This window comes from Candidatus Sungiibacteriota bacterium (assembly GCA_016432465.1).
In the GTDB taxonomy this organism is placed as follows: Bacteria; Patescibacteriota; Minisyncoccia; order Sungbacterales; family HO2-52-23.
Window position 1 is genome coordinate 861149 of sequence record CP066690.1, and the last position, 55823, is coordinate 916971.

Sequence of the window (55823 nt, forward strand, 5' to 3'; positions counted from 1 at the left end):
TATTCAAGTGTTATCTTATCAAGAATGTGCCATATGTTCTCTTTGGGGGAACGCCAGCGTGTAATGCCTACAATTTCAACTTCGGGACGGTTGGTGAGGATATAGTCAGCCAAGTGACTACCTACAAACCCCGTAATACCGGTGATTAAAACCTTTTTTATGTTAGATGGCATGTTTTAGGTGTTTAAGGCTTAGCTTGGCGTGAGCACCAAAGCTTAGCTCGGAACAACAGTTCCATTATAAATTATAAACGCTTTTTATCACAAATTGTTTCCACCTATGCGCTATATCATTTTTATGCTATTTATATTTGGAATTGCGTTGGTCAGGGTCAGGGCTGAAACTTTTCCGCAGGAACTTTATATCTCTCCCAAGGGCGAGGTGCGTCTGGCGGGAGCAGAACTTACTTCCCAACACGCCCTGAACTTTTTTTCAGTGCGTATCTGGGGCCAGAAATGGTCTTTTGCCACCAATTATGCCACGCGTTTGGAGTCGCTATATGGAGAGAAAATAAATCCGAAAGAAATACTTCCGGGCCATATTCTTGAAGTAAAAGGCATGCTTAACCCCTCGGTGTCCAATGAAACAGGAAATGTGGATGCCTCTTTGGTGCGTGATCTGTCCGTAAAAGCCGGTACACCGCAAACTATTGCGACGCCGTCTTCGTTACCGCCCTCCTTAGTAAATTTTCCGCCGTTGTCAGCGTCATCGCTGGCAGAGGTTTCTACGCCCGTAAAACCGATACCCAAACAATGGTTGACTAAAAGTCTTCGCCCCGGCATGCGCGGCCCAGAGGTGAAGATTTTGCAGCAGTTTTTGCAAAAAAATGGCTGGGGCATTCCTGATGACGGACCAGTAACCGGGTTTTATGGGAAAGTCACGCAAGATGCAGTAAAGAAATTTCAACTGGCGAGCGGCTTGGAAGCAGCAGGCACGCTAGGTCCTAAAACCCGGGCCCTGATTAATTTGCTGTTTGGCAAATAGAAAATTTTCTAAAAAAACGCCGCACAGGTAAACCAGTGCGGTCTTTTCATAAACTCATTTACTAAGAACTGTTTTCAACGCCTCCTCAAAAGTAGGAGCCATATCAAGCTTTTCTCCGATGACTACACTCACTCGTTGCAATTGGGGCATTGGACTTGCAGAAGAAACCAGGAAGAAGGGTTCAACGTAAAGAAGTACGTTTTCCACAGGAATCACCAGCATATTGCCGTGTTTTCCTCGGGACCCCTGCTGGTTCCAGAGCGTGATTTGGGCCGCTATTTTGGGGTCCTGATTTAGTCGCGCCTCAATCTGCATTGTTCCGTAGACTATCTCGTTTTTAGGAAACTGGTAAGCTATAAGTTTTCCGTAGTGCTCACCCTCAATTCTTGCGGCCAGCCACCCGTTCAAGTTTTCCTTGTTTTTGGGGGTAAAGGGCAGCATTAGCACGAGCTCTTCCTTTTTCTCGGCGCTAAATTTCTCAACAATGTAGTAAGGTACAACAGCTTGTGGCTTATCAACGTCTACGAGCTCTTGGGCAACGACCCACGCGTCCTCTTTATTGTAGAAAAGGCTTGGTTGTTCCATGTGGTAGAGTTTATAAGCTTCAGCCATCATCAGAAACAGATCTTCAGAGAAACGAACATGCGCCTGAAGTTCCTTGGGCATTTCGGACTTGGGCCGGAAAATACCCGGATATAGTTTGGACCAAGCGCGTATCAGAGGATCGCGTTCGTCAAAAATGTAAAAGGTAGTTGTCCCGTCGTAGGGATCGGTCACTATTTTCACAGAGTTTCTCACGTAGTTAATACCGTTGATTGGGGTAGCATGAGGGAAAAAGGAAGAAGTGGTCATAGCGTCTCTCATCCAGTATATTTTCCCGCCAGTGACTACTGCGTACGGATCTTTATCGTATTTCAGGAAAGGTGCGATCTTTTGAACAATGGTTGTAATATCACGATCGTACATAATTCTTGTCTCCCGCGTCACGTAACTCGTCATCAAAAAGTCCCAAGACCACATTTTCCATATAAACGCCAGCTTACGGACAAACGAGGAGAGTTGAATTCCGCCCTTTCCTTCGTAGGTGGTGTATTGGTTCTTGCTTCCTTCCGGAAAATCTATTTCAGGCAGTTTTGTTCTTACCAGCACCCAGGATTTTGTCTGTTCGCCAAAATAGATCTGGGGTCTGGTAATTTTAAGTTCCGGGTACTCGCTTTTTGGCGGGAAATCTTTGACGAAGAAATGGGGCATACCGCCCTCTTTGACTTCATTTACCGGGGCTATTACCGCCCCATACCCGTGAGTGTACTGCAGGTGTTCATTTATCCAGTTTCTGCCGGGAATCTGGTTGGGCTCAATTTCCCGGGCCGAAATCATTACATGACGATATTCCTTTTGAGGCCCCAAATAATACCGATCAACGTCTACGTCGTTAAATTCATAGTACTGTCGCAGTCCCTGCAGCTGTTTGAGCGTGGGCAGGAGAAATCTAAAGTCCCAGAGCCGGATGTTTTTGAGCAGAATAGGATTTTGCGCAATAACTCGTTCCACCTGCAGAGGGTTCTTTTCGGGGATAAACTCTTTTGTTTCTACATTGGTAAGTCCGAATGCTTCACGTGTCATAGCAATATTGGCCGCGATAAAACGCTCCTGCTTGGTGATTTCGTTTGGTCCGATGACCACCTTGAAGAAAACCTTGGGGAGAAGTTCGTTAACAACCAGAGGCGAGAGTATAAACCAGGCGACGGCAACAGTTCCCACCATGACGAGCGCCCGCACGGGACGCGCCAGATTTCTGATCAAAATTCTGGAGATAAGCAACGCCGCTAACACAGTTACGCCAATCAGAACCAGATAAAGAATTTGCAGGAGGCCTGCTTCCAGAGCCCCGGCGCCGTAAAAAAGCATGTGTCCGTCTGCGGCCGTGTGTCGCGTATAGGCCAAGGAAGGGATTTTAACCAGTAAGGTTTGTAGGGTAAAAATCAGGAGCGCTTCAATAATTTGGATTCCAAGCGCAACCAGATGAAATTTATGCCTTACTCCTTCTGGCGACGGAATAAACCGTGTCAGGACCCACGACACAAGAATCAAAACAGTGGTTGCAGCCAGTAGTAAATAACCCAATCCCATGACCTCTTTCCACAGAGGAAGCGAGAAGAGATAGAACGAAATTTCTTTTCCGAAGATCGGGTCTTGCAGGCCGTAAGGAACTTGGTAGAAAAAGAGAAAAAATTTACTCCAGTGAGGCGTGAGAAGTATCCACGATCCTACTGCGGCTAAAATCGCTACCCCTACGCTTCCTACCCAAGCACGAATGCGCAAAACCTTTTTTCCGGAATCCGGAAGGGTGTTGTTTCCACGTGAGGTAAGGAAGATGGAAAAGAACCAAATCCAGAGGAAGGTAAAAGCCGTTCCTACAAGCCAGAGAGTAACTTTCCATCGGAGTTCTGCCCAAAAGGCCGTGGTAGCGTTAAAACTCTCAAACCAGAGATATTCAGTATAGACGTGTACGATTTGATTGAATCCTGCTACTGCGAGTGCGAGCAACGTTAGTATCCCGAAAATCAGAGCTGCCCTTTTCATAAGGGATGCCTCCTTATTGTGAAGGTACACCAGTTTATTTGTAGCATATTTATTTTGTTTTGTCAATCGCTCTGAAAGTTGACAAAATAACGACTTTATAGTATGATGTCTTTGGGGATGGTGCCCCTTTGTGGAAGGAGTACGGCAATGTCTGGAAATCCAGAGCTTCTGCGTAAAGTCACGGTATGCAATCAGTGCAAAAAAGAACTTATCAAAGAAGAGGTAGAAAAACATTTCCATCTTGTAAATAAAGTCTCGGAAGAAGGGGAGCCCCTTGTTTATATGCTTCTCCTGCCTCCTGATTGTAAGCCGGAGGAGTGGAAAGCACGTAGAATCTTTGCGGGTGGTATGGCGGAATTACGCGAGATGCATCCTGATAAAGAGTTCCAAATTAGTCCTTACTCTTTTAAGGTTGTGACAGAACAGGCACCCGATGGTCGCAGTACCACTTTCCAGCTTTTTCATCCGGAAAGTTTTGTGGCTATTGAGAAGTAGGAAGTATTTATAAAAAAATCCCTCGCAGCGAATTTTCGCTCGAGGGTTTTTACAATATTGATGTTACGGAAGCCTCTCTTCGAGATTCTGTAGAAGTTTTTCCGCTTTTCCAGTCTTAACCAAGTTGAAGTAAACGATCGTTGCAACCACCAGAATGGCAACAAAAAGGAACCATCCAGTTTTCATCATAAGCATCAGCACCCCGATTGGCAAAAGTCCGTAACTGAGCAACAGTAATTTCTCTGCACCCTTGTAGTAGTAACCAACTACAGCCATCAGTGCCCCTAAACCAAGGGCAAGACCAGTGAAAACTCCGGGGTAAGTGAGATAAAGAGCACTTAACCACATCATGGCTCCTGCAGTGGCAGAAAGAAGTCCAACCAATTTTAACGTGCGTTTCTCCGAATCTTCAAGATCTCGTGCTAAATAGCCGATTGTATATAGAGTTGTTCCAACTAGTAGACCCGCTACGAGAAAGATCATCCGTTTCCTCCTTTTCGTACGGCCTTCCCAACAGGCCATTTATTAGTATAGCACGGGTGTAGGTTGCATGTCAACAAGAAAATACAACTCCGTATTTGTGCACTTAAAAGCGATCGCTTTTAAGTGCACAAATGGCCGAATACCCTTCTTCGTCCCGCTTTCAGCGGGACTTCGGAAGGGTTATTATTTTCGCCTTCATTCCTACAGTCCAGCCTTCGTAGCCATAGGTTGCTACGGTCGCACGCCGCCATAGCTTTGGCGACGGAGCGCGGAGTAGGCCAGCCGTGGCTTTCTGCGACGGCGGGTAAAAAAACACCGCAAAGAGTTGTCCCTTTGCGGCAAAAACTTTTTCATTAAAAACCTTTTAATCGTGGTCCTGGGGGTCTATCGTTCTCCTCGGACCTGCATCCGACGTTGCATGACCGTCCCCTCCCGAAGCTATGTCAGGATACTGCGGCCCTCTTCTCTGTTCTTCCGCCAGACGGTTCATGACCGCGAAATACTGCTCAACACTGTTCCTAAGCTGTCGTGCCTTCTCCAGCTGTTTTTCAGAATTGATGATTGGTACTGCAGAATGGGCAGCGGCCCGATCCATGGCTGCGGTGGCGCTATCCACAAAAAGACCCAAAACCTTATCAACCGCCTCTTTCACCACTGGCGCAATGGTGTCAAACTGCTCGGTTGCTGCCAAGGAACGGATAGGAGTCATAACCTCTTGCAGCAATACCGCAAAGCTTCGCTCCATCTCTCTAAGTCCTGTCCACATCTGACGGAAGGATTGAATGGCTTTCTGGGTTGCTTCTCTGGCCTCACGAATAATGGGTAGGGCTTGATTCCAGGTTTTGATCTTCTCAAGGAGCTCTCCGGCTCGCACTTGTTTTGCTTGAAGATCCTTTTCCAATTCTTCAAGATCCTTCTCTTTCTTTACACGATCTTCGGCCTCCGCCGTGTCCAGCTCCAAGCGCAAAAGATCAAGCTTGCCCTCCAGTATCTGGATTTCAGTTTTGAGGACTTCGTGTTCGGGAACCCTCTTTTCCAGTAATTGCAGAAGTTCTTTATATTTGGTTGTAAAAGTATTGTAAGCAGTCTTGTGTATACGTTCTACCTTAAGCAATTCTTCCACGGTTGCGGCATTCAACTCAACAAGTTCCTTTAGATTTTGATCTACGGTTTGACTTGCTTGGCGCTGGCGGCGTATCCTGTCCGCTTTTTCTTTAGAGGCACTAAACCCAACTTTACCCCAGAATGCATACCAGTTTTCTGCAAAACCTTCATATTCCTTTCTCTTATCTGCTATCGCTCCAATCTCTTCAAATTTGAGCCGGAGTCCCTCCATAAGATCATGAATATCCTGCTGTGCTTCCAAACTTTTCCGTTTTGCCTCATCGAGTTTAGTGCGGGCCTCCCTAACAGTCGCTTCACGCTCTGCGGGGGTTTTGACATCAATATCCTCGATGCTCGCAAAAATATCTTTAGCGTCTTTTGCGGTTACCTCAATGGTTGCACGCCTGTTTCTTAGGGTTTCAAGCATATTCCTCTCGGGCATCTTTTCCTCCTGGGTTGGTTTCCGAAACTATAGTTATTGTAGCAATAAACATAAAACTTGTCAAGCACTTCGTTTAGCTTGACTTTCTAGTGCCGCTTTGTTATAATTTTATAAGTACTTGGACAGCTCAATACCGTCAACAGGGGAGGCGAGCGCCATGAAGTACCTGCTCAACGTTTTCCTTGTACATCTTGGCATCGGGCTTGGTTTTAGTCTTGCGTCCATATTCTTTTTTAAGTACCGCCACAAGCGCAGGCCAATCTTTAGATTCGGAGGCAATGATCCTTTTAGCTGGGGAGATAAAAATAAATGGCTGCTTTGGTGGATTATAGCGTACGGCATTGCGAATGGCTTTGAGGTGGTTACTGGTTTCCGTCTCAATATGTCTTTGTATCTGGAGTTGGCGCTTTTGGCGTTAGGGGCAACTGCTTTTACCCTTGGTCTTTTTTTGATGGATCGGATGGCGATGATTTTTTTTGAACCCGAAAGCCACTGGAAGCCCAAGTCTGAAGAGCGGCCTGTGTCTCGGGTTGTAGAAGAAAAGAAGGCCGAAGTGGTCGCGGAACCTCAAGAATTAAAGCAGGTTGAGGTTGTGCTGACAGAGAAGCTTCCCGAGCCCATCGCGGCTCCGGAAGAGGATAAGAGCTGGTTTAGCAAGAATGTTGGGCGCGCTGCCGAATCTGTCAGTTCTTCGTCCGACAGCTTGTTAAGGAAAGTCGGAAAAAGCGTAGGTTCTGGTTTGGGAGGGATTAAGTCCGGTTTTTCCGAAGTTTTTGCTGAACGCCGTAAGACTAGAGAAGATCGCCGCAGGGCTGAAGAAGAAAAAAGGCAAGAGATACGAGAAAAATTTGAAAAACTCACCAGATCTCGTCGCCCTTCGTAGTCAAAGACACACCTAGACAGAGGGGGTAAAAACCGCTATGCCTACACGTGAGTCGCATCCTATCCCAGATGCAGAGCTTGGCAAACATGTGCCTAAAGCCGAAGGGCTCATGGAGGAGCTCAAGAAGGTCAAACAGAAAGATCTTTTGGTTCTTCTTCAGGAACTATCACCGGAAGAGAAGTATCGGCCCCTTCCTGCGGAACTTGATCTTCTTTATGTGATTCGACATGGTCTCTGCCTTTATTTCTATTTCTACGATCTTCTGACAGATCGAACCGGTCTTCAGCAGGAACTCGAAAAACTTAGTAAACTAGGACTTGCGGTTACCACTTCTACCCAGCAGAAACGTGAATTTATTAGTGCCTACGGATTATTTGTTATGGCGAGCGCGATTGTCATGAAATGTGAGAGGATGCTTCGTGGTAAAGATCCGGCCAAACTGGCACACCTCGAAATAGGAGGAATGGAACTTGTACTGGGAAAAGGCCCCACTCGTGATTTGATCTTTACCCTCGTACACTATGTTGATGCCTTAGGAAAGAGAGATGCTGATGGGCAAGGTTTGGTGCAGAATGTTGATGATGCGATTGCTATTACCCGTGATTACTGGAAAGCGGTAATAAATAAGGTGCAGGCCATCGCTAAAAATTTTCCTGCAGAACTCTTAGCCTTGGTGGGCAATACTACTTTTCACCACGGTACTATGGCCGTAACTGGTTTTCAGGTCGAGGACCGCAAAGAAGTAAAAGTTGTGACATGGGCTCCGGTTGAACCTCAAGAGGTTATTGGGGATCAGGACGTTACCCGGATTTTTCTCCGGCTCGGTGACAGATTAGCGATGTACGATTCCGTACTGCAAAAAAATCCGTTTGTGCATTTTGGGGGGTTGCTGGAATCAGTGCTTCTGGATGGTCGTCCCGGTACTGGGAAGACAACGCGCATACGTCTGCTTATGACGCATGTAGCAAGACGTGCGGAGCCGGTCGGACTTCCTTATGTCTTTAAATCAATTACAGGGGATCAGGTTAAGAGTAAATGGTATGGAGACACCGCGCAGCTTATTAAGGAACTTTTGAGCGTAGCGCAGGATCCTTCAACCCTTTCGCTTATCTTTGTGGATGACATTGATCTTTTGATCACGGGCGATCGCAGTGATCCCGGGACCAGCGGCGGCGACATGGATATTTTGAAAGCTCTCATGGACTTTTTTTCCGGAACAGGGACAAACTACACCGGCCATTACCTTGCCATCGCAGCGACCAACAAACCCACGGCATCGGATGATGCCTTGCGTCAGAGATTTGTTTATCCTGCCCTTATCAAGGGGCCAGAGACCTGGGAAGACTATATGGATCTGGCGGCTCTTGAGCTGCGCGATTTTGCTAAAACCGGTCTGTTGCAGATTGGTCAAGGCAAAGTTCAGCCGCTCCAGCGTGTCCTTCCTCGTAGTCTTGCCGAAACTTATGGAGAGGAACTTCGTAAGAAATATGCCAATAAAAAAGGTGCAACTTGGGAAGATGTGGGTAGGCTCTGCGCGGAATTCCACAAGAAAGATCCTACGTTTACCGGCCGGCCGGTAAAGAACGCCCTGCAAGTTGCAAAAGCCAAGGCAGCAGATTTCGACGTACCGGAGGAGTGGTTCATTAACCCCGGAGTATTTCGCGCCAAACCCTGGGAAGAACGTCTGCAAATGGTTAAGGAACTTTTTAAGGCCATGACAGCCGAGATGGTCATGATGGCCTTGGAGCATCAGTTTGAGGTTGAGGCGCGTTACCAACGTGAGGCCCATGAGAGACGGGTGGAAGATCTCATGGAGGAGTTGAGAGTAAGGGATGAGGCCCTCCGGAAGATTAGCGGTAAGAGTTAAAATTTTTAGGCGCCTGTAAGATACAGGCGTTTTAAGTTGTTTTTTAACCCAAATGAACGTATAATTCAGATGAAGCTCCGTGGACTTAGCCTACTCCGCGCGCCGTCGCCAAAGCTATGGCGGCGTGCGACCGTAGTCTCGCTAGAAGCGGGACGAAGGCCGGGCGCCCGCGGTATCTTCGGCGGAATCCGCCAAAGCATATCGCAAGGTAGACTCTTCGATAAGCTCAGGGTATCCGTCTCGCATTCATCCGCTGGTTTACGCCCGCGGTTTTCTGCGAAGGCGGATAAAATCTCTTTGGGATTGAAACATGTCGGCCATCATTATTACCCCAACCTATAACGAAAAAGGCAATCTTAAAATTCTTCTTGAGAAGATTTTTAGTTTACAATTACCAGATCTCCAGGTAATGGTGGTGGATGATAACTCTCCCGATGGAACCGGTGAGTTGGCGGAAGAATTGGCGCAGCACTACCACCTATGGGTGCTGCATCGTGTTCGCAGAGAAGGACTGGGCCGGGCCTATATCCATGCTTTTCAGGAAGTTTTAAGGGCGGGGAAGGCACCAGATTATGTTATTCAGATGGACGCCGACATGTCGCATGATCCGCTTGTGATTCCCTGTTTTTTAGAAAAAATAAAAACATGCGATCTCGTGCTTGGATCACGGTATGTAAAGGGGGGAGAAATTATAAATTGGGGGATTCCCCGAAGAGTTATAAGTTTTTTGGGAAATCTTTTTGCGCGTCTGGTCTTGGGCCTGCCCCATCGTGATCTCACCGGAGGATTTAAATGCTGGCGAATAGGGTTGCTTAAAGCTATTGATTTAAATTCTTTAAGTTCCAACGGATATAATTTCCAGATTGAAACTACTTATAGAGCCCATCAAAAGGGCTTTAAAATCTGCGAGAGCCCCATTGCTTTTACGGAGCGAAAAACCGGAGTTTCTAAATTTAATCTTGGTATTATTTTAGAAAGTTTTTATAAGATACTTCTCCTTAAACTACGTGGCTAAAACCTTACGTTATACTTTAGTTGCTATTTTAATTATTGCCGCTCTGCTTCGTTTTTGGGGCATATCCGGGGGTGATGTTACCAACGATGAAGTATTTTATGCTTTTCGGGCGATCGGGCTAATGGATTTTGATCACGCTGAATTTCAGACCACGCCTTGGGAGTGGTTTGACCCCGGTATTCCGGGCTGGGCCAAAATTTCTTTTCATGACCACCCCCCGCTTGTATTTCTTGTGCAGCACGTTTTTATAAAGTTACTGGGGGAAAATCCCATTGCTTTTCGTCTCCCTTCTGCGCTTCTCGGCGTAGCGTCAGTTTATCTATTATATCTTTTAGGTACGCTACTTTTTTCACGTAGTGCGGGTTTGGTTGGGGCAGCGATTCTCGCCGTTACCGTAAATAACGTGGCTCTGTCGCGTATGGGACTGCAGGAACCATATGTGATTTTCTTCATGCTGCTTACCCTTTATTTTTTCCTGAAAGGTTTAAGACAAGACCGCTACTTTCTTTGGAGCGGTATTTTCTTGGGACTAGGCCTTCTTACAAAATACAACACTTTTATTCTGGCCCCGATTTTATTTTCTTATTTATTATTTTTCCGACGGGACCTGATTTTTAACAAATACTTATGGTTAGGGGGGCTCGCCGCCTTTATATTTTTTAGTCCGGTGATTTTTTACAATTTTAAAATGTATCAAGCCACCGGACATTTTGATTTTCAATTTTCTTATATTTTGGATCAGGATGTTCCGGAATGGCATGATGCTCCGGGCAAAAAGATTGGAACTCTCGCAGAGAGGGTAAAAGATTTTCTGCCGTTTATTTTTTACACAAATTCCTGGAGCACTCTTTTGCTTTTTGGCGCCTCATTCCCTGCTTTTTTGGGGGCGCTTTTGAAGAAATCCAAAGAAACATGGCAGAAATTTGCCGTGCCTCTTTTGTTCCTTTTTTGGTTGATAGTACTTATAGTGGGCTTTATTGGTCTTTCCTTTCGCTTTGTCAGCATGCTGACGCCCTTTATGGCTCTTTTTTTAGCCGTGCCGCTTTCCCGGATAATAAAAGGGATAAGGGAGCGATTTAGAGTTTCTGTGACGGCGGTGGCCGGGGCGGTCGTTCTTTTACTTCTGTTTCTTTTTGAAATTTTTTATTCAGTCAACAGCCAGTTGATTGAATATCCTCGCGGTCCGCAAAATTTATTGTGGTCATCCATACGGTACGAAAATTATAATTGGGGCTATGATGATCTGGGTAGGTACTTTAAAAAAGAGTTTGAAGGCCGGATGCCCGCTTTTGTTTTTGATATGCAGTATAAGTTTCTGGAAGAGCTAAGAGACCGGGTTTTAAAAAAAGAAGCAGCGAGGGATCAGGCGCGCTATCCGGCTGTTATAATTCATTACGGGAATTTAGACGATGGCGCTAAACTATGGAATCTAGACCGACTTATGACCTATCACGGCTGGCCGGTGCTAAGTCTGAAAGACTACTTTCTGTTGCAGAAAGAGAAAGGGTCTGACTTTTTTATCAAAAGCGGATTTAAGTATTATTATTTTGTGTGGCAGACTAATATTGTTGTTGGAGAGGAATTCCGTTCTTTGGTGGAAGGCGGCACCCCGAATGTAATTACCAATAAGCGTGGGGACCGGGCTTTTGTTGTGTACAAGAAAGTCTTAGAAGGAAAATGACCCCTCGTGGTTAGAGGGGCCGGCGTTGACGTTGTTTCTTTTGACGATTTTGGGCGGGATTTAATATGGCATGAAGCATAGCAGTCATTTGTCCAAAAGTAACTGGATCGTGAACGTAAAGAGCACTGGGATCATACAGGCGGCTTTTTTCAATCGCTCTGCCTACGTCCATCACACTTCCATCCGGCATAAGTTTCAGCTTTATTGTGAGTTGCTGCGACGGAATCCAAAATGTTACTGTATTATTTTTTCGGTCAACTTCTACAGGCTTGATTTTTTCTTTCGGTGGTGGATTATCAATGCCCCACGGAAGAAATGTTTGTTGAACCATTAGGGCCTCCCAGTTTTCTCTATTCTAACATAAGTAGATATAAAAAGCAATAGTCATAATGTAACCAAAAACCACCCCGACTGGTCGGGATGGTTTTTAAGGTTGCTAATGTGCTACATTCCCGTAGGACCCATGGGTCCCATAGGGGGTCGCTGTGGCATTGCCATAGGCATGCCAGCTTCTTTGGCATTTTTCCATGACCAAAGTGCCCAAAGGCCGATCACCAAATGTAGGAGGTTATCAAGTGTTTCAAGGCCCGCACCAAAAAAGTTTGCTCCTAATACAAATCCCCAGATTCCTACCACCACACCCAGAATTCCCACAACCAGAGTAACAATTTTTTGGAATCCTTTTAAGGCAAAGACTACTATCAGTGCCACTATACCCAATACAATGTGCGCCCAGTTCTCGGCGTTATCAAACCACCAAGTCGAGCCAAAAATACTTGATTCCGCGGTTGGACCGATAATGCCAATTAATCCCAGAACCCCAACCGCTATAAGCACAATACCGCCAATCTTAAGAAATGTTGCTGGATTCATTTTAGAAAAAGCTTATCTATACGACCTTTTATTGTTCATTTTATCATTTAAATAGAGGTGCTTGAACTTCAGTTATCCACAGGGTTACAATAGGATCATCATGAGTAAAACCCCGCTTTTTATTGCTATATTTGTGATATTGATTCTCGGAGGAGTGATCGTTTGGATTTTTATTTTCCCCCCCGAAGGTTGGAAACCCGCACCCCCACCACAAAATAAAGAGGTTTCCGAGACACCCGCATCTTTGCCTTCCGGCCGCACTACCCGCATAAGCGAAGAGGATACCGCCAAGTTACCTTTAATTACGTACTCGTCCGATGGTTTTTCCCCAAGAACTATCAGGGTAAAGGAAGGAGATTCAGGAGTAAATTGTTTGGTGGCTGTTTTAAATAAAGACAGCGCTCCGCTGGCCCTGGGATTAGGGAAGTATGATCCTAAAATTACACCGTCTTATGCCTCTATTCCGACAGGAGAAAGTATGCTTTTGGATCCCCGTTTTCGCGTCGCCGAAATTATCTTTCATAATCACGCCAAACCCCATCACGAGTTTTCAGTGATTCTTGAAGGAGAGTGCCAATTAGATTAAAACTTCCCCGGCAATTTCCGGATGTCCTCGTAAAAAGTCTTGTACAACAAGAGATTTTTTACCCTCAAGGGTGAGTTTTTTTATTTCCAGATTTTGATGGCCGGTCTTAACAAAAAGCTTCTGTCCCGTCTGCCAGACAAAGCCGGGCGTCCCTGCCGGCGCCTCATCCTGGGCTGTTTCTGCTTCTTCAATTCTTAGGCGCGATATTTTTTCGCGGGAAGGCCAAATAGTCCAAGTCCCGGGCCAAGGATTGAACGCGCGGATCATACGCTCAATTTCTTCTGCGGGCCGGGACCAGTTAATTCGGCCATCATCTTTTTTCAAAATTTTGGAATAGGTTGCTTGGGAGTCATCCTGCGGCATGGGCGTAATTTCACCCCGAATCCATTTGGGCACTGTTTCTATAAGGAGCTCCGCGCCTATTTCTGCAAGTTTATTTTGAAGTTCCCGACAGGTTATTTTATAATTTGTAACTTGCCCGCTCCGCCGAAGCTTGAGCGAAGCGAGTAATTTGTAATTTGCGACAATTGGTCCGTGATCCATTAGTTCATCAATTTTTATAATAGTCACGCCGGTTTCTTTGTCGCCGTGCAAAATTGTGTATTGTATTGGTGAAGGCCCTCGCCAACGGGGAAGCAAAGAGGGGTGGATATTCAGGGCGCCGTAGCGTGGAATTTCGAGAATATCTTTTGGAATAATTTTGCCGTAAGCGGCCACAATAAAAAGGTCAGCTTCGGGGAGCTCATTTCTAAAAGTTTCCGCGTTTAGTTTTTCCGGCTGAAAAACGTGAATTTTATGTTTTTGGGCCAAGACTTTTGCCGGCGGGGGAGTAATAATTTGGCTTCTCCCTATGGGTTCGTCCGGATTGGTAATGACGGCCGCGACGCTGTAACCATTTTTAATTAGCGCCTCAAGTGAAGGTAACGCAAATTCCGGCGTGCCCCAAAAAACAATTTTAATGTTTTTTGGTTCCATACCGATTGGCATCTGTTATGTTTTCTGCTTTATCAATAAAAAGAATTCCCTCAAGATGATCCAGTTCGTGCTGCATAACCCGCGCGAAAAATCTGGAGGCGCCGCGGGTAATTTTTTTTCCTTGCTCATCGTAGGCCTCAACCGTGATTTTTTCGTGCCTCTGGACAGCTCCATATTTTCCGGGCACAGAAAGACAGCCTTCGGGACCTTCAATTTTAGTTGAAGAGGCTTTTTTAACTGCAGGATTTATAAAAACATAATATTTCCAGTCGCGTTTTTCATATGGCGGCTCACTTTTTTGGGAGACACTGTCGGCTTTGCTTCTTTGCCAGCCCTTTTTTTCCGCCTTATCAATTTCTTCGGCCTCCCCGGATACAATAAAAATCCGCAACGATTCTCCGACTTGCGGCGCAGCCAGTCCCACTCCATCAGGAGTATTTTTGAGCGCCTCTTTCATTTGGGAGATTAGACGTTGGACGCGGGAAGTGGGAATGCCGCCAACAGGTATTTCTGTGGCTTTTCTTCGTAGGACCCTACTCGGTTCTTTTACGATGGGAGTTGTTTTTTCCACGTTTTCTTTTATCCCCCCACCTTCCCAGAATATACCGTAGCTTGCTGCGGGGATGAATGGGTGCCGTAGAAATTCTTCCCGCGGGGTCCAATACCCCGCTGGGAAGGTGGGGGGATTTATTTCCCTTTTTTCTTCTAAGGTTTTTGAATTTTACGCCCGGTTTTTTAGCAAGCCCCTTGAGCGCGGCAAAAAAATACTTTCCGCGCGCCTCAATAGGTAAATCTTCTTTTTCCAGTACCCGCCTAGCTAGAGCTCTAAGATCCGATTCATAGTAAAGTTTAGCAATTCCAAGATAAGCGGCAAAGCGTTTGGGCTCTTTCATCATTCGTGTAATATCATCCGCCAAAACATGTTCTCTGGAATGAAGATGTTTATCGGGTTCAAGCTTCATACCTCCTCAATTTTAGCAAAAAGTAATCAGTTGAGCAATTTTATATTTTTATGCTATTATACAAAAATGAAGCGGCGTGTTTTTATCGCGATTCCCGTTCCGGAGAATATGAAAAAGAAAGCGGGTGAATGGCAGAAAAAGCATGCGGACTTAAAAGTGCGCTGGATAAAACCGGAAAATCTGCATATTACCGTAATTCCGCCCTGGTACGTTGATGAAAACCAACTTTATGAGGTTGCGAGATTGTTGCCTTTTACGCTTAAGGGACTGGAATCGTTTCCCATCTTATTTTCTAAAGTGTTATTAGGCCCCCCAGGACAACAGAGCAGGCTCCTCTGGGCTGAAGGTATAACACCGAAAAAGTTTATCCCCCCACCTTCCCAGAATACCCCGCAGCTTGCTGCAGGGATGAATGGGCGCCGTAGAAATCCTTCCCGCGGGGTCCAATACCCCGCTGGGAAGGTGGGGGGATTTATAGAGTTGAAAGAGGGGTTTGAAGAAGCCCTGCTTGCAAACCCCAAAACAGGTTTTTACAAAAAAGAAAGTCGCCCGGCAAAACTGCATCTTACGATAGCGCGTTTCCGGCCGGGGTCCATAAAAAAATTACCCCAACCGACTGGGGTAGTGAACTGGAATTTTAAAGTAGGAGAAGTAAATCTTATGGAATCCCGCCTACAAAAGGGTGGGGCAGAATATGCGGTTCTGGAATCTGTTAAGTTTGGCCCCGACTTTTAAGCGCAATTTTATGGAGTTGAGCAAGATATGACCCCTTTATATGTTTATCGGTTTTTAATGCTTTTTTACAGATTTCACATTCTTCCATTTCCGGTATTTCTGGAAAAGGGGATTTGTAAGTCTCGGGCATAAGAATTTCCTCCCTAAAACGATCTATGCATAGAATAACGGAAAAAAATCAAACTGTCCACTTCATTGGTATAGGCGGCATAGGAATCAGCGCCCTGGCCAAGTATTATTTTTCGCGAGGCAGCGTAATAAGCGGGTCTGATTTGATATCTTCCGAAATTACCGCCGAGCTTTTAAAGATGGGTGGAGACATAAAAATCGGTCCGCATAAAAAAGACAACCTTCCGAAAGACGCTTCCGCCGTTATTTATACTTCTGCCACACCCCTAAGTAATCCCGAATTAAACGAGGCTAAGCTTCGTAGGCTGAAGCCAAAAAATTACGCCCAAGCGCTGGGTAAACTTACCAAACAGTACCAGACCATTACTATTTCCGGCGCGCATGGAAAAAGCACTACCACGGCTTTGGCCGCATTGGTTCTTGAAGAGGGCTATTTGGATCCGACTGTTATTGTCGGCACCAAGGTAAAGGAATTTGGCAATTCCAATTTTCGCCGCGGCTTTGGAAAACATTTGATAATTGAAGCTGACGAGTGGAATAGATCTTTCCTTAATTATGCACCAGTGATTGCCGTAGTTACTAATATAGATACCGAGCATCTGGATACTTATAGAACTTTTGCCGGAGTTAAGAAGACCTTTCAGAAATATCTGGAAAAGGTTCCTAAAGATGGCGCAATTATAGCTAACTATGATGATCCTGAATTAAAATCTCTTGTCAAAAAAATCGGGAAAAAAGTTATTGGTTATTCGCTTCAAGATAAAGAAGCTTCGTCTGTAAGAAACGTACTGCGCATTCCCGGAGAGCATAATGTTTCCAATGCCTTGGCCGCGCTTAGGCTGGGACGGTTGCTGGGTGTCTGTGAGGCAGACATTTTGCGAGCCATATCGCGTTTCAGCGGCACGTGGCGAAGATTTGAGTTAAAAGGCATGCTCAACGGCGCCTATGTTTTTTCCGATTACGGCCACCATCCGCGGGAGATTACAGCAACTATTGCGGCAACGCGCGAGCGTTTCCCGTTTAGGCGCATCTGGTGCGTATATCAACCGCACCAGTACCAGCGCCTGATGTATTTGTGGAATGATTTTGTAGGCGCGTTTGATCGCGCTGACAAAGTTTGCCTTTTACCAGTATATGATGTGGTAGGACGCGAGACCAAAACCGCGCGCGCAAAAGTAAATTCCCTAAAACTAACTCATGAGTTGGTACGGCGCGGCAAAACCGCATTTCACCTAGACACGTTTGACGAAGCCAAAAATTTTATCCAGTCCGAGGCACACGCGGGAGACGTAATAATTGTTATGGGGGCTGGGGATATATATAATCTTAGCAACAAATTAGTATTATAAAAGTTATCCACAGAATTAATGGCCATTTGACAGTTTAGGGATAATCATGTTATGATTTATATGGGTTGCCTGGGGGAAAAAAGAATGTGGCCTAATCAGAATCATCCGGAACGCAAGGACGACGAAGTATTTTTGAGCAATATGGCATATCACGACTTTTTGAAGATACGCTGGCAAACTAAGAGATGCGGTCAATATCCTTATGCAAACGGCAAGCCGGTGAACGTCCCTGGTTTTTCTCCTGTTTTTGTAAAGAAATCAGAAATTCAAGAGTTTGGTCTTGAGCTTCCAAAAGTAGAGGAGGCATGAAGATGGTTACAGATCGTATGGTTTTTGCAGTAACAGCACAGGCGGGATCAGGAATGGAACTAAACCAGCTTTATGTTGAACTTTCCCAAGCGATCGCGGAGATTCTTCATCGGCATGGTTATTATCTTGAAACAGCCGGGCGAAGAGCAGTATTTCAATCCACGCAGGAAAACATTGAGGAGCCGTTAAGCGAAAAAGATTGGCAGTATCTTAATATGAGGACCATTGTCTGATACGCCACAATCTTATTTGTGGATGCACCGCAAACCTTAAGGGGTTCTGCGGTGTTTTTTGTCCGCCGACTTCGGCCAGACCCCCCTACCCTTGCATTAAAATTATTTTTGTGCTATTATTATTTTTAGATTAATCAAAGGAGGTGGGTCTTGGGTCTTTTACTTTGGACAGCCGTGTTTGTTTTCAGCGCCGCAGTTCTTATCAAATCAGCGGGCTGGTTTGTGAAAGGGGCAGAAGATATAGGATTGCGTTGGGGTATGCCACCATTTCTTATTGGTGCCACCATTGTGGCCGCAGGAACTTCTCTGCCTGAACTTGCCTCGTCGCTAGCAGCGGTTACGAGGGGGGAAACAGGGTTGGTTATGGCCAATGTTGTGGGTTCGAATATCACCAATATCTTTTTGATTCTTGGTGTTGCTGCAATTTCAGCCGGCGGATTAAGGTTGGGATCTGACTTTTCATTATTGGAGTTAACAATGCTGCTGTTGGGGAACATTCTTCTTGCTGCAATTTCTTGGAATGGGATTGTGGGTACATTGGCGGGATTGTTTCTTCTTGGCAATTTTATCGTCTATATCGTATTTAAGTTCTTGAGAGAATCACGGTTTTTAGTAGGAGAATCTATGCGAGATATACGTGGACGGGCGAAGTTGGCAGGAGACATGGGTTTACCGCGGCTTTCAACTTCAAGAAGTGTCGTCTTGTTGAGCATGGGGATTGTTGGTCTTTCTTTGGGCGCGCAGTATGTCATAGAGTCAATCCTTTCACTTTCCCGCCTCCTCCATATCCCCGGTACACTTATCGCTATTACCGCTTTGGCTATTGGTACTTCGCTTCCTGAACTTGTGGTGTCGGTAAGCGCTGTTTTAAAGAAAAAGGAAGGAATTGCGGTAGGCAATATCATAGGATCCAATATTTTTAACGCTCTCTTTATTGTAGGCCTTTTGGCACCTTTTAAGGACCTACGGGTTGATATGCTAACCAGAAAAGTCGGGTTGCCGTTCTTGATTTTGTCAGCGGTATTAATAATTTGGCCGTGGTTCAAAGGAGAGATTACCAGACGGTCGGGCATAGTATATCTTCTGATCTTCCTGATTTTTCTCACGCTTCTGGCGGGCTCTCTGGGTTAATTCGTAAATAGGGGTCGTGCTTCTTTTGGGCACGGCTTTTTGATGATTTGACTCCAGCCCAGACTCCTTTAAAATACATGCTATGAGCCAATTTGATTGGAAAAAATACATCAAAGTCTATAACGTACTTATCGCGGTCGTGATACTTGGACTGGCTTTTGGAGGCGGTGTTTATTATGGCTACCAAAATCGGCCGGCGGTTGAGAAGGTATTAAATGTGGTTGGACAAACTCCGCCGCCGCAGTTTCAGGATGTAGATTTTAACCTTTTTTGGGACGTCTGGTCGCGCCTTGAGGATAAGTTTGTAGATCGGGCAAAGATTAACCGTCAAGATTTAGTTTATGGCGCTATCTCTGGACTGGTAAAAGCGTTAAAGGATCCGCACAGCGAATTTTTGCCTCCGGCCCAAACCAAACAATTCCAGGAAGATATTAAAGGATCTTTTGACGGCATTGGAGCAGAAATTGGCATTAGGAAGAGTGTTCTTACTGTTGTTGCGCCCCTTAAAGGAATGCCGGCAGAAAAAGCCGGACTCAGGGCCGCAGACAAGATTTTGAAAATTGACGACACCCTCACTGCAGACTTGACTTTGGATGAAGCTGTGCGTTTGATTCGCGGCCCCAAGGGCACGGAGGTAAAACTTCTTATTTTGAGGGATTCTTTTGAGCAACCTAAAGAGTTTAAAATTACCCGCGACACTATCCGGGTGCAGATTGTTGAGACCGAAAGAAAACCAGACGGGATATTTGTTATTAAGTTGAATCATTTTACCGAGGGGGCGGCGTTTGAGTTCAGAAAAGCAGTAAAAGAATTTTACGAGACAGATTCTAAAAAGTTAGTTCTGGATCTTCGTAACAACCCCGGGGGTTTTCTGGCGGTGTCCATAGACATCGCCAGCTGGTTTGTACCGGCTGGAGAAGTCGTGGCGCGGGAAAGATTTGCCGATGGATCAGAAGAAATTTATCGCTCTACCGGCTATCGTTTATTTGAGAAGGTGCCGATGGCGGTTTTGGTAAATGAGGGTTCGGCTTCAGCTTCGGAAATTGTAGCCGGGGCAGTGCGTGATATTCGCGGAGTAAAATTGGTGGGCACTAAAACTTTTGGAAAGGGGTCAGTGCAGGAAATATTATCACTTCCCGGCAAATCTTCTTTAAAAATCACTATTGCTAAGTGGTTGACACCAAAAGGCGAGGAAATAAACGGTACGGGGCTGGAGCCTGATATCAAGGTGGAGCTGCCCAAGGATCGGGAGTTGAAAGAAGGCGAGGATCCGATAATGGAGAAGGGGATTGAGGTATTGAAAGGGTTATAAAAACCAGGTATCGCGTGCGATACCTGATCAGTTTATCCCCGCACCTTCCCAGAAAACCACGTAGCTTGGGAAGTCAGACTTCCCTTGCTGCGGGGACGAAGGGACGTCATAAAAATCCTTCCTGCGGGATTTAGTGCCTCGTAGAAGGGTGTGGGGATTTATTTATCGCTCGGCCTGCAACCACTTTCTTGAAGGAATTCTTTGTATCCTTGGGCAATTCCTTTTGAAATTGCTTCCAGAACTTTGCTATCCCGTCTGTGATGAGGAGTATCTGGTACTGCCTCCTTCAAAAAGGTTTTTAAACCCTCTGTTAGCCCTCTTTGAATGGTAAAGCTAACAGCTGAACCAAACGGCACAGTCCAGTAACGTCCACTGAATGCCTCACTAAACAATCCAGAAAGAGCCTCTCTGGTACCAGCTTCTATCGCTTTCTCAACAGTCTCTATAAACCATATACGGTTGTCCCGATCCGCGCTATGGCGAGGAGCTTGATTCAAAAATTCAACAAGTCCCTGTGCTATACCGGCAACGATTTCTTCCCGGGTTGGTTCCATAACTCTTCTCCTCCGTAGGATTGAAGCCCGGAGTAATTATAACATAGATTATTTTACTCAGCAAGTTTTATTTTTCCCCTGCGTACTTGTTGTTCAATCCAGAGGGAAATATTTTTATGAGGGAGAAGAGCCGCTGGAATTATAGTGCATTTGCAATCGGCCAAAAATTCTTTGATGGCCACCTCTCTGCCATCGGATGCAAGTAAATAGGGGACCACAATAACCCCCCTTCCCGCTTTTTGTTCTTGCCGTATGCTGTCTCTGATTTTATCTATTGCCTGATTGCGGATAAAATCAGGCGCGTCATCGCGAAAAGTATGGTAGAGCACCTGTAGGTTTTTGAATTTGCTCCGCATTCTTTCGGCGTAGAGCTGAAGATCCTGCAGCCAGAGTTTATTATCTGTTTCCGAAACAGGGCCATGCGCAAGAAGCACAATACTTATATTTTCTTTATTAGAGATTGAGGCGACACGTTCTTCCAATATTGATGCAATAAGGGGATGATAGTTGATCGGGCTGGCAATGACATGGGGGACTGAAAATTCTACGCGTCTCACAATATCCATCAGCGGCTCCGTATGATCCGCATGTTCGGACGGCATTGGGTTTGAATGTTTTTTGCCGTGTTCAATCAGAAGCCCAAAAAGAATATCTGGTTCCTCCCGTATTCCAAGCACATATTCCAGTTGCCGATAAAGTTCGCTGTGAGAGGAGAGGAAAAGCGGGACCACAACAATTTTATTTACACCCTCTTTTTGAAGCGACACGATTTCTTGTTGGATTACATCAGGATCAGCCATTCCAAAAACAACCTGGCGTTTGAAATTACCCCGAGCTGCGGAAAGAGCCTTCAGCAACTCTTTATTCCAATTTTGGTTTCCACCATGTGCAAGCATCAGCACTCCAAGTTTTGGGTCATTGATTTCTTCCTGTGGTTTTACACAACCTGACAGTAAGGTTAGTATAAGTAAAGTAAAAACAAGGAGACCGCCTATACTACTAGTTGCTGCAATTTTGTATTTGCCCATCGCCCAGCCTTATTTTTAGGTACCATCAAGACTATACAATAAATCCCCCCACCTTCCCAGCGGGGTATTGGACCCTGCGGGAAGGATTTCTACGGCGCCCATTCATCTCCGCAGTCCAGCCTTCGCAGTGTGAGCTGGCTGCTTCGGCGGAGTGGACCAAGCTGCGGGGTATTCTCGGAAGGTGGGGGGATAAAACAGGTGAAAATAAAAATCAGAGGTTTGGTTCAGAGAATCTTTTGTTGAGAGTGAGTAAGAAAATTTGCAAAAATTAGTGGAATGGTGTAGAAAGGGGACTGAATGGTCGAGTGTTAAATAAATTGAAACAGAGTGGAAAGAAGCCAGCGGAGAATTTTCTGTCTTTGAAATTAAATCATGAAAACCATTATTCTTGCCTCGACGTCTTTGCGCAGAAAAGAGTTTCTGGAAAAATTGGGCCTGAAGTTTAAAGTGGTAGAAAGCGGCTATAAGGAAAATATGAATTTACCGCTTTCGCCACCAAGTCTGGCAAGATTTTTATCTAAAGAAAAAGCGCGGGCCGTTATTAAAAGATTCCCGCAATCACTGGTGATTGCGGCTGATACAGTCGTGGTTTGTCGGGGCCAGATAATAGGCAAGCCGCGGACCAAAAAAGAAGCCGTACGGATGCTGCGACTTTTGAGTGGAAGGTATAACTTCGTGTTTACCGGATTTACCGTGATAGATGGCGCTAAGCAGAAAACCGTCACACGTGTAGTTAAGACAAAGGTGTATTTTAGGAAACTTGCTCCCAGCGAAATCAAAGCTTACGTGCGTTCTGGAGAACCGTTTGGCAAGGCGGGCGCGTATGCCATTCAGGGACTGGGCGCCATTTTTATTAAAAAAATAGAAGGAGACTACTCTAATGTTGTTGGTCTACCGCTTCATGTCTTATCTGCGGTGCTTAAGAAATTTAACGTTTCAATTTTATGAAAGTATTGCTTCTACAAGATATCACGACTTTGGGTAAAAAAAATGACGTGAAAGACGTGAGCGATGGTTACGCTCGCAATTTTTTATTCCCCAGAAATCTGGCTAAGCCAGCAACCGAGGCGGCGCTTAAGAACCTTGTCCAGCAAAAAGTCCGGGAAGAGCACGAAAAATCCGAGGAATATCAGAAATATAAAGCACTTGTGGATAAACTTAAGTCGCTCACTCTTTCTTTCAGGGTTAGGATAGGAGAGAAAGGAAGAGCGTATGGCTCTGTTACAGCAGTAAAAATTCGTGATGCGTTGAAAAAGCAGGGGATTGAAGTTAATAAGGAGTGGGTTTTATTAGAGGAGCCGATTAAAACTGCAGAAGAGAAAGTAGTTAGAATAAAACTTCCGCAAGAGTTCAAAGGAGGGGTTAAAATAATAGTAGAAGCTGAATAAAAAATGGCGCGTTATATATTTGTATGCGGCGGGGTAATGTCAGGTATTGGAAAGGGAATAGCGGTTGCCTCTATAGGCCGCATTCTCAAAAGCCGTGGTTTTCGCGTCACTGCCGTTAAAATTGATCCTTATTTAAATGTAGATGCCGGCACTATGAACCCCGTAGAACACGGGGAAGTTTTTGTAACCGAAGACGGCATGGAATGTGATCAGGACATCGGCAATTACGAGCGGTTTCTTGATGAAAATATTTCCCGCGAAAACTATATGACTTCCGGTTCGGTTTATCAGGCCGTGATTGAACGTGAAAGAAATCTTGAGTACGGAGGCAAATGTGTGCAGGTTGTGCCCCACATTCCGCATGAGGTAATACGGCGTCTGGAGCGCGCCGCCAAAAAAGCAAGGGCCGATTTTACGGTAATTGAAATCGGCGGAACAGTAGGAGAGTATGAAAACATTCTTTTTTTGGAAGCGGCGCGGATGATGCACCTTTCGCGGCCCCAAGATGTTCTTTTTGTTTTGGTATCTTACCTTCCGATACCGGCAATGATTGGCGAGATGAAGACCAAGCCCACCCAACACGCGGTGCGTGCCATGAATGCCGCAGGAATTCAGCCGGATATTATTATTGCGCGTTCCGTTGTGCCTATGGATGATCCGCGAAAAAAGAAGCTGGCTGTATTTTGTAACGTAAGTGAGGAGGATATTATTTCCGCGCCCGACGTTAAAGTTATCTATGATGTGCCGGTAAATTTTGAAAAAGACCACCTAGGCGACAGAATTTTAGACAAATTCAGTCTTAAAGCACGTAGGCGCGACCTTGGTGAATGGAAAAATTTTATTCAACGCACTCACAGATTTAGAAAGCCGGTGCGAATTGGCATTGTGGGTAAATACTTTGGCACCGGAGTTTTTACTCTTGCCGATTCGTATATTTCGGTGATTGAGGCTATAAAACACGCAAGTTGGAGTTTAGGATTTGCTCCCGAAATATCTTGGCTTAATGCCGAGACCTATGAAAAAAACCGGCGCGCTCTTAGTGAACTTAAATCCTATGGAGGAATTATTGTGCCGGGCGGATTTGGAAGCAGGGGAGTGGAGGGCAAGATTAAAACTATAGAGTTTTGTCGTAAAAATAAAATCCCATTTTTGGGACTCTGTTACGGCCTCCAGCTTGCGGTAATTGAGTTTGCGCGCAACGTCTGCAAACTGCGCGGGGCGCATACCACCGAAGTAAACCCAAAAACCAAATATCCGGTAATCCACACCCTACCGGAACAATTGGTAAATATTCGCGAAAAAAGAATGGGTGGATCAATGAGGTTGGGTGCCTACACCTGTGAGTTGAAGCCGGGCACAATGGGATTTGACGCATATGCAACTAAGTTGATTACGGAGCGGCACCGTCACCGCTACGAGGTAAATAACGACCATCGTGAGATTTTGGAAAAGAGGGGAATGGTATTTTCCGGTATTAATCCGGAACGGAATCTGGTTGAAATTATTGAATTGTCCGCCAAAGGCGGATCCGCCTCGGGCGGAAAAAATCACCCCTTTTTTATGGGTACCCAGTTTCATCCCGAGTTTAAATCCCGGCCCCTGAAACCACACCCGCTGTTTAAGGGGTTTATACGGGCCGCGACAAAAACGAGAGTGTAAGAGCGCTTTTTAGGATCCGGTTACAGTTACGACCTTGATACGTTTTTGAGACCCGTCAAAGCGGGTTTTTCTTTTTTCCAAGAATTTGACAATTCCTTTCCGGAGTGCAAATAATGTATCATCTCCACCTCGTTTTACACCTTCACCCGCATAGAATTTTGTGCCTCTTTGCCGGATTAAAATAGCCCCGGGTTTTACCCGTTCTCCACCGTATTTTTTAACTCCTAAGTATTTGGGTTGGGAATCGCGGCCAAATTTGCCGGCTCCCGCGGATTTGGTATGTGCCATATTGGTTTTAAGTTCTAGGTTGTAAGTTTAAGTTTTAAGTTGGTAGTTAAAGTTTTTACTTGAACATTAAACCTTAAACACAAACTTAGAACTTACAACCCCAAACTAAAAACATGTTATCAAAGTATATTTTAAAAGTCAAGAACTGGGTAGAGGTAAACACGTCCGACCTCTACGTCGCTGCCCTGATTTTTCTCGTGAGCTTGGCGAGCTTCGGTTTGGGCCGCCTTTCGGTTTTGTGGCCGCAAAAAGAACCCATTACAATAACCAATAACTACGAACCAGTAGTTAGTAAACCGACTGGCGCCGGCGCATCCCAAGGAGTTGCTTCTACAGGTCTTTCCGTAAAAGGAAAATATGTTGCCTCCAAATCCGGCACCGCTTACCACTACCCGTGGTGTCCCGGAGCATTAAAAATCAAAGAAGAAAACAAAATTTGGTTTGACACCAAAGAAGAAGCGGAAAAAGCGGGGTATAAGCCGGCAGGAAATTGCGAAGGGCTATGAAAACTTGACAGAAATTGAGATTTTTGATATGGGTAAAAATACCCCAAAAAGGAGGGGGTATCATGACTCTGGAGGAACTTAAAAGCGGTCTTCAAGAGATAGTGGAGAAACTGAAAGCAATAGGGCAGTTGGTGGGTGGAACACAGGACTTCGAGGGTTTTGAAGAGGAGTTTGAGGAGGGGGTCAGGATTACCGTGACCATCAAAATCGCTCTTTTATTTGCAGAGTATTTTGGGGTTGACGCAGAAACCTTGGCTAAATTTTTAAACCGGAACTAACCCTTCCGGTTTTCTAATTTTCATGCTAAGTATAGAGTGGTACCTTTATTTTTGGGAGGAAGGATGCAGGATGTAGACACTATAGGTCTGACTGGTGGTCCTTGTGCCGGAAAAACTACAGGTAAAAACTATGTTGCCGAAAAACTTTCCGATTACGGCTATGGTGTAATTATAGTGCCGGAAGCCGCCACCGAACTTTTTATGAGCGGAGTAAGAATTCATGGTCCCTCGGGTGTGGGTGTTTTTAACTTTCAGAAGCAGATAATTGAACGCCAAATAGAGAACGAAAACAGGTATCGCCACTGGGCAGGCCTTTTACCCAGTCCCAAACGTCTTGTGATTTGTGACCGTGGTGTTATGGATTGTGGGGCTTATATGGATGCTGGAGAATTTGCGGCCTTGGTTGAGAGTATGGGCTGGAATGTTGCCAGGTTTCTGGCGCGCTATAAGGGTGTTTTCCATCTTGTTACGGCGGCAGACGGCGCCGAGGCTTTTTATACCACCGTCAATAATCCGGCCCGTAGAGAAACTCCGGAAGAGGCCCGGGTTGCAGACCGTCTGACCCAGGAGGTATGGGTTGGCCACCAGCATTTAAGGGTTGTTGATAATTCTACTGATTTTGAAGGCAAAATGCGTCGGCTCCTTGCTGCTATTTGCCGCGTCATAGGAATACCGGCACCGCTGGAGATAGAACGACGCTTTTTAGTGGAATCACCCAATATTTCCAATATCATAACCTCCGGCATCAAAGTTGTAGGTGTTTTTATTGAACAGAGGTACCTCAAGAGCGAAACCGATCTGATACGCCGGATTCGCAAGCGCGGGCAGGAAGGCCATTTTGTCTATTATCAAACTGAAAAGCGCGAAATTAAGCCCGGTGTTCGTGCCGAAACCGAAAAAGAAATAGGGCCTCTGGAATACTTGCGACTTTCTAGGGAAGCATGCGATTCAGCGTTTGACGTAATTGAGAAACGCCGCTACTGTTTTTTGTGGAGAGGCCAGTATTTTGAGCTTGATATTTTTGAAAAACCAAAACGACTAGCGGGCTTAACCATATTAGAGATTGAGCTAACAGAGGAAAATGATAAAATAGATATTCCCCCTTTCTTGAAGGTAATAACGGAGATAACACAGGATACCAGTTTTTCTAATAGAGAATTGGCGCGAAGGCCAAGTTAAAATTGTTCCACCGGAAGATTGTCTTCCGGTTTTTTGATTTTCTGGTAAGATGCCGTAAGAACCACGTATTCTTTGGAAACCGTGCGGCTATTCTCAACCGCAAGCCGTATTTCTTCCGGGATTTCTTTTAGCACGCGGCGAAGTTTTACTTCGTCCGCCTTCAAGATTTCTCCCCATTTTCCAAGAGGGGAGAGGAGCTCCCGGATTTTTGTCCAATCATAATCATAACGCTGTACAGTTTTTTGAGAGAGTACGCCTTCTTCCCCAAAGACGCGTGTTAAACCGCTGCTCGCCATGTAGGTTTTGATCTGTTTTTGCAGCTCTTCAATCCGGTTTTCATTTTGTTGAGAGGCCTTTTTCAGCTCAAAGTACTCTTTTAAAATCGTTTGTATGTTGTCGGTTTTTTGTTGTTTGTTGCGGTAAAGATGCCGCCAAGCCGGACACATAGGTTTATACCCGCACCAGTCGCAAAGTGGCCCAGGCATTGGTTCAAATTCTTTTCCGGAGCTAAGGCGTCCTTGAATCTCACCTATTGTTTTCAAAATATGATTTTTTGTCTTCTCTGTAGTTTCAGTCGTAGCTTTGGTGGAGAGTTTTTCGCCGTGTTTTAAGAAATATAGGCTTAGTTTTATATCCTCCGCATTTATATGCGGCCAGCGTTTTTGCAGCCCCAGAGAATATAATGAAAGTTGCAGGTCGCGGTTAAGCATCTCCTGAGAAGGCATGCGCTTGGAGGTTTTATAGTCAATTATTTCGTACTGACCGTCGGAGAGTTTATCTACACGGTCTATTTTCCCCGCCAAGATATGGGACTCTCCGGTTTTATTGTCAGCCAGCACTACTTCAAAACGAGATTCAAGATCAAGCACCATATAGTTCCACGGCGCATTTTTCTCGTAAAATTTTTTGAGCATTCGGACGCCGCTTTCAAAATAAATTTTTTCTTCTTCATCCGACCACGATCTCTTTAGCGGATCATGTCCTGCCTCTTTTTCAAAAACTTCACGCGCTGGCCAGTGCTCTCGAAAATAGGCCGTCACCTCATCCAGGGTAGGGAAGAGGGGATCGCGTGAAAACATAAATTTCAGCGTATCGTGAATGAGCGTGCCAAAAAGCGCTTCCCGCGATTTAGGAACCCGTATCCGGTCAATTTCCTGAAGTTTGTATTTTTGTGGGCACTGTAGATATGTTTCTATTGCGGAGTAGGAAGTGCGCATGTTATATAAACTATAGCTTGAGAGTTTTTTGAAAACAAGGAGGTTGGGTATGCGCCACCTTTACTTTGCCACCCAAAGAGAGAGTAAGGTTAATTCGCTTAAACGTGAGCTGGAACGGCTTCCTAATTGGGGAGTTCTTACCATACCATTTGATGTGCCTGAGCCTCGCGGTGAGAATGTTAAAGAAATTGCTCTTGCCAAAGTAGGATATGCACAAAAATTTATTACTAAAACAGGCGTAATTGCGCTTGATGCCGGCTTTTATATTGATGCGCTTGACGGTTTTCCCGGAGCAATGGTTAATCACATACTCAAAAATACGACTTTGGGCGTTGAGGCTTTTCTGAAACTCATGTGTGGTGTAAAAACACGCAGCTGTCGTTTTACGGAATGTCTTGCTTTTCTTGACCCTAAACTTACCCGCAGGCCCATCTGTTTTGAAGCGGAGATACCGGGGACTTTGGCCGAAGAGCAAAGAGGGGATTTCCGCCCCGATCAGCACTGGTCCCAGCTGGCCACTATTTTTATTCCCAAAAATGAATCCAAAACTCTGGCCGAAATGTCTGAGGCCGAATATGAAAAATGGAGAACAATAAGAGAAAAATCGGCGATGAAACTTTTTGTAGACTGGCTTTCGCAATTTTAATCTTGACTTTGTTGCAACCCCCGTGTTAGAATATAAGTCAGCCTAAGGAAAGGAGCATGCAGATGGCGAGCCCCAAAGAATATCTGCAAGGACAGGTTATTGAACGTCGTGATCTTACTCCGGATCTAATGATTATGAAATTTGCGCTTGCGTACCCTTTGCAGTTTATACCCGGCCAATACTGCACTTTGGAGATTGATGGCACGGCGCGACCTTACTCTATTGTATCAGCACCGCATGAGTCGTATCTTGAACTTTTCTTTGAGCTTGTACCGGAAAAATTCCGAACCGAAAAGTCCCTGACCCCACGCATCTGGAAACTTAAAGTAGGGGATACGATTTCTTTTTGGCCAAAAGCCAAAGGAGCGTTCGTACTTGATGAAAGTTATGATACGCAAGTTATGGTAGCGACAGTAACTGGTGTTGCGCCCTATGTCAGTATGATTCGTACCTATCGTCATGGCGGTTACTATCACCGTTACTGGCCGCCGAGAGGATGGGGTTGGTTTATACTACAGGGCGCAAGTTATCAGGATGAGTTTGGGTATTTGGATGAACTGCGTCAGTATCATGACAAAGGCTGGATCTTTTATGTACCTACGGTTAGCCGTCCCCAAGAAGAACGTAATCATGGTTGGCTTGGTCAAACCGGTAGAGTAAATGCTATTATGCCTGAGCTGTTTCGTAACCTTTTCATTGAAGCTAATCGGAGAACTGTTTGTTACCTTTGTGGTAATGAAGGTATGGTGCAGGTTTTGGGCAACAAAAAATCAAGGGCCGATAAGCCACGTGGCTGGCTTTTCACCACAGCGGGTTTTAGCGAGAAAGAAGTGAAAGAAGAGATATTTTTCTAGTGAATTGGGTTGCGTTATCTTTTGGTATACTGATTTTTATCTCTTTGGAGAGTCTGTTTCTCCTGAAAACCAATTTTACTCCGACCTCTTTTACCACGGGTACAATTAGCGCTTTAGTCCTCGGTATTTTTATGTGGTTTGTTTGGGAACTTGGAGTACAGATTTTAAGTAAACACAGAAAGTGCGCGGAATGCGGAGACATGTTTCGCTCTGGAGAAGAAGTAAGGATCAGATACTTTGCAACAAATGCCAGGATTTTATTGATGCTAGGCATGCACAGAACCGATAGGAAATCACCTATCGGTTTTTTAGTTAGGGGACTGTGGATAAGTATGTTTGGTGTTTATGATTTTATTATAATAAACTGAGTATAATATCCCTACTGCTCAGTTTTGTTTTAGAGCAAAGACTGAACAATGGGGATGTCCAAGACTTATGTCACTTCCCTATCTAGATGACTTTCTTCTATCAATAAAAACCAATAATTACTCTCCAGAAACTCTGTATAATTATGAACGGGATTTAAAAGTATTTGAGCGGTTTCTTAAGGACGATACACAAACTCCCTTCCAAAAGACGTCCAAGCGAACCGTTGAACTATACAAGGCCTATTTATCTTCTCGTGACCGACGAACAGCACGGGGTGAGAAAAACGCTATAAAACTCTCAGCCGGCTCTATAAATCGCGCCTTGTCCAGTCTCCGTAGATATCTCAAATATCTGGTTGAGGTTGACCTTAAGGTCCCTCTTGCGCCCGAAGCTGTAAAATTAGTTAAAACACCTAAAAAGCATCCGCGGGTTGCTGAATTTGAAGCGTTGGTACAGCTGATTGAATCCCCTACCAAATTTGAAAAGATAACAGAAATAGCGTTTAGAAATCGAGCCATGCTGGAGACTCTTTTTGCAACAGGTATGCGTATCTCCGAGCTAATTTCATTAAATAGAGATCAGATAGATAAAACTGGCAGAATTTTTATTCGCGGCAAGGGCAAAAAAGAGCGATTCGTATATTTGACCGACCGCGCCAAAAAACATATTTGGGGGTACTTATCGGTGCGTAACGATAGCCACCCGGCATTATTTATCCCCTATCGCGGCCGCAACGCAGGAAAGTCTGCCACCCGTATATCGTCAAATTATCTGCAGATGAAGATAAAACAATATCGTGGGCGCCTGGAAATTAATGTCCCTACTTCCGCGCATTCATTGCGGCACGGCTTTGCCACGTATCTGGCTGAACAAGGGGCTAATCCTGCCGCTATTCAGATTTTGCTTGGTCATGAGTCTCTCCAGACCACTACTCGTTATGTACACGCTTCTGACAAGTATGCCGAGAATACACACAAGAGATTTCATCCTTTAAAATAGTTTTGACGCGCAACCCCTTACCAATTTTGCCAGATTATACAGCATGTACCCGCCATAGGCAGGAAGACAAGAAGTCAAGCGAAGCGCGTGGCCGAATAGGCCATCCCTCGATGGACGAAGCGCTTCGCCTCCCACGATCTCGCAAAATTGGTGACGGGGTTCTACAAATAGAATCTCGGCAGCTTGGGAAGTCAGACTTCCCTTGCTGCCGAGAAGTTCAAATTAGAAATTATGAAGTTATTCTCCCAATGCCTTTGACACCTGTTCCAGTAAATCCACAATCACCTGAAAAAAAACTTTTAATACTTTAGCCGACCAGCCGATAAATTTGGCAAGATCAATACCGGTTTCTTCCTTCACTCCCCTGCTAACTTCTTTAAGTTGCGGAGAAGATTTTTTTAGCGCTTCTTCCGGTGTCGGAATCTCAATTTGTTCATTGGGAGAAATGGGGATGGTTATATTTTTTTTAAAAAGCTCAAACCATTTATTGGGGTCAAGAAGTTCATTTACGGTTGCGGCAAATTCTTTTTTGGTCTCCTCTATTCCGAAACTTGCAAAGGGCGTAAGCGCAAGCAACATTGCCAGCGACCAAATATACAAAAGATTATTTTTACTCTTTTTTGGTTTCATAAGTATAAGAGTGGGTTGATAGAACCTCCAAAGGGCAGTAATCCGCAGGTTCCTTTGGGCCCTAAGCGTATTTCCACTGTCCGGGCGTCGTAGAGCGTAAAGTGAAGGTGCGGGCCTGTGGATAACCCAGTACTGCCCATATATCCTATTATATCACCCCTTTTGACTTCCTGGCCAGTCGTTACTTTTATAAGCGACATATGGGCATACATAGTAGCTAAGTTGTTTTTGTGGTCAAGCACTATATATTTTCCGTAAGCTCCTCTGCGGCAGTAGCGGTCAGTATCCCCTACTGCGAGCACCATGCCGCTATCGGCGGCAAGTATGGGCGTGCCGACTGACGCGCTTATATCAATACCGTTATGGAATTTATAAAAATCGCGTCCGCGTCCTCGTGTGAACGGAGTTTCGCCATATTCCTGCGAAAGAAGTCCTTCGGCCGGCCAGAGCAGAAATCTCTCGCGCCTCTGCGGCAGGGACTCGGGGTCAACCCGCTTTCTTAATTCGTTTTCCAGTTCTTCCATCTCCCGCAGAATTTCTTCTTCTTTTCGTTCGGTCTCCCGCAACAGGGCTTGATACCGCGTCTCCTGATTTTTGGTTTCCTTTAGGAGCTGGTCTTTGTCGCGCTTTACACTGTCTTGAATCTTTTTACGGTCTTGCAGCGAATCCTGCAAATTTTCCAGCTCGTCTTTTTTGTCTTCGGCCTGCGCCTTTTTGATGGTAAGTTCCTTTTGTAGAACGCGCAGATCATCCAGCGATCCTAAAATCTTTTTTTCAGTCAACGCCGCATAGTCAAGCTGTCGGAAAAAATCAGAAAGCAGACTGTTTCGTACCAGAATTTCCAGAAGAGATTGCTGCTCACTTTCCGATATGATTTGTATCAGTCCTCCCAGCCCCTGCTTAAGTTTATTTACGGCTATTTCCTTTTCCCGGATTTCAAGCTTCAGGGTGTCAATTTCTAAGCCGGCCCTTTGTATTTTTCGTTCGGTTAAAACAATGTCTCCCCTCAGCTTTTTAATGTTATTTTCAATTCGGCTAAGTTCTCCCTTAAGGGTTGTTTGGGCGCGTTTTTGAGTTACAATTTCATCGCGGTATTTTTTGGCTTCCTCTTCAAGTTTTTTAATTTCCTGATTTTTCTGCTCAATATTCTTTTGCAGCTCTTCAACGGTTGAGGCTTGTCCCGAATTAAAAAAACCAAATAAGGCGATGGCGCCGATCGCCCCCATAAGCCAAAATTTGCCCCAAAAACGAGTACCCACACCCTTATTCTACCAATACTTGACAGCTTTTAAAGGGGGTGCTATGAAGATATAGGTACTCTAAAAAGGAGGATACATAGATGAAGCGTTGGTCTGTTATTGTTGGCCTCTTGGCAATATTAGGGACTGCTGTTGTTCCTAATGCTCTTGCTGCCGAGACCGGAATTCGTATTCTGCCCACGTACGTTGACGAGGTAATAACCTCTGAATGTAATCTACGAGAGCTTGTGCAAAAGTTAGATTTCGTATTAGAGAAACGTAAGGACGGCAATGATACGTGGTATGAATTGGTAAGTAGAAGGCTGACCAGTAAAAACAGTGAGCCCAGTAATTATTTCAGAATTGAACTCAAAAACTGCATGTTGCAGTCTGCCCAAAAGAAAACGACCTATTTTCATGAGCGCGGTCAACAAATAAAGAAAGAGGTAACCTACAAGTTTATCTTGTTTTACGAAAACATGATTTTTGATGTTGATCGTAATGAAGATGGTTCTATCAATACTCTTCCAGTGATAGAAGTTACGGCATCTATAACACTTTTATGGAGAGTAGACAATCTAGAGGACCAGCTTTTTCACACGTTGGGCCCGGTTACTTTAGAAGGTGGTGTAGAGATTGCTTCCAAGGGTAGGGGTGAATACGGTTCCTACAGTAGACTTTACCCAAAACGGCCCAGCGATATTTTCTATCTTGAGATTCTTATAAGTCCGAACGCAATAAACGGCCAGCGTCTTAGAGACTAAATTTTGTAATTACGAGGTTGAACCTCGTAATTTTTTACACAAAATTTGCCCCAAAAACGAGTACCCACACCCTTATTCTACCAATACTTGACAGCTTTTAAAGGGGGTGCTACCAGTAAGAATGACTTATAGACCATCGCTTGGGAGTAGAAATGCACGAATACGAATATTTATTGAGATGCAGGCATCCTCGCGTTGAAGATATAGATACGGATCCCGACGAGACGTGTTACGAAGTCGTGCCACGTGAAGAGGAACATCCATTTGTAGTCGGAAATGTAGCTGAATTATGTGCTGATGGGGCAGCACTTTCATGGGTTGAATCCCATATAAAGCAGGAAATTGTTCGTTTCCGTGGTTGCGAATATAAACCGCAGCCCATTGTTCTTGCGAGAGTACTCAAGAGGTGGTAGTAATTACGAGGCTCAACCTCGTAATTTTTCTTTTGCGGCTTTGAGTCTCTTGAGGGCTTCCTCCCCACCCAAAATCTCCATAATATCAAATGGTCCCGGAGAGGCCTTTTTGCCGGTCAGGGCGACACGAAGGGGCCAAAGCAACCGGCCCTTATCCCCTGCCACGATTTCTTCTATAAACGCTTTTTCAAGCTCTTTTTGATTGAAGTTCGACTTCAATCGTGGAGATTGCAATAGTTCAATTGATTTGTCAAGGGAAGCGGCAATTTCCTCGTCTGTCATATCTTTCCATCTCAACAGTCCCCTATCGTACTCTGGCGCTCTGAAAAAATAATCCGTCTTCTCCTTTATCTCTGATAATTTTTTTAGGCGCGGCTGTTCAAGGGCAAGTATTTTTTCAAGATAGCTTTTTAGTTTTTTATTTTTATGGAAAAACGGTTTGGCGCGCTCGGCCAATTCTTTCAAGGAAAGTTTTCGGATATATTCACCATTCATCCACTCAAGCTTATTGATGTCAAAAATTGCCCCTGATTTCTGTACTTTTTCCAAAGAAAACTCTTTTATCAAATCTTCCCGGGACAGAACTTCTCGTTCGTCTCCGGGGTTCCACCCCAAAAGCGCCATAAAGTTAAAAAGCGCCTCTGGCAAATATCCTGCCTTGCGGTACTCTCCCACTGATGAAGCGCCGTGCCTTTTGGATAGTTTGGAACGATCGGGCCCAAGAATTAGGGGCAGATGAGCGTATTGCGGTAGATCAAATCCGAGCGCCTCAACCATAAGGAGTTGTTTTGGTGTATTGGAAATATGATCTTCGCCGCGGATTACGTGTGATATTTTCATCTCAAAATCATCCACCACCACGGCAAAATTATAAAGCGGCACGTCCGGACGTTTGGCAATAGAAAAATCGCCCAAAAGATCGGAGTCAAACGAAAGCTCTCCGCGAATAAGGTCTTTAAAAACAAGTTTCCTTCCAGCCGGGGTTTTAAAACGGATAATATAATTTGATTTAGTCTCGGTGAGCAGTTTTGTTTCTTTGGGGTCCATGGCGTGGTACTCGCATAAATGCAGAGAAGGCTTTTTGGCGGCCAGCAGCTTTTCTTTTTCTTCTTCCAGTTCCCTTTCCGAGTGGAAACAATAAAACGCCGCTCCCCGGGCCAAGAGCTTCTCTATATAGTTTTTATAGGTATCAATCCGTTCACCCTGCCTATAAGGACCGTAAGGCCCGCCGGTTTCCGGGCCTTCATCCGCTTTTATTCCCAGCCATTCAAAACTCTCAAAAATATCCTTTTCATATTTTTTGTCGGAGCGTTCCAGATCCGTGTCTTCAATACGCAATATATATTTTCCTCCGCTCTTTTTTGCGAATAAATAGTTAAAAAGCGCGGTTCGCGCCCCGCCTAAATGCAGTGGTCCTGTGGGTGAGGGTGCGTATCTGGTGCGGATTTCCATATTAATGAATCCCCAATTTTAAAATCTCCCGCGCAATAAGTTCCGCCGAGTCAATTCTGGAAAATCTTTGCGCCGATGCAGACATCTTGCGCATGAGTTCTGGGTTTCCCAGAACCTTTTTAATTTCAGCCAAAAGAACGTGCGGCGTTAAATTAGCCTGCTCAATAACCACACAGGCTCCGCTGGCGGCATATTCGTAGGCATTTTTGCGCTGATGGTCTTGCGCCGCATTTTCCAGCGGGACCAGAATGGACGGTTTGCCCCAAGCGGCTATTTCAAAAATAGATGACGCTCCTGCCCTAGAGACAATAAGGTTTGACACCAGATAAAAGTCGCGCATCTCGGTCTCATTTAGAAAGCCCAGCGGATGATAACGTTCCTTATGGCCGGATTCAAGTATTACACTTGTTTCTCCTTTTATGTCCGCAATGTTTTTGGGACCGGTCTGATGCACAATTTCAAACTCATCCGTTAGCTCTTTTAAAACCCCAAGAGTCGCATCGTTCAGTTTTTGCGCTCCCTGCGAGGCGCCAATAAATCCAACCACCGGAAACTGCGAGAAAATGCTAAAATGCTCCCGGGCTTCCTCCAACGATCCTCCCAAAATTCGTTTGCGGATTGGTATGCCGACCAGCGCAATTTTTTCTTTGGGGAAAAACGCTGCGGATGAAGCAAAAGCAATTCCTATGCGCTTGGCAAATCTTTGCGAAAAAAGATTTACTTTCCCCGGCACGGCGTCCGATTCATGAATTATCAATGGTATTCTAAAAATGGCCGCGGCTATAACCGCTGGCAGTGCGCCGTAGCCGCCCTTGGAGAAAATAATATCCGGCATCAGTAAAAACACGTTCCATACGGCCTGCCAGGTCCCCAGTATGGTTTTAAAAATATCCGTGAAATTAGCCAAAGAAAAATAATGCCGTATTTTGCCGGTGGTGATGTTGATTGATACCACCCCTTCCTCTTTTAAACTGTCGCGGCCAAAATCATCCGGCCCCATATAATATAGTTCCAGATCCAGTATCCGTTCCTCTTCGGCTATTATTTTAAGTTCCCTGATAACGGCAAGGATGGGGAAAAAATGTCCTCCGGTGCCGCCGCCTGTGAATAGTATGCGCATCTCGTTAGAAGTGTATATTTAGTGAATAAAATAAGTGGCGTTAAGACTTATGTGTATTTTGAAATGTTAAGTAATATGCCGACGCTCGCTAAAGTGATTGCCAGCGACGTGCCCCCGTAGCTTAGAAAAGGCAACGGAATACCAGTAAGGGGCAGGAGTCCTGATATAGCAGCCATGTTTATAAATGCTTGCACCATTATGCCGATGGAAAGTCCCGCCGCCAGAAGTTTGCCAAAAATATCGGGGGCACGTTTGGCAATCAAAAGCCCGCGCCAGAGAAATAAAGTAAGTAAAGCAATCAATAGCACCGAACCTAAAAAACCCATTTCTTCCGCAAAAATTGCAAAGACCGAATCGCCGATGGGTTCCGGAAGGTAATTATATTTTTGCAGCCCCTTTCCAAATCCCAAGCCCCAAAAACCCCCGGAACCTATAGCAATCAAGGCCTGATTTATTTGGTAGCCGATTCCTTTAGGATCTAGCCCCGGATTTAAAAATACCAAAATTCGCGCCATTCGATAAGGCGTGAGTTGCACAAGCAGGTAAAACAGTATCAATCCAAACACGGAGAGGCTGGCGATCTGTGCGGATCTTCCTCCCCCGAGAAAGTATAAGATAAAAGCAGTGGCAACAATGACGCCCAGCGTGCCAATGTCAGGTTGCATCACCAAAAAAACTCCGACAATCGCTAACATCAAAGCAAAAGGTATGAGGCCGTAAGATACGCTTTTAAGCTCATCACGACGCGCATCTAACCAGCTGGCTAGATAAACAATAAAAGCCAATTTCAAAATTTCCGAGGGCTGGAAACTTAGAAATCCTACCATGAGCCATCTCCGTGCTCCTCCGGAGGAATAGGACAGCTCCGGCATAAAAAGAAGCGCAAGAAGCAGGAAAGAGACAGTCATTAAAGGCAGAGCCAGTTTTTTCCATGTCCGGTAAGGCAGATGGGAGAAAACCAAGAGGGCAAGAGTCCCTACCCCCGCGCCATATAAGAGCTGACGCAGGGTATAATAACTGGCGGTTCCGAAATTTTTCTGCGAGATTACCATGGAAGCCGAAGCCAGCACTAAAAGACCGCCTGTCAAAAGAGCAATTGTTGTATAAAATAATGGTTTATCGGCGCTTCCCGTCATGTTTTAATTTTTGTACTTCTTTTACAAATTGATCGCCTCTGTCAAACTCATTTAAAAATAAGCCAAAACTCGCCGCCCCGGGACTTAAAACAATATAATCTCCGTATTGAGCCAGCCGGTAAGCTTTTCTTACCGCATCCGACATAGACTTTGCCTCCATCGGGGTTAAACCTTGGTGCCAAGTTTTGACCTTGATAAGTTGAACGATTTTATCTGTTGCCGTACCCGGCAGAAAAATGACTATATCCGCGTTCTTTTTGATCATTGCCGCCAATCCATGAAAATCAAGTTTTTTATCTGATCCGCCGGCAATGAGAATAAGTTTACGTGGCCTTGGGGCGCGCATGCGGAACCGTTTAATAGCCGCCATGGCTGCTTCGGGTATGGTGGACGTGGTGTCGTTTATAAAATTTATGCCCTTGACCCTGCCTATATGCTTTTGTCTTCCCGGAAGCCCGCGGAAAGAGCGTAAAATCTTTTCAATTCTGCTTGGACTTATTTTAAAATGTCTAGCTACGGCAATTGCCAGAGCCGTTGACTCTCTAAATTGACTGCCGAGTTTTTTATCAACAATAAGGCGAAGGTGTTTTGGGAGTCTCGGGAATACAACATGCGAATGAGCGCTTTTTGCGAGTCCCCGTACTATTTTGTCTTTCGTATTGGCAAAGAGGTAATCTTTTTTGCCCTGAAATTTAAAGATTATACTTTTGGATTGTAAATAATCCCTGAAGCCCCTATGCCAGTTGAGGTGGTCTCGGAAGATGTTAGTGAGAACAGCAATGTGTGGACTCTTTTTTTGCCGGGCCAAGTCCTTTAGCTGAAAACTTGAGAGTTCAAGAACTACCAGATCGTTCCTTTTTAAATGCGGCAAAAAATCCAGTACCGACTTTCTGATATTGCCGCCAAGGTAAACACGCGCAAACCCCGTTTTTAAGAATTTCCAGATAAGATGGGCCGTGGTTGATTTTCCGCGGGTTCCGGTAATGCCAATGATTTTCGCCGGACAGGCGCCAAAGAAAAGTCCCATATCACTTGTTATGGGTATGCGGTGCTTCTTGGCCAGTTTTAGGTACGGAGAATTGGGCTGTACCCCGGGGTTTTTAACTATTAAATCGTGGCCTATAAAATCTTTTTTCCGATGTTTCCCCAATATATAACGGACGTTTTTAAGTCCACGGAGTTTATCCAAGGCCGGGGTTAGGATCCGGCGCGGCCTAAGATCGGTTACTGTAACTTGTGCTCCGGCCCGAGCCAAAAACTTAACCGTTCCCACTCCCCCGTCATGCAGGCCCAAACCCATTACCAGCACTCTTTTATCCCCCCACCTTCCCAGAATACCCGCAGCTTGGGAAGTCAGACTTCCCTTGCTGCGGGGATGAATGGGTGTCGTAGAAATCCTTCCCGCGGGGTCCAATACCCCGCTGGGAAGGTGGGGGGATTTATTTTTAAAGTTCGTAAATTTTGACTCTGACATTTTTATGTTTTTCTTAAAACTCTGCCCGCTCGTGCGTCCATAAATCTGCCTTCTTCAACCGCAACCTCACCGTTTATTATAACCCACTCTATTCCGGCAGGATACCGATAGGGGTTGCGGTAGCTTGCTCTATCTTTAAGCAGTTTTGGGTCAAATACGACAATATCGGCAAAGTTCCCGCTTTTTATCAGGCCGCGCTGTTTAATACCCATTTTTTTTGCCGGTCCGTAGGTAATTTTTTGTATGGCCTCTTCCGGTGATAGGACGGTCAGTTCTTTTACGAAGCGATGCCAAAAGTGCGGGAAGGCCCCAAAGGATCTTGGGTGGATAAGGTTGCCGGACTTATACTCCTCCTGTTTGTAGCCAACGCCGTCGCTGGCGATAAAAGAACTTTTGTCCCGCACTTCCAGTTCAGTATTTCTTTGAGAGACAGTCCGGCCGACAATACCAACGCGTCCGTCGTTGGCCAGCAATATATTCAATAAAGTATCTTCCGTAGATGTTCCGCCCTCCTCTGCCAGCTCCGCCAGAGTATGTCCCACCGCGGTTTTAGTGCGGGCAGAAGTTATAAGAATTTTATCATAGTGAAGCGTGTGGGTTTTTAATTCTTCTATAATACGTCTTTTGATGATCGGGTCCTTGATTCTTTCAAAAAGCTTAGTGAATCCTCCGTCGCGCGTCCAGGGCGGAAGCAAAAGATAGAGCGGAGAACCGGTAGTGGGGTAAGGTGAGACGTCAAAATTTATGTCTACTCCTGTTGCGCGGGCTTTTTCTATGAGTTCCAGCGTTTTTGGTAGAAAGGGCCACGATTTTTTACCGATGGCTTTCAGATGGCTTATTTGAACGGAGACCCCTGCTTCGCGGCCTATGCGTATGGCCTCATTAACGCTCGCCAGAATTTCTTTTCCCTCGGATCTCAAATGAATTTTTATCAGGCCGTTCTCTTGCGCAACTATCCGTGCTATGTCAACTATCTCCTCGGTTGTAGATAGCCGCTCGTGTCCGTAGGCGAGGCCCAAGGACAGTCCAAAAGCCCCCTCCTTTATCCCCTCACGCAAAAGATGCTGTTTTAGTTTTTCGCGTTCTTCAAGATTTAATAAGCGCATCTCATCCCCCAACACGCCACGTCTTAACGTGCCATAGCCAATTAATGTTCCGAAGTTAATCCCCGGATGTAATTTATTCACAGTTGAAAGAAATTCGTCCATGGTGGCCCAATCAACGCTTACTTCGGAAAGATCGGCCCATTTTTTAATGGCGTCTACAGCCGCTGGTGTTCCAAGCGGAGCAAGAGAAGTGCCGCAATTACCGCCAATGATTGTGGTTATCCCCTGCATTACCAGCGATTCCAGCAGCGGATATTTAAAAAGAGTGAGGCGGGTATCGGAATGATTGGTAATATCAATAAATCCCGGCGTTACGTATTTTCCGGAAGCGTCAATGATTGTCGTTGCATTTACGCCTCCCAGCGACCCCATTTCTTCAATGGTATCTCCGTTTATGGCTAAGTCAGTCACAAGAGGCATGTTGCCAGAACCGTCAATTATCGTGCCGGATTTGATGAGAATATCATAGGCCATGATTTTATTGTACGAAGAAAATCGGCTTGAAGCAAAGCCGAGTTTGACTCGGGAAGACCGAGTTTGACTCGGCAAAATCAAAATCCACCGAGTGATACTCGCTGGATTTTGGTTTTCCCTCCTTAAGTGGGACGGGGAGGAGAGAGTTTCTCAACTTGGCACTGCGACAAGTCGCAGTTACCAAGCTCCCGTCCCGCTTAAAAAGGGAACCAGCTGATTCTTGTCAAACATTCGATGTTTGACATTTTTCAGTTTAAGAACCTGGAAGTTTCCCTCCACCCAATTTTCCAAAATAATTTTGAAAAACTTGGTGGAAGGGGGGTTAAATGTTGCCATTTAATCCTCCCCTGGTGGGCTGAGGGCCTTTACGGGAAGGCCCAGTATAGGAGGGCAGACAGCAGAAAAAAAACCGTAATGGCGGTCGCCATAAGAATGATGGCAGCCAACGATGACCTCCAATTCTTCATAATAGACTCCCCCTTTTTTGTTTTTCTGCGCCGACCCATTCGACGCAGCATTTGAACCATAAATATTTCTAATCCAAAGGCTGCGTCGCAATATGCTAAAGAACTTTGAGGCTATTCCTCAACCAAGTTTTCTAAAAGTGTTTCTAAAAAACTTAGGTGAGGGGTGGTCTGGTAGTGGCCAGACCACCCACGATGGTTTAGTCGCCGCGCTTGCAGCCATTTCTGGCTGCCTCGCGATCCAAGATGAGGATCCAGTTGGAGGAGTTTGTACTTCTCCGGTAGACCCGGAGATAGGCCCCGGTTCCTTCCATTCTGAATTCTCTGGTAAGGGTCTGGGCGCTGAATGGTCCCAGACCGGCGACGAAAACCGCGTCCTTGTCGAGAGCCGCCACCGACAAATCCCCATTGGGGCCGGTGGCCAGCATAGCGTTTGCGACCGCAAGCTCGTCCTGAACCTCAACGAGCTTTTTCTCGGTCGTCACCTGCTTGCTGTGCTGGGCTGTCCAGCCCAACGAGAGCACGATGCCGGCGATGATCAGGACGACGATAATCAGCGATAGCCATGAGTTTATCTTGTTGCTCATGCCCTTTCTCCTTCTTTTCTGCCACCGTTAAGGGTGGCGTTTCGGTTTTTTGCACCCTAGCCAAGAATTTGGCTCGGGCGCATCAGCAAATCACTTGCTTACTCGCCCGGATCTTCCTCGTCTTCAACCAGTTCGGGGTATCCTCCCCGGTCAAAACGCGGGACGAATTCCTCCCAGATCGTAGGGAGGACCAAACACACCATGTCTGGGTCAACCGTGAAGTTGACCCCTATGATCTCTGAAATCCGCTCCGCGAGCAGCCTGCGGTCCGCCGCAGTGCCTCCCTTTATGAAAAAATGTTTATCGCCAACCGTTGTCTGGTGCCCCGGCACCAGACCGGCGATGGACCGCGCTAGCGGACAGTCCGCGATTTTCCCGCGGATGCCTCGCGGAAGTGCGTCCAGCTCCGGATGTCCAAAGGCAGCCCGGAGCTTATTTACCAGCTCCAGCACCGGACGGAGATCCGTTTTCATGGTTTATTCTCCCCCCTTTACTATAGAGGTCGGACCTCTATAGTAAGTATCTTTCAGTTTAAGAACTTGGAAGTTTCCCTCCACCCAATTTTCCAAAATAATTTTGAAAAACTTGGTGGAGGGGCTGATCCGGCAAAGGCCGGACCAGCCACCTGTTACTTCTTGGAGGCCCCTTCCCGAGCCTCCATCGCGTGGATCAGCCCCAGGATCGTGTTGATCTTGACCGCCCAGCCCATGCGCTGGGAGTTCATGATCGTGCCCTGGGCCAGGCCCACCAGCTCAAACTGCCCGTCGCGCAGGGCCACCACCGGCGTCCCGCTGTCCCCCGGGTTCAGCCCGTTGGAGACCATGAAGATGCTCCCCAGGCGCGCGATCGTGCCCAGCATCCCGGGCGGCCGGAGGTTCGACACGATCCCCTCGCGCACGTTGATCCCGGAGTTCATCGGGTTGCCGATCACGTACACGAAGTTCCCCAGCCGCAGGTCATCGCTGTTGCCGATCCGGTACGGGAAGGACGGCAGCCTGACGCGGTCCGGCACCCGGAAGATCAGCACGTCCTCCCCCTCATCCACCAGCGCCCGCTCCAGCGGGACCTCTTTTCCATTCCACTGGAGCGTCGTGAGCTCAGCAACTTTCGTTGCCGGCTCAACCAGGGTCCCAAAGGGGGTGCGGTGCTCGATCTGCTTGATGGAGGCCACGTGGTTCAGGGTTAGGATGTACTTGCCGAGCAGCACGACCCCCGTCCCCTCCATGTCCCGCTGGAGCAGCCCGCCATCCTCCCGCCGGAACTCGGCCACGGTCCGGATGGCGACCATCGACTCGACGATCCGCTCAATGGACATCTCCCGGCGGTCCAGCAGCACGTTGTTGTAGTCGTACGTGCTGGACCGTAGGGCGTTTCCGGCAGGCAGGGTTGCGCACCCTGCCACGCCGACTAAAACGGCGATGAGCAGTGCGATCCGCCTACCTACCATGACACGCCTCCTTGCTCCCTCGGGAGCTCTTATGCAGGCACTATGCCTGCCTGAAAAGATCTTTTTGAGGATCTTTTTTATTCCTCAACTGAAACCCGAACATTATTATAATGACTCCAGAGTTCGGAACTCAATTGAGGAACAGTCACGTATCCCGTATTAAGGGGCAGTGACTGCCGCCACAATGAAAATGGTTACGATAACTGCGGCAAGAAGTTCCATAGTTTTAAGTTTTAAATTATTAAATCGACCTTTTATTATTTTTGAGAGAAGGATGAAGAAGAGTTTTGAAGTATTGACGGTTTGACGGAACTGACGCCTCTAAAGTTAGTAGGCAAGTTTTATTTTTCCGTACCGCCCCCTCCTAGTCTGCAAATATAGTTTGTGACCAGACAGAGGATTGATCTTTACAAAAGTTTGTTATATGATTGCACTTGGAAAGTGAAATTATATTAAGCGTAAAGATTACTCCTGTAGTCCAGCCACGATATTTGCACCCTCCTCCTCATCCTTCTCTCTCCGATGTCATCTCCATCCTCCGTAGCTGTAACGACAGCTACTGCGGAGGACGGGCGCCAAAGCTTTAGGCGTAGGCGGATCCTCCTGACATCGGGAAGAGGAACGAAAACAGGCTCTCGGAGAGAGCCTGTTTTCGTCAAGTTTAATCTTTAAATTTACGGCTTTTAACCACTGCCGTTTGTGGCTCTCTCCTTAATTAATGTTTTTAAAAGTCCGTTACCTTATCAGTATAGCATATTATTTAAACTTTGTCAATAGCAAAAAGGTTAAAAAATAAAAAGTGGCCATCATAAGCCATTTTTCATTCCTACCTTAACTAAAATTTACTTTGTACACTTAAAAACGATCGATTTTAAGTGTACAAAGTTTACTTTATGACAAGAAATGTTCGTGAAAGGACTCCACCTCGCATTTCCCTAGACGGCTTTGCCGCCGGTGGCTAGGCTCTTCGAGCCGCCATCCCGGCTAATGCCTAGGGAGATCCCGGCCTGAAAGGCCTAGGGACATCCACGGTCTTACGGCCATGGATTCCTGCGACGGCGGGTGAACTATCGTCCGATAAGAGCAATAACCATTCCTACTATTGCGGCCACAACCCCAACAATCCAAAATCTCATAGTCACTTTATAGGGCGGCCAGCCAATTGCCTCAAAATGATGATGAATGGGCGCGATTAAAAAGATTTTTTTGCCACGAAATCTTTTGGAGGCGAACTGAAGGACGTCCGAAGCAACCTCGGCCATTAAAATAAATCCAATAACTGGAAGCACAATTACAGAATCAGTTAGAAACGCAATGACCGTAAGCGCGGTAGTAAGCCCCAGCATTCCCGACTCCCCCATGTAAAAGCGCGCCGGAGGAATGTTGAACCAAAGAAAAGCAAGAAGCGCGCCCAAAATTACTCCGGAAAAAGCGGCTATATCAATTTGTCCCCTAAAAAATGCAATACCTCCATAAGCCGCAAAAATTGAGGCAAATACTCCTCCGGAAAGTCCGTCAATGCCATCCACAATACTTGATGAAAAAAGTAAAATCATTGTTCCGACAAAAAGAGGGATATACCAGCCGTTAATAAAAAGATCACCCAGTCCGGGAATATAAATAGTCTGCCAGCCGAGTTTATAATGAAACCATAAAGCTCCGGCCAGGGCGATAAAAAATACAGCCAAAAGCCGATGGCGGAATTTTACCCCTCCACCTTCCTGAGTATTTTGCCGCCACGGTTTAAGGACAGATAGGAGTTTACGAATGAAGGAGATTTTAGGTTTGGCATCTTCTGAAAAGGTGGGGGGTTTAATCCCACCAGCAACGTAATTTCCCTTTCGGAAAACCTGCAGAAGATCATCAGCCAGCCCCAGCAGAGAGGAGGCCAGAAGGATAAAAAGCGGAAGCCAGGTCTGGTTTCGGGAAAGAAAATTTACTTTGTCCCAAAAAGGATCGTCGGTAACTTGCGCTATAATCCAGAAGAGCAAGGCTACCAGAATAGTGGTCACCCAGATTAGTACTCCGCCCAGTCTCGGCACGCTCGTTTCGCGGTCTTTGTGCAGAGCGGCAAAAAGCGGAGTTTGGGAGCCGTCCGGCGATAACTCGCGCACATCCTTTCTCCAGAGCTTGTATTTATACATTAAGTTCGTAAGCAGGGGGGTAAGAAAGATAGCCAGCACAAAAGAAAGGGCTGAAAGTCCAAAAACTTTAACAACATTGGTTATAGTGTTAATTTCCACCACTTAAAAATTATCTCTTAACCAATTAATAATCGCGCGGCCGTCGGAAAATCTATCAGTAGAGCCGAGGATGACTATTACTGCGACTTTGTCTTTTACCCCGCCCTTATCCATAAGAGCGGGGTAAACCGGATATAGCAAAATAAGCGTGCCGCGGGCCTTATCCGTAAATCCTGTTTTTCCTCCTAAAATCTCCGGAAATTCTTCCAGAAGTTCATTGGTGGTTTTTATTTCATATTTATTGAAGGTATCGGAATATACCTCGGCTTCGGTATTTCGGGTCATCTCCCAAAGCGCCGGCTGATTTTGCCAAATATATTCGGCAAGCTTAGCAAGGTCAAGCGCGGTTGAATAGTGTTCTTCGGTATCAAGGCCGGTAGCATTGCGAAAAGAAGAATCCGACATTCCAATGCGGCGCGCTTCGGTATTTATGAGTTCAAGAAACCGCTCTCCTAATTTTTCCGCCATAGCTTCAGCAGCGTCATTGGCCGAACCCATAAGTGCGAAGCGGATGGCATCGTCCCGCAGTAAAGATTCCCCTACCCCAACCGTACTTATTTTTTCTTCCACGGTTTTTGCTTTTTCGGAAAAAATAATCCAGTCAGCCGGAAGGAGATTTTGGCGCGCAACAAGGGCCGTGAGCAGTTTGGTTAAACTTGCCGGCGCGAGTTTTTTCCACTCCCGGCGCCTGATCAATATTTTATCTTCCCCGATAAACTTTACGAGATAGGAATGAGCGCGTATTTCCGGCTCCGGTATATTTATGGATGCCATCTCTTTTATCGGCGGCTGCTGCTTTTCAGTAGATACTAAAACCAGTACACCCATAAAAAGTATGGCAAGCATCGTAATTAATCTTTTTGGTTCAGGGGCCAGCTTCATTTTCTTGTTTTGTTGGCGCCTCTTCCAGAACCTCTATTTTTTCTTTACGAAATTCCTCGTACTGCGGCAGGTCTCCTATTTTAGTCAGGCCCAAATGTTTTAGAAAATCAAAACTCACGCGATACAAAAAAGAACGCGCGTCTTTGGGGTTTTCTATTCGCTCCACCAGCCCCCGCATAAGAAGGTTACGAAGCGTAAAGGAAGAATTTACCCCGCGTACATATTCAATCTGCGCCCGGGTTAGCGGTCCTTTATAGGCGACGATGGAGACAGTTTCCAGCGCGGCCCGGGAAAGCTCTTCGGTAAATTCGCTTTTAACCAAATCTTCAACATATTTGGCATTGGCCGGATTTGAACCCAATTGATAAGTATTGTCTTTTTCAAGAAGCGTCAATCCCCTGCCCTCATAGTCTTTTTTAAGCCCGCTAAGCGCTTCCAACACCGCTTCTTTTTTATTTTTGGCAATCTTTATGAGTTTTTCCAGCGCCAAGGGTTCTCCGTATATAAAAAGAAGGGTCTCTATAATAGATTTTAAGTTGGTCATAATAAAACCCGTTTTATGATAATATCTTCAAAGGGTTTCTTTTGGTTGAGTTCCACAAAGCGCTGCCGCGCGAGCTCCAGAATCGCAAGAAAACTTACAATAATCTCCACCTTTTCTTTGGCGCCTTTGGTAAGCTCTGAGAAAGCGCGTTCCACAGTTTCTTGCAGGAAGGAGCGTATTTGTTTAATTTTTTCCTCAAGCGAAATTATCTTTTTTAATTTTTCTTCGGCCAGTTTTTCAATTTTGGGAAGCGAGGCAAGAAACGCGGAAAAAACATCCCGGATTAGAGCGGCTGTTGTCTTAGTGGGAGGGTAAAAAACAGGGGCCATACCAAAATACGCCTCACGCGTAAAAATAAAATGGCGTCCTGCCTCCAGATTCTTTATTTCCTTGGATAGCTCCCGCAGACGCTTATACTCTTCAAGTCTTTTTTCCAGTTCCTCTATAGATTGGGTTTCTTCTTCCGATAGCACAAGACCCGGCAGTAAGGAGCGTGATTTTATCAGCATAAGCTGTGCCGCAATTACCAAAAACTCCGCCAACTGCTCCGGATCTATTTTCCCAAGCGATTTTATGTACGTAATATATTCATCCGTAACTTTGGCCAGTGAAATTTCAGAGATGGAAAGTTTCTCTTTTTCAATAAGCTCGAGCAGAAGCTCGAGCGGACCTTCAAATTTTTCGTGTTTGATTCGGAAGGCCATTGTTTAGGGTTCTAGTCTGTTGACACCTCGGTATAAATATGTAACCTCCCGGACATTATTTATATTGAAAATTTTCATAAGCATGCGCGATGGACCGTGGCCAAAACCTCCGTGCGGCGGACAGCCATATTTGAAAAAATCAAGATAGTGTTTAATTGGTTCCAAATTTAACCCTTTTTCTTTGGCCTGGTTAACCAGCATATCATAATGATGTTCACGTTGAGCCCCCGTGGTAACTTCCAGGCCGTTCCACAAGAGGTCAAAGCTTTTGGTTAAATTTTTGTTGTCCGGATGCCTCATATGATAAAAAGGACGAACTGTGATTGGATAGTCGGTTACGAAGACAAACTCGTGGCCTTCTTTTTTTAAGATAAATTCGGATAAAGCTCGTTCTTCTTCGGGGCTTAAATCACCTTCCCGTTCGTTTGCGACACCGAGGCCCGCCAGAATCTTTTTTGCCTCCTGCATGGTTACTTTTGGAAAAGGAATAAGCGGAACTGTAAGTTTTCTTTCGTAGTGTCTAAAGATTTCTTCCCCAAAAGAAGTTTTGAGCTTTTCCAGAACATAACTAAGTATTTTTTCTTCCTCGGCCATTACATCGTAGTGGGAGTCAATAAAAGAAATTTCAATATCATAGCCGGTAAATTCGGTATCATGCCGTGAGGTAAATGACGGGTTGGCCCGAAATACCGGACCAACCTCAAAAACTTTTTCAAACCCGGCTGCCATAGCCATTTGTTTGTAAAATTGAGGCGACTGGGCAAGATAGGCTTTGCGGTCAAAATATTTTACTTCAAAAAGTTCTGCGCCGGACTCGCTCGGCGCGTTCATAAATTTTGGGGAGTGGATTTCAATGTAATCATGGCTTGTCCAATATTCTCGGAAGGCCTGCTCCATTGCCGTCCATACGTGAAAAATTAATGCTCTTTTTGGGTTTCGTAAATCTATCCATCGCCAATCCAGACGTTTTTGCAGTGCCGCCTCGTCGGTCCCTTCTTCTCCCAAAGGAATAGGCAGGTCCTCGGCAGCAGACAACACCTCCAGTTTTTCTGCGTGAAGTTCAATACTGCCAGTGGGAAGCTCCGGATTTTCCATTCCGGCGGGCCGTTTTTGTATTACACCCTCCACTTGTATCACCCATTCTGAACGTAATTTATCGGCTTCCTGCAGGATAGTTTTATTATCAGGACTAAAAACAACCTGTACTATTCCCCATCGGTCGCGCAGGTCAATAAAAATAAGCTTGCCGTGGTCGCGGCGAGCGTGCACCCAGCCCATAAGAGTTATTGATTCGCCTACCCTATTTGGTACGTCTTTGCTAAGAATCCGCATAGCATTTATCCTACTGCTTCCTAAGGGCGCGGGCAATAAGCAGATCCAGAAGTTTGGGGAAATTAATCCCCGCGGCTTTGGCCGCCTCGGGCAAGAGACTGGTTTGGGTCATGCCGGGGATAGTGTTTATTTCTAAAATGTAGAGTTTGTTGTCGCTTCCCAAGATAAAATCCGAACGGGACATGTCAGAACAACCAATGATTTTGTGCGCATAGAGAGCGGTGTTTTGGACCATGCTAATTGTTTTTTGGGAAAAACCGTGAGGCGGAACAACGTGTTCCGATCCGCCCTCGTCGTATTTTGATCTGTAGTCATAAAAATTTCCAACCCGGGGAATGATTTCTGTTGGTAGGAGCGCAAATGCCTCTCCATTTTTATTTTCCAAAACTCCGCAGGTCAGTTCTCTGCCTTTTATGAATTTTTGGAGAATGATGTGGTTTGAGTGTCTAAAAGCTTCTACAAGTGCGTTTTTAAAGTCTCGTTTGTGGCGCACGATGCTTACTCCAATGCTTGAACCGTGGTTTGACGGTTTGACCACCAGTGGGCATTGAAAAGGATTTATAATTTTTTCTTGCTGGTTAAACACTCTATAATCCGGGACATTAAAGCCGTTATCCCGGAAAAGACTCAAAGAGCGGGGTTTATCCATCCCGAGGGCGCTGGCAAGAATTCCCGAGCCAGTATATGGGATACCCATAGTTTCAAGCATTCCCTGAATTGTACCGTCTTCGCCGTATTTTCCGTGCATAGCAATAAAGGCTACGGGCGAATCGAAGACTCGGTTTGGGAGAGGATTTTCAGCAAGCGGGACTAGATTTTTAACCGCTAGTTTTCTCTGGGAATAAAGAAGCGGTGTCTGGTAGGACGGGGCGATAAGCCATTTGCTTTTTTTAGTGATAAGCACCGGCCGCACGAGGTATTTTTTTGGATCAAGCGCGTGGATGATGTTTTTACCCGTATTTAAAGACACTTCGTGCTCTGCCGAAGGCCCGCCCATCAGTACCAGAACCTTAATTTTTCTTCGTTTGGCCATTTTTATATAATAAGTTTTGGGTTGATTTTACGCAAATTTTGTGATACGATAGTATTTAGCCGCCCGTAGCTCAGCCTGGTAGAGCACCTGCCTTTTAAGCAGTGTGTCGGAGGTTCGAATCCTCCCGGGCGGATAAATTATTAATCTGCCACTTTAAGTGGCAGATTAATGCGGACAAACGGTAACCCCAATGGGCAAAAGATTAGTAGTCATAAGCTCGTCTTTGACCATAGTAAAGAGAATAAACCTCTGTAGATCATTCATCGTGATTTGGGGTCCCCACCTGCGGTTTGGATCGCTTGCTTCCTGCACAATTTTCCAAGCGCGTCGGCCAGCATCTTTTCTTCGTAGTCGCGCCGCATAAAGAATGTGCGGATCAACAGGACCTATTGCAGTCGTATGACCCGCATGCCATGGATGGTTCGGTTGAAGCAAACATGTGTTTACCGGCATTATGCCCCTTAACGTTGAGATTATGAACCTCATAAAATATAATATTTTATGAGCGCTTGATCAAGTGCTGAAAAAGATGAGCCCGATAAAATTTAGCAACAAAATAATTTTTGACAAATCTTAATGGATCCGTAGTCTAAATGAGGGCCGGTGGTTTAATGATAGAACATCACCCTTGTTCACCTTTCACCTTTTTACGGGCCGTTAGCATAGTGGCAGTGCACCCGGTTTGCATCCGGGAGGCGCGAGTTCAATTCTCGCACGGTCCATTACAAAAAAACTTCACGCCTTAGCGTGAAGTTTTGGGACTTATTAAATATGATCAGCCACCAAGTTTCCGTTGATCATAACGCCTGCAATGTATTTTTCCAAATGTTCCCATTCCTGTAACGAAAGTTCCAGGGGGTTTTTAAACCAAAATATCATATCGGCAAAATAATTCTCTTTTAGGGCGCCTAGTTGAGAACCTCTGCGAAGAAATCTGGCACCATTTGAAGTTGCTGCTCTAAAGATTGTAGCCGTCCCAAGCCCCAACGACCGCATTAAATAAAGTTCTCGCAGTGAACCATGGGGCGTATACTCGCTTCCGGCATCAGATGCAAAAAGAATATTTTCGGCAAGTTTCTGCGCCACCTTCCGGAAAGTTAAAACCGCAGCATTCCACTCATAAGAAGAGTCCTCGGCGCCATCACCGTTAACAAGTGCTCCTTCATACCGACAAAGTAGTCCTTCCAGAGTTGGCGCAAAAAAAATACCAGCTTGCTGCATATACCGAAAATTTTTCTCCATAACCCTGTAATCAATGTCTTTTATCTGGATTCCGTGATCAATACAATCTGCCCCGTTGACGAGCGCTGCGAGAATCGCCTCACAGCCCTTAGCATGCGCACTGATGAGAAATCCCCTCCCGTGCGCTTTAATTACCAGATATCTGAAAAGTTGCTTTCTGAATACAAGTCTATAATCAGGGTATCCCCACTCTGGAATTATTTTGATAACCGTCGCTCCCACACGTTGAGAATCTGCAATTAGCTCGTCAGCCTCCCGTTCAGTGGTTACTTTTCTGCAGGCATGTTGTGCAAAACTTCCGTACGTCCCGACAGTCCAGGCAGAGAAAAATGTCCGCGGCGCACTACCTACTCTTTCAAGGTCTTTTATTGCGCGGTAGACCCAAGGAGCATCTGGTCCTGCGATTGCCGGGCCCTTGTCACAGACAGTAGTTATTCCGACTTTCAAGGACCTTAGTGTATTTTCACGGATCACCTCTTCTTGCTCGCTTTTTGGTCCTGTCACAAATGTCATAATATCTTCAAGCGTTCTGCCGCCGGGCATGCCCCAGTGTACATGACAATTGATAAATCCGGGCGTTACAAAAAATTCAGGAGTTCCATCAATTTGTCCTGCATGGATGACTTCAACGATTCTGCCTTGTTCAATACGGAGTTTCTCCGGCCCGATATCTGTATATCGTTCGGACAGCTTTATTGTGTATACAGGGCGTGTCCAGTTATCCCTAGGCATCAAAAAATCACCCTGCATGAGTGATTCTCCTTTTTCGGTGCTGTCGGAATCTTAACGATAGTTTTATTTTGTGTCAAGCTATTCTTTTCTTTCAAGCCGCCGCAACAAAATTAACACCGCAATCGGCGCGACTAGCCACCATATATGCAGGTCGGGATTGGCAAATACGTTTTTAGTAAGCGGGGCAAGCAGTTTTATTTTTTCCGGCGGCAGAAACTGGAACGTAAGGTGAATCAAAAATCCCACTTGCAGAAAGCTTAATAAAAATATCTGCCACCAAGAGCTTGCGGGCGCCATTCCGCGTCCCCTGCGGGAACCGAGGGAAAAAGCAAGAATAAGAAATAGTAAAATGAATACTCCGGCTTTGAAGAAAAATTCTTGCTGCAAGCCACTTGCCTCTTTAATGCGCTCAAGAGGCAGGGCTGAAGTTATGGCCAGGGCCACATAGGTATATATAATAGTAGCCGCCATTCGTCCTTTGCCCGTAGAGATGCCATAGAAAAATCCAATAGCCAGAAGCGCAAAAAGCGTAACCAAATCCCAAGTGGGGTGAGAGAGTATTTGGGCGGCAGTATTTTTAATTGAGTCAATCTGTGGAGGCACAGATACATTATATCACTTATTCGAATCACAACACCACAATTGAATTTGTACACTTAAAAACGATCGCTTATAAGTGTACATAACACCAAAACCCGCCGAGTCTTACTCGGCGGGTTTTGGTTTTGCGGCATATACCGCTTCTAAAGACCTTTTGCAAAATAAGCTTTTGCAAAAGGTCTTAATTTTTAGTAGTCCTCGTGCGGCATTGCCGGTATCTTTTCCTCCTTTTTTGGAAGTTCTGCTATTGCTGCCTCGGTAGTCAAAAACATGGCGGCGACAGATACTGCATTTTCAAGAGCAAGGCGGGTTACTTTTACCGGATCAACAATACCTTCTTTAATCATATCTCCCACAATCCGGTCTCGCATGGCGTCGTAGCCCGCATTGGATTTGGGATCAGCCGCGATTTTCTCTTTGATTTTTAATGTTATTTCCCCTACTCTTTTGCCGGCGTTGGCCGCAATCTGCACCAGCGGTTCTTCCAGCGCATTGGTTAAAATAGAGTAGGCGGCATGTTCTTCCACAGCGTCTTTTTCTCCTTCCAGACGCCTGGTTTTTTCTTTGAGAAGCAAAGAAACTTTAAAAAGCGCTGTTCCCCCTCCGGCCACAATTCCTTCGGCCAAAGCCGCTTTGGTTGCGGCCACCGCATCCTCAATTTTCAGCTTAATATATTTCATCTCGGTTTCCGTGGCTGCGCCGACTTTTATCACCGCTACCCCGCCGGAAAGTTTGGCCAATCGCTCCTGCAGTTTTTCGCGATCGTATTCGGAAGTAGTTTTTTCAATTTGGGCGCGGATTTGTTTGATTCTTTTTTCAATATCTTCTTTTTTGCCCTTTCCGCCCACGATAGTAGTGTTGTCTTTATCCGCTACTACGCGCCGCGCGCGGCCGAGCATTGCCAAATCCGCGTTTTCCAGTTTAAGTCCGACTTCTTCGGATATCACCTTGCCGCCGGTGACGGTCGCAACATCTTCCAGCATTTCTTTTCTGCGGTCGCCAAACCCAGGAGCCTTAACAGCCAAAGCGTTAAATCCGCCGCGCAGGCGATTAACAACCAAAGTAGCGAGCGCATCACCTTCTACGTCTTCGGCAACTATAACCAATTCTTTTTTGCCGGTTTTAACTATTTTTTCCAGAAGCGGCACAATGTCCTGAATGGACGATATTTTTTTATCGGTAATCAAAATATAAGGGTCTTCAATTACCGCCTCCATCCGCTCGGCGTTCGTAACCATGTAAGGAGAAACATAGCCGCGGTCAAACTGCATGCCTTCCACAATTTCTTTTTCAATTCCTGTACCCTGCGATTCCTCTACCGTGACCGCGCCGTCCTTGCCCACTTTTTGAATCGCTTCGGCAATGATTTTACCCAGTTCCTCCGATTCCGCGGAAATAATTGCAACTTGCGTGATTTCTTCTTCGGTTTTGACGGCCTTGGCCATTTCCTTCAGTTCTTTAACAACCCGCGCAAGCGCGGTATCCAATCCTTGGCGCAGTTCTATAACATTAACTCCTGCGGTTGCGTATTTTAGGCCTTCGTTAATAATTGCTTGCGCCAGAACCACCGAAGTAGTAGTGCCATCACCCACGGCATCATTGGTTTTGGAGGCGGCTTCTTTGGCAAGTTCCGCTCCCATATTTTCAAATTTGTCCTCCAGCTCAATGTCTTTGGCAATGGTAACGCCGTCATTGGTAACTTGCGGGCCGCCAAAACTTTTCCCCAAGACAACATTCCGGCCCTTAGGGCCTAAAGTTATTTTTACCGCAGCCGCCAGCTGGTCAATTCCACGCTTCATCGCTTGGCGCGCTTTTTCTTCAAATAAAATTTGTTTTGCCATGATTGTCTAAATTTTGGAGCATGCTTTATTCCAAAATCGCTAAAATATCTTCTTCTCTTGCAATTAAATATTCTTTTCCCGCGACCTTTATTTCGTTTGGACCGTATTTGGTAAAGAGAACAACATTTCCCTTTTTAACACTCATGGGGATTCTTTTCCCTTCGTCAGAAAACTTACCCGGTCCTACGGCAATTATTTCCCCCTGCTCCGGCCGTTCTTTGTCAACGGTTTCAGGCAGGTAAATACCGGATTTGGTTTTGCCGCCCTTATCTTCTTTAAGGATTTCAATAACTACCCGGTCTCCTAAGGGATTTATTTTCATATTCTTTCCTGATTGAAGTTCGACTTCAATCAATAATAGATTTTAGCTTAAAATGACCTTTTTAGCAGTCTCCGACTACGACTGCTAACTATTATAGAAAACGCTTTTTACTTGTCAAGTGGTTTCAAAATAGCCCCTACCCCATACTACGGTCCATCTTGCGCTAATGAACTATTTTTGGTATCTCGTAGTATAAGAACCTTGAAAGGAGAATTCAGAATGGTTAAGCCCCAGCCGAGTATAAAAACAGACTGGGTTGGTATTATTGGACATGCTGTTTGGATTTTCTTTTGGGGGGGTTTTTATTTGATTTGGGGTTACTGGAAATGGCACACTGCAGAATTTGGAAGTCCGGAATGGATGTTTGACAATATTGCGCATGCTCTCTTTGCGTTTGCGGGCTCAATCAATCTAATTTATGAAATCAACTATTTTCGTCCGGCCGCATTATCAACCTCTCCCATCAGACGCGCCTTTATTATTTGGGCTGTGGTGCCATTAGTCATAATTATTTTGGCTGTGTTGTGGGAGCTGGGCGAGGCCTATCACGACGCTCGCCGCTTGACCTTGGCGCAACTGCAGAAAGGAGATCCTGACACCACGATTGATATTTTGATTGCGGTATTTTTTTCTTTTTTGGGTGTGTGGGCATATTCGTTATTTCGTTCCTATCGCGTACGCAAAAATCCCAATGTGGCCCTTGAGACCAAAATAGCGGAATATAGTATAAGACGCGGGTCCTGGAAAGAGGAAAAACGAACACTGCGCGCCTTAAGGAGAGAAATCATCATACTCCAGCGTGAACAGACCAAAGAATTGCCACAGGTTGCCATATCCCGTAGACGCATGCCGGTTGGGCTTAGTGCATTTCGTATCGCGCTTGCTGTGCCTTTTATTTTTGTTGTATCTGATCATCCGTATATTGCCTTGATCATTTCGGTTTTGGC

Annotated in this window: 60 protein-coding genes and 2 tRNA genes (2 of these 62 running past the window's edge); 26 read left to right on the forward strand and 36 right to left on the reverse strand. The window is 45.6% G+C overall.

Features of this window, described 5'->3' with window-relative positions; translation table 11 throughout:
- Positions 1-173 carry the 5' portion of a GDP-mannose 4,6-dehydratase gene (locus HYW89_04630; GenBank protein QQG45251.1) on the reverse strand. Its footprint begins 826 nt before the window's first position, so 173 of the gene's 999 nt are visible here — the first part of the coding sequence; its start codon is at positions 171-173; its stop codon lies beyond the left edge, outside the window.
- 124 nt (positions 174-297) lie between these two features.
- Here HYW89_04630 and HYW89_04635 point away from each other — a divergent pair, with 124 nt between their 5' ends.
- Positions 298-984 carry a peptidoglycan-binding protein gene (locus tag HYW89_04635; GenBank protein QQG45252.1) on the forward strand — a complete coding sequence of 229 codons (687 nt, stop codon included), beginning with the start codon at positions 298-300 and terminating at the stop codon, positions 982-984.
- Between the two features lie 54 nt (positions 985-1038).
- Here the strand turns inward: HYW89_04635 and HYW89_04640 are convergent, their stop codons facing one another.
- A complete protein-coding gene (locus HYW89_04640; protein QQG45253.1) occupies positions 1039-3567 on the reverse strand; it encodes a UPF0182 family protein in 2529 nt (842 codons plus the stop codon).
- A 147-nt stretch (positions 3568-3714) separates the two neighbouring features.
- Between HYW89_04640 and HYW89_04645 the strand changes: the two genes are divergently transcribed.
- Positions 3715-4062 (forward strand): hypothetical protein, encoded by a 348-nt coding sequence (locus HYW89_04645; protein QQG45254.1) that lies wholly within the window; start codon positions 3715-3717, stop codon positions 4060-4062.
- Positions 4063-4125: 63 nt separating this feature from the next.
- Here HYW89_04645 and HYW89_04650 read toward each other — a convergent pair whose 3' ends face one another.
- Complete coding sequence (locus tag HYW89_04650) at positions 4126-4545, reverse strand: hypothetical protein (protein QQG45255.1); 420 nt, start codon at positions 4543-4545, stop codon at positions 4126-4128.
- Between the two features lie 364 nt (positions 4546-4909).
- On the reverse strand, positions 4910-6091 hold the full coding sequence (locus tag HYW89_04655; protein QQG45256.1) for a hypothetical protein: 1182 nt from the start codon (positions 6089-6091) through the stop codon (positions 4910-4912).
- A gap of 157 nt (positions 6092-6248) precedes the next feature.
- Between HYW89_04655 and HYW89_04660 the strand changes: the two genes are divergently transcribed.
- The 4 genes from HYW89_04660 (at position 6249) to HYW89_04675 (ending at position 11537) form a co-directional block, all read left to right on the forward strand.
- Positions 6249-6974 carry a hypothetical protein gene (locus HYW89_04660; protein QQG45257.1) on the forward strand — a complete coding sequence of 242 codons (726 nt, stop codon included), beginning with the start codon at positions 6249-6251 and terminating at the stop codon, positions 6972-6974.
- A gap of 37 nt (positions 6975-7011) precedes the next feature.
- On the forward strand, positions 7012-8841 hold the full coding sequence (locus tag HYW89_04665) for an AAA family ATPase (GenBank protein ID QQG45258.1): 1830 nt from the start codon (positions 7012-7014) through the stop codon (positions 8839-8841).
- A gap of 310 nt (positions 8842-9151) precedes the next feature.
- Complete coding sequence (locus tag HYW89_04670) at positions 9152-9856, forward strand: polyprenol monophosphomannose synthase (GenBank protein QQG45259.1); 705 nt, start codon at positions 9152-9154, stop codon at positions 9854-9856.
- Positions 9849-11537, forward strand: a complete 1689-nt coding sequence (locus HYW89_04675; GenBank protein ID QQG45260.1) for a glycosyltransferase family 39 protein — start codon at positions 9849-9851, stop codon at positions 11535-11537. The genes HYW89_04670 and HYW89_04675 overlap by 8 nt, the downstream gene beginning before the upstream one ends.
- A gap of 10 nt (positions 11538-11547) precedes the next feature.
- On the opposite strand, the gene HYW89_04680 is transcribed toward HYW89_04675, so the two are convergent.
- Together HYW89_04680 and HYW89_04685 are read right to left on the reverse strand one after the other, a co-directional pair.
- The gene (locus HYW89_04680; protein QQG45261.1) at positions 11548-11868 is read right to left on the reverse strand and encodes a hypothetical protein; all 321 of its coding nucleotides are present in this window, start codon (positions 11866-11868) and stop codon (positions 11548-11550) included.
- A gap of 113 nt (positions 11869-11981) precedes the next feature.
- Positions 11982-12410 (reverse strand): hypothetical protein, encoded by a 429-nt coding sequence (locus HYW89_04685; GenBank protein ID QQG45262.1) that lies wholly within the window; start codon positions 12408-12410, stop codon positions 11982-11984.
- A gap of 100 nt (positions 12411-12510) precedes the next feature.
- Between HYW89_04685 and HYW89_04690 the strand changes: the two genes are divergently transcribed.
- Positions 12511-12996, forward strand: a complete 486-nt coding sequence (locus HYW89_04690) for a hypothetical protein (protein ID QQG45263.1) — start codon at positions 12511-12513, stop codon at positions 12994-12996.
- On the opposite strand, the gene HYW89_04695 is transcribed toward HYW89_04690, so the two are convergent.
- From HYW89_04695 to HYW89_04705, 3 genes are read right to left on the reverse strand one after another with little or no spacing between them, the layout of a single operon-like run.
- Entirely contained in the window at positions 12988-13971 is a 984-nt protein-coding gene (locus HYW89_04695) for a methionyl-tRNA formyltransferase (protein ID QQG45264.1), read from the reverse strand. The genes HYW89_04690 and HYW89_04695 overlap by 9 nt on opposite strands.
- Positions 13952-14542 carry a peptide deformylase gene (locus HYW89_04700; protein ID QQG45265.1) on the reverse strand — a complete coding sequence of 197 codons (591 nt, stop codon included), beginning with the start codon at positions 14540-14542 and terminating at the stop codon, positions 13952-13954. Before HYW89_04700 ends, HYW89_04695 begins: the two co-directional genes overlap by 20 nt.
- Complete coding sequence (locus tag HYW89_04705) at positions 14505-14933, reverse strand: hypothetical protein (GenBank protein QQG45266.1); 429 nt, start codon at positions 14931-14933, stop codon at positions 14505-14507. Before HYW89_04705 ends, HYW89_04700 begins: the two co-directional genes overlap by 38 nt.
- A gap of 66 nt (positions 14934-14999) precedes the next feature.
- Here HYW89_04705 and HYW89_04710 point away from each other — a divergent pair, with 66 nt between their 5' ends.
- Positions 15000-15668 (forward strand): hypothetical protein, encoded by a 669-nt coding sequence (locus tag HYW89_04710; GenBank protein ID QQG45267.1) that lies wholly within the window; start codon positions 15000-15002, stop codon positions 15666-15668.
- Here HYW89_04710 and HYW89_04715 read toward each other — a convergent pair.
- Complete coding sequence (locus HYW89_04715; protein ID QQG45268.1) at positions 15646-15798, reverse strand: hypothetical protein; 153 nt, start codon at positions 15796-15798, stop codon at positions 15646-15648. The genes HYW89_04710 and HYW89_04715 overlap by 23 nt on opposite strands.
- 25 nt (positions 15799-15823) lie before the next feature.
- Between HYW89_04715 and murC the strand changes: the two genes are divergently transcribed.
- From murC to HYW89_04740, 5 genes are all read left to right on the forward strand, one after another.
- Positions 15824-17146 carry a UDP-N-acetylmuramate--L-alanine ligase gene (gene murC / locus HYW89_04720; protein QQG45269.1) on the forward strand — a complete coding sequence of 441 codons (1323 nt, stop codon included), beginning with the start codon at positions 15824-15826 and terminating at the stop codon, positions 17144-17146.
- A 51-nt stretch (positions 17147-17197) separates the two neighbouring features.
- The gene (locus tag HYW89_04725; GenBank protein QQG45270.1) at positions 17198-17455 is read left to right on the forward strand and encodes a hypothetical protein; all 258 of its coding nucleotides are present in this window, start codon (positions 17198-17200) and stop codon (positions 17453-17455) included.
- Between the two features lie 2 nt (positions 17456-17457).
- Positions 17458-17688, forward strand: a complete 231-nt coding sequence (locus HYW89_04730) for a hypothetical protein (protein QQG45271.1) — start codon at positions 17458-17460, stop codon at positions 17686-17688.
- 150 nt (positions 17689-17838) lie between these two features.
- Positions 17839-18819, forward strand: coding sequence for a calcium/sodium antiporter (locus tag HYW89_04735; protein ID QQG45272.1), 981 nt, complete (start codon positions 17839-17841; stop codon positions 18817-18819).
- An 82-nt stretch (positions 18820-18901) separates the two neighbouring features.
- Positions 18902-20131, forward strand: a complete 1230-nt coding sequence (locus HYW89_04740; GenBank protein ID QQG45273.1) for a S41 family peptidase — start codon at positions 18902-18904, stop codon at positions 20129-20131.
- A 158-nt stretch (positions 20132-20289) separates the two neighbouring features.
- On the opposite strand, the gene HYW89_04745 is transcribed toward HYW89_04740, so the two are convergent.
- Positions 20290-20685 (reverse strand): hypothetical protein, encoded by a 396-nt coding sequence (locus tag HYW89_04745; protein ID QQG45274.1) that lies wholly within the window; start codon positions 20683-20685, stop codon positions 20290-20292.
- Positions 20686-20738: 53 nt separating this feature from the next.
- Positions 20739-21713, reverse strand: coding sequence for a hypothetical protein (locus HYW89_04750; protein QQG45275.1), 975 nt, complete (start codon positions 21711-21713; stop codon positions 20739-20741).
- Positions 21714-22085: 372 nt separating this feature from the next.
- Between HYW89_04750 and maf the strand changes: the two genes are divergently transcribed.
- From maf to HYW89_04765, 3 genes are read left to right on the forward strand one after another with little or no spacing between them, the layout of a single operon-like run.
- Entirely contained in the window at positions 22086-22661 is a 576-nt protein-coding gene (gene maf / locus HYW89_04755; GenBank protein QQG45276.1) for a septum formation inhibitor Maf, read from the forward strand.
- Positions 22658-23101, forward strand: coding sequence for a 50S ribosomal protein L9 (gene rplI / locus HYW89_04760; protein QQG45277.1), 444 nt, complete (start codon positions 22658-22660; stop codon positions 23099-23101). Before maf ends, rplI begins: the two co-directional genes overlap by 4 nt.
- Before the next feature lie 3 nt (positions 23102-23104).
- Positions 23105-24760, forward strand: a complete 1656-nt coding sequence (locus HYW89_04765) for a CTP synthase (protein QQG45278.1) — start codon at positions 23105-23107, stop codon at positions 24758-24760.
- 9 nt (positions 24761-24769) lie between these two features.
- Here HYW89_04765 and rpmA read toward each other — a convergent pair whose 3' ends face one another.
- Positions 24770-25048 (reverse strand): 50S ribosomal protein L27, encoded by a 279-nt coding sequence (gene rpmA, locus HYW89_04770; protein QQG45279.1) that lies wholly within the window; start codon positions 25046-25048, stop codon positions 24770-24772.
- A gap of 113 nt (positions 25049-25161) precedes the next feature.
- Between rpmA and HYW89_04775 the strand changes: the two genes are divergently transcribed.
- From HYW89_04775 to HYW89_04785, 3 genes are all read left to right on the forward strand, one after another.
- Positions 25162-25554 carry a hypothetical protein gene (locus HYW89_04775; GenBank protein ID QQG45280.1) on the forward strand — a complete coding sequence of 131 codons (393 nt, stop codon included), beginning with the start codon at positions 25162-25164 and terminating at the stop codon, positions 25552-25554.
- A 62-nt stretch (positions 25555-25616) separates the two neighbouring features.
- Positions 25617-25832, forward strand: coding sequence for a hypothetical protein (locus HYW89_04780; GenBank protein ID QQG45281.1), 216 nt, complete (start codon positions 25617-25619; stop codon positions 25830-25832).
- Between the two features lie 63 nt (positions 25833-25895).
- The gene (locus HYW89_04785; protein ID QQG45282.1) at positions 25896-27011 is read left to right on the forward strand and encodes an AAA family ATPase; all 1116 of its coding nucleotides are present in this window, start codon (positions 25896-25898) and stop codon (positions 27009-27011) included.
- On the opposite strand, the gene HYW89_04790 is transcribed toward HYW89_04785, so the two are convergent.
- On the reverse strand, positions 27008-28228 hold the full coding sequence (locus HYW89_04790; GenBank protein QQG45283.1) for a PD-(D/E)XK nuclease family protein: 1221 nt from the start codon (positions 28226-28228) through the stop codon (positions 27008-27010). The genes HYW89_04785 and HYW89_04790 overlap by 4 nt on opposite strands.
- A gap of 49 nt (positions 28229-28277) precedes the next feature.
- Between HYW89_04790 and HYW89_04795 the strand changes: the two genes are divergently transcribed.
- From HYW89_04795 to HYW89_04805, 3 genes are all read left to right on the forward strand, one after another.
- Positions 28278-28874, forward strand: coding sequence for a hypothetical protein (locus tag HYW89_04795; protein ID QQG45284.1), 597 nt, complete (start codon positions 28278-28280; stop codon positions 28872-28874).
- Between the two features lie 62 nt (positions 28875-28936).
- Entirely contained in the window at positions 28937-29728 is a 792-nt protein-coding gene (locus HYW89_04800) for a hypothetical protein (GenBank protein QQG45285.1), read from the forward strand.
- Between the two features lie 435 nt (positions 29729-30163).
- Positions 30164-31096 (forward strand): tyrosine-type recombinase/integrase, encoded by a 933-nt coding sequence (locus HYW89_04805; GenBank protein QQG45286.1) that lies wholly within the window; start codon positions 30164-30166, stop codon positions 31094-31096.
- 237 nt (positions 31097-31333) lie between these two features.
- On the opposite strand, the gene HYW89_04810 is transcribed toward HYW89_04805, so the two are convergent.
- Together HYW89_04810 and HYW89_04815 are read right to left on the reverse strand one after the other, a co-directional pair.
- Entirely contained in the window at positions 31334-31726 is a 393-nt protein-coding gene (locus HYW89_04810) for a hypothetical protein (GenBank protein ID QQG45287.1), read from the reverse strand.
- A complete protein-coding gene (locus HYW89_04815; protein ID QQG45288.1) occupies positions 31723-32985 on the reverse strand; it encodes a peptidoglycan DD-metalloendopeptidase family protein in 1263 nt (420 codons plus the stop codon). Before HYW89_04815 ends, HYW89_04810 begins: the two co-directional genes overlap by 4 nt.
- A gap of 80 nt (positions 32986-33065) precedes the next feature.
- Between HYW89_04815 and HYW89_04820 the strand changes: the two genes are divergently transcribed.
- Positions 33066-33728 (forward strand): hypothetical protein, encoded by a 663-nt coding sequence (locus HYW89_04820; GenBank protein ID QQG45289.1) that lies wholly within the window; start codon positions 33066-33068, stop codon positions 33726-33728.
- Between the two features lie 425 nt (positions 33729-34153).
- On the opposite strand, the gene HYW89_04825 is transcribed toward HYW89_04820, so the two are convergent.
- From HYW89_04825 to HYW89_04895, 15 genes are all read right to left on the reverse strand, one after another.
- Positions 34154-35593 (reverse strand): glutamate--tRNA ligase, encoded by a 1440-nt coding sequence (locus HYW89_04825; protein QQG45290.1) that lies wholly within the window; start codon positions 35591-35593, stop codon positions 34154-34156.
- A gap of 1 nt (position 35594) precedes the next feature.
- Entirely contained in the window at positions 35595-36713 is a 1119-nt protein-coding gene (locus tag HYW89_04830) for a UDP-N-acetylglucosamine--N-acetylmuramyl-(pentapeptide) pyrophosphoryl-undecaprenol N-acetylglucosamine transferase (GenBank protein QQG45291.1), read from the reverse strand.
- Positions 36714-36760: 47 nt separating this feature from the next.
- Positions 36761-37849, reverse strand: coding sequence for a putative lipid II flippase FtsW (gene ftsW / locus HYW89_04835; GenBank protein ID QQG45292.1), 1089 nt, complete (start codon positions 37847-37849; stop codon positions 36761-36763).
- A complete protein-coding gene (gene murD, locus HYW89_04840) occupies positions 37830-39323 on the reverse strand; it encodes a UDP-N-acetylmuramoyl-L-alanine--D-glutamate ligase (GenBank protein ID QQG45293.1) in 1494 nt (497 codons plus the stop codon). The genes ftsW and murD overlap by 20 nt, the downstream gene beginning before the upstream one ends.
- A gap of 2 nt (positions 39324-39325) precedes the next feature.
- A complete protein-coding gene (locus HYW89_04845) occupies positions 39326-40903 on the reverse strand; it encodes a D-aminoacylase (protein QQG45294.1) in 1578 nt (525 codons plus the stop codon).
- A 177-nt stretch (positions 40904-41080) separates the two neighbouring features.
- A complete protein-coding gene (locus tag HYW89_04850; GenBank protein ID QQG45295.1) occupies positions 41081-41239 on the reverse strand; it encodes a hypothetical protein in 159 nt (52 codons plus the stop codon).
- A 328-nt stretch (positions 41240-41567) separates the two neighbouring features.
- Positions 41568-41954: a hypothetical protein gene (locus HYW89_04855; protein QQG45296.1), complete on the reverse strand. Its 387-nt coding sequence runs from the start codon at positions 41952-41954 to the stop codon at positions 41568-41570.
- 98 nt (positions 41955-42052) lie between these two features.
- Positions 42053-42427, reverse strand: coding sequence for a hypothetical protein (locus HYW89_04860; protein ID QQG45297.1), 375 nt, complete (start codon positions 42425-42427; stop codon positions 42053-42055).
- A gap of 155 nt (positions 42428-42582) precedes the next feature.
- Positions 42583-43401 (reverse strand): serine protease, encoded by an 819-nt coding sequence (locus HYW89_04865; protein ID QQG45298.1) that lies wholly within the window; start codon positions 43399-43401, stop codon positions 42583-42585.
- A gap of 1067 nt (positions 43402-44468) precedes the next feature.
- On the reverse strand, positions 44469-45644 hold the full coding sequence (locus tag HYW89_04870; protein QQG45299.1) for a hypothetical protein: 1176 nt from the start codon (positions 45642-45644) through the stop codon (positions 44469-44471).
- A 3-nt stretch (positions 45645-45647) separates the two neighbouring features.
- Positions 45648-46526 (reverse strand): D-alanyl-D-alanine carboxypeptidase, encoded by an 879-nt coding sequence (locus HYW89_04875; protein QQG45300.1) that lies wholly within the window; start codon positions 46524-46526, stop codon positions 45648-45650.
- Positions 46510-47070, reverse strand: a complete 561-nt coding sequence (scpB, locus tag HYW89_04880) for an SMC-Scp complex subunit ScpB (protein ID QQG45301.1) — start codon at positions 47068-47070, stop codon at positions 46510-46512. Before scpB ends, HYW89_04875 begins: the two co-directional genes overlap by 17 nt.
- Entirely contained in the window at positions 47067-47774 is a 708-nt protein-coding gene (locus HYW89_04885; GenBank protein QQG45302.1) for a segregation/condensation protein A, read from the reverse strand. Before HYW89_04885 ends, scpB begins: the two co-directional genes overlap by 4 nt.
- A gap of 3 nt (positions 47775-47777) precedes the next feature.
- Positions 47778-49106 (reverse strand): aspartate--tRNA(Asn) ligase, encoded by a 1329-nt coding sequence (aspS, locus tag HYW89_04890; GenBank protein QQG45303.1) that lies wholly within the window; start codon positions 49104-49106, stop codon positions 47778-47780.
- A 10-nt stretch (positions 49107-49116) separates the two neighbouring features.
- Positions 49117-50139 (reverse strand): D-alanine--D-alanine ligase, encoded by a 1023-nt coding sequence (locus HYW89_04895; protein QQG45304.1) that lies wholly within the window; start codon positions 50137-50139, stop codon positions 49117-49119.
- Positions 50140-50198: 59 nt separating this feature from the next.
- Between HYW89_04895 and HYW89_04900 the strand changes: the two genes are divergently transcribed.
- Positions 50199-50272: transfer RNA gene (locus HYW89_04900), tRNA-Lys, on the forward strand.
- 32 nt (positions 50273-50304) lie between these two features.
- Here the strand turns inward: HYW89_04900 and HYW89_04905 are convergent.
- Positions 50305-50625: a hypothetical protein gene (locus HYW89_04905; GenBank protein ID QQG45305.1), complete on the reverse strand. Its 321-nt coding sequence runs from the start codon at positions 50623-50625 to the stop codon at positions 50305-50307.
- Between the two features lie 165 nt (positions 50626-50790).
- Here HYW89_04905 and HYW89_04910 point away from each other — a divergent pair.
- Positions 50791-50861, forward strand: a tRNA-Ala gene (locus tag HYW89_04910).
- Positions 50862-50904: 43 nt separating this feature from the next.
- Here HYW89_04910 and HYW89_04915 read toward each other — a convergent pair.
- The 4 genes from HYW89_04915 to HYW89_04930 form a co-directional block, all read right to left on the reverse strand.
- Entirely contained in the window at positions 50905-52113 is a 1209-nt protein-coding gene (locus HYW89_04915) for an amidohydrolase family protein (protein ID QQG45306.1), read from the reverse strand.
- A 78-nt stretch (positions 52114-52191) separates the two neighbouring features.
- On the reverse strand, positions 52192-52716 hold the full coding sequence (locus HYW89_04920) for a hypothetical protein (protein ID QQG45307.1): 525 nt from the start codon (positions 52714-52716) through the stop codon (positions 52192-52194).
- A 185-nt stretch (positions 52717-52901) separates the two neighbouring features.
- Complete coding sequence (gene groL, locus HYW89_04925; GenBank protein ID QQG45308.1) at positions 52902-54554, reverse strand: chaperonin GroEL; 1653 nt, start codon at positions 54552-54554, stop codon at positions 52902-52904.
- Between the two features lie 25 nt (positions 54555-54579).
- Positions 54580-54876: a co-chaperone GroES gene (locus HYW89_04930; protein QQG45778.1), complete on the reverse strand. Its 297-nt coding sequence runs from the start codon at positions 54874-54876 to the stop codon at positions 54580-54582.
- Between the two features lie 219 nt (positions 54877-55095).
- Between HYW89_04930 and HYW89_04935 the strand changes: the two genes are divergently transcribed.
- Positions 55096-55823 carry the 5' portion of a CDP-alcohol phosphatidyltransferase family protein gene (locus HYW89_04935; GenBank protein ID QQG45309.1) on the forward strand. It continues 403 nt past the right edge of the window, so 728 of the gene's 1131 nt are visible here — the first part of the coding sequence; it begins with the start codon at positions 55096-55098; its stop codon lies beyond the right edge, outside the window.

What these genes read in the sequence shown, in the direction of transcription:
- HYW89_04635 (QQG45252.1), top strand. Translation starts at nt 298, where the DNA reads ATGCTATTTATATTTGGAATTGCGTTGGTCAGGGTCAGGGCTGAAACT.
- HYW89_04640 (QQG45253.1), bottom strand. Translation starts at nt 3,567, where the DNA reads ATGAAAAGGGCAGCTCTGATTTTCGGGATACTAACGTTGCTCGCACTC.
- HYW89_04645 (QQG45254.1), top strand. Translation starts at nt 3,715, where the DNA reads ATGTCTGGAAATCCAGAGCTTCTGCGTAAAGTCACGGTATGCAATCAG.
- HYW89_04650 (QQG45255.1), bottom strand. Translation starts at nt 4,545, where the DNA reads ATGATCTTTCTCGTAGCGGGTCTACTAGTTGGAACAACTCTATATACA.
- HYW89_04655 (QQG45256.1), bottom strand. Translation starts at nt 6,091, where the DNA reads ATGCCCGAGAGGAATATGCTTGAAACCCTAAGAAACAGGCGTGCAACC.
- HYW89_04660 (QQG45257.1), top strand. Translation starts at nt 6,249, where the DNA reads ATGAAGTACCTGCTCAACGTTTTCCTTGTACATCTTGGCATCGGGCTT.
- HYW89_04665 (QQG45258.1), top strand. Translation starts at nt 7,012, where the DNA reads ATGCCTACACGTGAGTCGCATCCTATCCCAGATGCAGAGCTTGGCAAA.
- HYW89_04670 (QQG45259.1), top strand. Translation starts at nt 9,152, where the DNA reads ATGTCGGCCATCATTATTACCCCAACCTATAACGAAAAAGGCAATCTT.
- HYW89_04680 (QQG45261.1), bottom strand. Translation starts at nt 11,868, where the DNA reads ATGGTTCAACAAACATTTCTTCCGTGGGGCATTGATAATCCACCACCG.
- HYW89_04685 (QQG45262.1), bottom strand. Translation starts at nt 12,410, where the DNA reads ATGAATCCAGCAACATTTCTTAAGATTGGCGGTATTGTGCTTATAGCG.
- HYW89_04690 (QQG45263.1), top strand. Translation starts at nt 12,511, where the DNA reads ATGAGTAAAACCCCGCTTTTTATTGCTATATTTGTGATATTGATTCTC.
- HYW89_04695 (QQG45264.1), bottom strand. Translation starts at nt 13,971, where the DNA reads ATGGAACCAAAAAACATTAAAATTGTTTTTTGGGGCACGCCGGAATTT.
- HYW89_04705 (QQG45266.1), bottom strand. Translation starts at nt 14,933, where the DNA reads ATGAAGCTTGAACCCGATAAACATCTTCATTCCAGAGAACATGTTTTG.
- HYW89_04710 (QQG45267.1), top strand. Translation starts at nt 15,000, where the DNA reads ATGAAGCGGCGTGTTTTTATCGCGATTCCCGTTCCGGAGAATATGAAA.
- HYW89_04715 (QQG45268.1), bottom strand. Translation starts at nt 15,798, where the DNA reads ATGCCCGAGACTTACAAATCCCCTTTTCCAGAAATACCGGAAATGGAA.
- murC (QQG45269.1), top strand. Translation starts at nt 15,824, where the DNA reads ATGCATAGAATAACGGAAAAAAATCAAACTGTCCACTTCATTGGTATA.
- HYW89_04725 (QQG45270.1), top strand. Translation starts at nt 17,198, where the DNA reads ATGATTTATATGGGTTGCCTGGGGGAAAAAAGAATGTGGCCTAATCAG.
- HYW89_04730 (QQG45271.1), top strand. Translation starts at nt 17,458, where the DNA reads ATGGTTACAGATCGTATGGTTTTTGCAGTAACAGCACAGGCGGGATCA.
- HYW89_04740 (QQG45273.1), top strand. Translation starts at nt 18,902, where the DNA reads ATGAGCCAATTTGATTGGAAAAAATACATCAAAGTCTATAACGTACTT.
- HYW89_04745 (QQG45274.1), bottom strand. Translation starts at nt 20,685, where the DNA reads ATGGAACCAACCCGGGAAGAAATCGTTGCCGGTATAGCACAGGGACTT.
- HYW89_04750 (QQG45275.1), bottom strand. Translation starts at nt 21,713, where the DNA reads ATGGGCAAATACAAAATTGCAGCAACTAGTAGTATAGGCGGTCTCCTT.
- maf (QQG45276.1), top strand. Translation starts at nt 22,086, where the DNA reads ATGAAAACCATTATTCTTGCCTCGACGTCTTTGCGCAGAAAAGAGTTT.
- rplI (QQG45277.1), top strand. Translation starts at nt 22,658, where the DNA reads ATGAAAGTATTGCTTCTACAAGATATCACGACTTTGGGTAAAAAAAAT.
- HYW89_04765 (QQG45278.1), top strand. Translation starts at nt 23,105, where the DNA reads ATGGCGCGTTATATATTTGTATGCGGCGGGGTAATGTCAGGTATTGGA.
- rpmA (QQG45279.1), bottom strand. Translation starts at nt 25,048, where the DNA reads ATGGCACATACCAAATCCGCGGGAGCCGGCAAATTTGGCCGCGATTCC.
- HYW89_04775 (QQG45280.1), top strand. Translation starts at nt 25,162, where the DNA reads ATGTTATCAAAGTATATTTTAAAAGTCAAGAACTGGGTAGAGGTAAAC.
- HYW89_04780 (QQG45281.1), top strand. Translation starts at nt 25,617, where the DNA reads ATGACTCTGGAGGAACTTAAAAGCGGTCTTCAAGAGATAGTGGAGAAA.
- HYW89_04785 (QQG45282.1), top strand. Translation starts at nt 25,896, where the DNA reads ATGCAGGATGTAGACACTATAGGTCTGACTGGTGGTCCTTGTGCCGGA.
- HYW89_04790 (QQG45283.1), bottom strand. Translation starts at nt 28,228, where the DNA reads ATGCGCACTTCCTACTCCGCAATAGAAACATATCTACAGTGCCCACAA.
- HYW89_04795 (QQG45284.1), top strand. Translation starts at nt 28,278, where the DNA reads ATGCGCCACCTTTACTTTGCCACCCAAAGAGAGAGTAAGGTTAATTCG.
- HYW89_04800 (QQG45285.1), top strand. Translation starts at nt 28,937, where the DNA reads ATGGCGAGCCCCAAAGAATATCTGCAAGGACAGGTTATTGAACGTCGT.
- HYW89_04805 (QQG45286.1), top strand. Translation starts at nt 30,164, where the DNA reads ATGTCACTTCCCTATCTAGATGACTTTCTTCTATCAATAAAAACCAAT.
- HYW89_04810 (QQG45287.1), bottom strand. Translation starts at nt 31,726, where the DNA reads ATGAAACCAAAAAAGAGTAAAAATAATCTTTTGTATATTTGGTCGCTG.
- HYW89_04820 (QQG45289.1), top strand. Translation starts at nt 33,066, where the DNA reads ATGAAGCGTTGGTCTGTTATTGTTGGCCTCTTGGCAATATTAGGGACT.
- HYW89_04825 (QQG45290.1), bottom strand. Translation starts at nt 35,593, where the DNA reads ATGGAAATCCGCACCAGATACGCACCCTCACCCACAGGACCACTGCAT.
- HYW89_04830 (QQG45291.1), bottom strand. Translation starts at nt 36,713, where the DNA reads ATGCGCATACTATTCACAGGCGGCGGCACCGGAGGACATTTTTTCCCC.
- ftsW (QQG45292.1), bottom strand. Translation starts at nt 37,849, where the DNA reads ATGACGGGAAGCGCCGATAAACCATTATTTTATACAACAATTGCTCTT.
- murD (QQG45293.1), bottom strand. Translation starts at nt 39,323, where the DNA reads ATGTCAGAGTCAAAATTTACGAACTTTAAAAATAAATCCCCCCACCTT.
- HYW89_04845 (QQG45294.1), bottom strand. Translation starts at nt 40,903, where the DNA reads ATGGCCTATGATATTCTCATCAAATCCGGCACGATAATTGACGGTTCT.
- HYW89_04850 (QQG45295.1), bottom strand. Translation starts at nt 41,239, where the DNA reads ATGGCAACATTTAACCCCCCTTCCACCAAGTTTTTCAAAATTATTTTG.
- HYW89_04855 (QQG45296.1), bottom strand. Translation starts at nt 41,954, where the DNA reads ATGAGCAACAAGATAAACTCATGGCTATCGCTGATTATCGTCGTCCTG.
- HYW89_04860 (QQG45297.1), bottom strand. Translation starts at nt 42,427, where the DNA reads ATGAAAACGGATCTCCGTCCGGTGCTGGAGCTGGTAAATAAGCTCCGG.
- HYW89_04865 (QQG45298.1), bottom strand. Translation starts at nt 43,401, where the DNA reads ATGGTAGGTAGGCGGATCGCACTGCTCATCGCCGTTTTAGTCGGCGTG.
- HYW89_04875 (QQG45300.1), bottom strand. Translation starts at nt 46,526, where the DNA reads ATGAAGCTGGCCCCTGAACCAAAAAGATTAATTACGATGCTTGCCATA.
- scpB (QQG45301.1), bottom strand. Translation starts at nt 47,070, where the DNA reads ATGACCAACTTAAAATCTATTATAGAGACCCTTCTTTTTATATACGGA.
- HYW89_04885 (QQG45302.1), bottom strand. Translation starts at nt 47,774, where the DNA reads ATGGCCTTCCGAATCAAACACGAAAAATTTGAAGGTCCGCTCGAGCTT.
- aspS (QQG45303.1), bottom strand. Translation starts at nt 49,106, where the DNA reads ATGCGGATTCTTAGCAAAGACGTACCAAATAGGGTAGGCGAATCAATA.
- HYW89_04895 (QQG45304.1), bottom strand. Translation starts at nt 50,139, where the DNA reads ATGGCCAAACGAAGAAAAATTAAGGTTCTGGTACTGATGGGCGGGCCT.
- HYW89_04905 (QQG45305.1), bottom strand. Translation starts at nt 50,625, where the DNA reads ATGAGGTTCATAATCTCAACGTTAAGGGGCATAATGCCGGTAAACACA.
- HYW89_04915 (QQG45306.1), bottom strand. Translation starts at nt 52,113, where the DNA reads ATGCCTAGGGATAACTGGACACGCCCTGTATACACAATAAAGCTGTCC.
- groL (QQG45308.1), bottom strand. Translation starts at nt 54,554, where the DNA reads ATGGCAAAACAAATTTTATTTGAAGAAAAAGCGCGCCAAGCGATGAAG.
- HYW89_04930 (QQG45778.1), bottom strand. Translation starts at nt 54,876, where the DNA reads ATGAAAATAAATCCCTTAGGAGACCGGGTAGTTATTGAAATCCTTAAA.